This is a genomic window from Curvibacter lanceolatus ATCC 14669 (assembly GCF_000381265.1).
Classification (GTDB): domain Bacteria; phylum Pseudomonadota; class Gammaproteobacteria; order Burkholderiales; family Burkholderiaceae_C; genus Curvibacter; species Curvibacter lanceolatus.
This window is the reverse complement of sequence record NZ_KB906282.1, coordinates 1-54,092: the sequence shown is the minus strand read 5'-3', so window position 1 is coordinate 54,092 and position 54,092 is coordinate 1. Positions and strand designations below refer to the sequence as shown.

Below are 54,092 nucleotides of genomic sequence, written 5' to 3'. Positions count from 1 at the left end.
GGGCCTGGGCACCCCTGGTGGACCGCATGCCCCTGCCCGGCCTCACGCACTGGTTGGGCCGCAGGCGCAGCTGGCTGCTGCTGTCGCAGTTGGCGGTGATGGGCGGCCTGGCCGGCATGGCGCTGACCGATCCGCAGCAGGACCTGCATGCCCTGGTGGTCTTTGCCCTGGTGGTGGCCTTCGGCTCGGCCACGCAAGACATCGCGCTGGACGCGTTTCGCATCGAATCGGCCCCCAGCAACGAGCAGGCGGTGCTGGCGGCCTCTTACCAGACGGGTTACCGCCTGGCCATGATCTGGGCTGGCGCCGGTGTGCTGTGGGTGGCGGCACGGGCCGAAACACCGGGCGCCGAGGCCTACCAGCACCTGGCCTGGCAGCGCGCCTACCTGGTGATGGCCGCCTCGATGGCGGTGGGCCTGATCACCGTGCTGCTGTCGGCCGAGCCGGTGCGCGCGGCCCTGCCGCCGGCGCGCAATGCCCTGGAGTGGTTGCGTGGCGCCCTGGTCGACCCGTTTGCCGACTTTCTGCGCCGCTACCGCTGGCAGGCGGCACTGATCCTGGGCCTGATCGCGATCTACCGCATCAGCGATGTGGTGATGGGCATCATGGCCAACCCCTTTTATGTGGACATGGGCTTCACCAAGGACGAGGTGGCGGCCGTCACCAAGGTGTATGGCGTGGTGATGACCCTGGCCGGGGCCTTCATCGGGGGGGCGCTGTCATTGCGCCTGGGGGTGATGCGGGTGTTGATGCTGGGGGCCGTGCTGAGTGCGGCCAGCAACCTGCTGTTTGCCTGGCTGGGCACGCGCGGGCATGACGTGACGGGCCTGGTCTTTGTGGTGTCGGCCGACAACCTGGCCGGCGGCATTGCCTCGGCCGCCTTCATCGCCTACCTGTCTTCGCTCACCAACATCAGTTACTCGGCCACCCAGTACGCGCTGTTCAGCTCCATCATGCTGCTGCTGCCCAAATGGCTGGCCGGTTTTTCGGGCCGCTATGTCGACAGCTTTGGCTATGGCTCGTTCTTCACCAGCACCGCTTTGCTGGGGCTGCCCGTGCTGCTGTTGGTGGCGCTGGCTTCGCGCATCCCCGTCCAGGCTCCTCAGGCGCCTCAGGCGCCGCAGGGCCCTCGGGGCTGAGCCCATGTCAGCGGGGTGTGATGTTCTGTTTACTTTTCTTTACGGTCTCTTCAATCGCCCCGTACAAGAAAAATTGATCATCTGTCAAGAAACTTTACACCGAAGCCTTGCATGAACACCCAGCTCCTGATGATTGAAGATGACGCCCGCCTGGCCCAGATGGTTGGCGAATACCTGGGCCAGTCCGGCTTTGCGGTCAGCCACGCCGCCACCGGTCATGCCGGTCTGGAGCGGCTGCAAAGCCAGGGCAACAACCCCGATCTGGTGGTGCTGGACCTGATGCTGCCCGATCTGGACGGCCTGGAGATCTGCCGCCGCATCCGCTCGCTGCAGGGGCCCCAGGCCCAGACCCCGATCCTGATGTTGACCGCCAAGGGCGACCCGATGGACCGCATCATCGGGCTGGAGCTGGGGGCCGACGACTACCTGCCCAAGCCCTTCGAGCCGCGCGAGCTGTTGGCACGCATCCGCGCCATCCTGCGCCGCAAGGGCGACCAGCCCGGCGCGCCCTCGCAGGTGATGCGCTTCGGCTCGCTGGAGATCGACCGCGACGCGCGCAGCGTCACCGTGTCAGGCCAGCCCTGCGAGCTGACCTCTTACCAGTTCGACCTGCTGATCACCCTGGCCGAACGCGCCGGCCGGGTGCTGACCCGCGACCAGATCATGGAGGCCGTGCGCGGCCGTGAGCTGGAAGCCTTTGACCGCTCCATCGACGTGCACATGGGGCGCATCCGCCTGGCCATCGAGGCCGATCCCAAGTCGCCCAAGCGCATTCTCACCGTGCGTGGCGTTGGCTACGTGTTTGCCAAGCAACAGGACTGATCTTGTCCACACCTCCACCCCTGGCGGTATCGCCCAGCGCCTTCACCGGCTCCCCTTTGCAGCGCCTGACCCGGCGCCTGTATGTCCGCATTTGGCTGGCCGTGCTGCTGGCCATGGCCTTGCTCACCCTGGGTGTGGCCTGGGCCTGGCGCGTGACGACCGAGCCGCCGCTGCTCGAAGCGGTGGTGCGCAATGCCGCCGGCGAGGTGGTGGGGGCGGGCGCGCTGCGCCACAATGGTTCTCACCCGGATGGGCGCGAGCCGCCGCGGGGTGAGCCTGGCCCGAGGGCTGCGGATGGGCCGCACCCGCCACCCCCGGGTGGTCCGGCTGAAGGCGAAGGTCCGCCCCGAGGCGAGAGGTCACCGTTGGAGGCTGTGCGCCACGGCCCGGAGTTTGTGGTCACCATGCACAACGGCGAAGTGCTCAACGTGCACCTGCCGCGCCCGCCGCGCAATTTCTGGAGCCGCCCACCCTTTGGCTTTTTCTGGACCTTGGGCTTGGCGGCGGTGGCGGTGGCCCTGGCGACCTACCCCATCATCCGCAAGCTGACCCGGCGCCTGGAGCAATTGCAGCGTGGCGTGGAGCGCTGGGGCGATGGTGATCTGTCGGTGCGTGTGCCGGTGAAAGGGCACGACGAAGTGGCCTACCTGGCCGGCCGCTTCAACCTCGCTGCCGAGCGCATCGAAACCCTGATGCAGTCGCACAAAAAGCTGTTGGCCAATGCCTCGCACGAGCTGCGCTCGCCGTTGGCGCGCATTCGCATGGGGGTGGAGTTGCTGGGTGAGCAAGCCTCACCGGCCTTCCGCGACGAGATCAAGCGCAACATTGGCGAACTGGACCAACTGATCGACGAGATCCTGCTGGCCAGCCGGCTTGACTCCAGCGAGGCTGACATGGGCACGCTCGAAAAGGTCGACCTCATCGGCCTGGCGGCTGAAGAGGCCGCCCGCGTGGATGCGGATCTGGAGGCGGCCGAAGGCAGTGGCGAGTTGGTCGTCAACGGCGTGTCCAAGCTGATGCGGCGTGCCGTGCGCAACCTGCTCGAGAACGCGCGCCGCTATGGGCGTGGCGACATCTCGGTGCAGCTGTCACGCCAGGGCCCGATGATCCTGCTGGCCGTGTGCGACCGGGGCCCAGGCGTGCCACCGGAGCAGCGCGAGCGCATCTTCGAGCCCTTCTACCGCCTGCCCGGCGCCAGCGAACGTGAAGGTGGTGTGGGCCTGGGGCTGGCCCTGGTCAAGTCGATTGCCGAGCGCCATGGTGGCACCGTGCACTGCGAAGACCGCGAGGGCGGTGGTGCCCGCTTTGTGCTGACCCTGCCCAGCGCCGGCTGAGGGGCGCGCGCCTCACGTGGGCGCCCGCGCTCAGGTGCCCCCGACGTAGGGGTTGCTCTGGCGTTCGCGCCCGAAGGTGCTCTCGGGTCCGTGCCCGGGGATGAACACGGTGTCGTCGCCCATGGGCCACAGCCGCTGGGTGATGCTGTCGATCAGCTGCTGGTGGTTGCCCTGGGGGAAGTCGGTGCGCCCGATGCTGCCGGCAAACAGCACATCGCCCACAAAGGCCCGTTGGATCTCGGGCGAGTAGAACACCACATGGCCCGGCGTGTGCCCCGGGCAATGCCGCACCTGCAGCGTGTGGCGCCCGATCTGCACCGTGTCGCCGTCGGCCAGCCAGCGCGTGGGCGTGAAAGCCTCGGCCACCGGAAAGCCGAACATGCGGCTCTGCTCAGGCAGACCATCAATCCAGAACTGATCGCCTGGGTGCGGCCCGATGATGGGCAGTTGCAGCCGCCGTGCCAGCTCGCCGGTGCCCCCGGCATGGTCGATGTGTGCATGGGTGAGCCAGATCTGTTCCAGCTTCAGGCCCAGGCGCTCGACTTCGGCCAGCAACCGGTCCAGATCGCCACCGGGGTCGATCACGGCCGCCTGCCGGGTTTCATCGCACCAGACCAGGGAGCAGTTCTGCTGGAAGGCGGTGACGGGGAGGGTGAGGTAGTGGAGCATGGGTGGATCAGGGGGCTGTGAACAAGACAATGAACTGCCGGCCAATGTACCGAACTTCTGGCGGGCAGACATGAACCGCAGCGCTGGGCGGTGTTCACAGATTGGTGGCCGCCAGCACCTCGCTCAGGTCGGTCAGGCCGTGCAGCATCTTCTCGATGCCGTCCTGCCGCAAGGTTTTCATGCCGGCGGCCAGGGCGCTCTGGCGCAGTTCGCTGCCGCTGGCGCGGTGGCGGATCTGGCTGCGGATGGTGTCGCTGCTCAGCATCAGCTCGTGCAGGCCCAGGCGCCCCAGGTAGCCGTGGTGCTCGCAGTGCGGGCAGCCGGCTTCGTGGGCGCGGTACAGCATCAGGCCTTGGCCTTGCGGGCCCTGGTCATGCCTGTGCTGCCAGTGGATGATCTGTCGCTGCACCTCCTCCGTGCTCGGTTGGGCCGTGCCATCGCTGGCGCTGAGCAGGTACTGGCGGGCCAGGGCCTGCAGCGCCTCGGGGGTGGCAGCCTGGGCCTCGCGGCAGTGCGGGCAGAGCCGGCGCACCAGGCGCTGGGCCAGGATGGCCAGCAGCGAGTCGGAGAAGTTGAAGGGGTCGAGTCCGATTTCCAGCAGGCGGCCCACGCTCTCGGGGGCCGAGTTGGTGTGCAGGGTGGACAGCACCAGGTGGCCGGTGAGCGAGGCTTCCACCGCGATGCGGGCCGTCTCCTCGTCGCGCATCTCGCCGATCATGATGACGTCGGGGTCGGCGCGCAAAAAGGTGCGCATGGCCGCGGCAAAGGTCCAGCCGATGCGCGGGTTGATCTGCACCTGGCGCAGGCCCTCCTGGGTGATCTCGACCGGGTCTTCGGCCGTCCAGATCTTGCGGTCCTCGGTGTTGATGTCGCGGATCAGCGAATGCAGGGTGGTGGTCTTGCCGCTGCCCGTGGGGCCGCAGACCAGGATCAGGCCGTAGCTTTTCTGGGCCATGGCGCGCAGCGCCTGCAGGTTGGCGGGGTTCAGGCCGATGCTGTCCAGCGGCAGTGGGCGGTGGCTGCCCAGCAGGCGCAGCACCACGTCCTCCAGGCCTTGCGAGGTGGGCACGGTGACCGTGCGCATCTCCAGGCGCGAGTTGCCGAAGCGCGAGAAGTCGATCTTGCCGTCCTGCGGCTTGCGGTGTTCCGAGATGTCCAGCCCGGCCATGATCTTGAGCCGGGTGACCAGGGCAAAGCGCCAGTGGCAGGGCACTTCCAGGTAGTTGATCAGGCGCCCATCCACGCGCAGCCGGATGCGCACCGGCGCCGGTGCCGGCTGCATCTCGATGTGGATGTCGGAGGCCCGGTGGGCCTGGGCCTCGCTGATCAAGGTGTTGATCAGGCGCACCAGCGTGTTGTCGGATTCGTTGACCTGATCGGCGTCGGTGTGGGTTTCAACATCGCTGCTGGGGGCCAGTTCGCTGGCCAGAGCGTGGGCATTGAGCACCTTGGGCGCGTCAACCGTGGCCGAGGTGCCCGTCGGCCCGGTGCCGCCGGTTTGGCGGGGGTAGAAGCGGGCAATGGTGGGCTGCAGCGTGCCGGGTGCGGCCAGGGCCGGCAACAAGCGGTGCTGGGTCAGAAAGCGCAGCTCATCGAGCAGACGTTGGTCCCAGGGATCGGCCATCAGCAGCACCAGCACCTCGTCTTCGAGCAGCAGGGGCAGCACCGATTCGCGCTCGGCCACATGGCGCGGCACCAGGGCCAGGGCGCTGGGATCGGGCGAGAGCTGGCGCGGGTCGATCACCGGGTCGCCCAGCCAGGCGGCGATGGCGGCCTGCAATTGCGCTTCGCTCAGGATGCCGTTGCGCACCAGGATCTGGCCGAGCAGGGTCTTGTCGTGGTGTTCGCCCGGGGGCGCATTGCGCCTTTGCTTTTGCTGGTGGGCCAGCGCGCTCTCGATGGTGGCGCGCCCCACCAGACCGCTTTGCTGCAGGGCCTCGCCCAGGTGTCGGGCCCGGCTCAGGGTGGGGTGGTGGGCATGCAGGCCGTCCCAGAGTTCGCGGCTGGTGGCCGGACGCAGGGGCGGGTTCACGGAAGAGGCTGGCGGTGCAGTCATGAAGGCGCGATCAAAAAGGACTTGGTGGGTTTCAGGCGCCGACCCTTCTTGTTGGGGCTCTGTCACCTGATCGCGTCCTTCCCGGACCCTGTGCAGCACAGGGTCAGCGCGTAATGTAACTATATGTTAAATCCTGTGTGGGCCGGGGTGCGTCCACTGCAACTGCCGGCGTGTCTGCAGATCGACGCCAAGGCTGAGCAGCGTCATGACCCGCAGGGCGTAGGTGTTGCGCAGCACCTCGGGCCGGAAGAGGACCGATCGGAGGGGCTGGGTCATGGCGAAGCGCCTGGCGCCCACTGAGAGCGTGGGTATCAAGGTTCGATGGCCCGGCTTGCCCAGCGCGTGCGCGCCGGCTTTTGCTGACGGCGCAGGGCACGCTTCAGCGCGCGCGTGGCCCGGCCCAGGGACAGGTCCAGTGCCGTGCGCCAGTCCTGGGCCAGCGTGGTGATGACGACCTCGCCCGCCCCCACCGTGCTCAGGGCCAGTTGGCAGCGCTTGTCGACCCCGCCCCGGGGGCCGTTGACGTCGGAGAGCCGTACCTTGGCCCGCGGCACCAGCGCGCTAAGCCGACGCATTGCAAACCTCACGCGTGCCACGGCCTGCTCGCGCAGCTCGCTGCCGTCGGGGTGGCGTGATTCGAAAATGACCTGCATGACGATCTCCAGTGAGTGAATGGAGACTCGAAGATAGGGGGCGAAAGACTTCAGTAAAAGCAGATAATTTCGCATCGAATATCCCAAAAATACTGAGTTCATCCCATGAGCGCCTCGTTCAACTACAAGCACCTGTACTACTTCTGGGTGGTGGCCAAGGAGGGAGGTATCTCCAAGGCGGCCGAGCGTCTGGGCATGGCGGTGCAGACCATCAGTGCCCAGGTCCGGGAGCTGGAGCGCTCGCTTGGCTATGCGCTGCTCAAGCCGGCCGGGCGGGGCCTGGTGCTGACCGATGCGGGCATCGCCGCCATGCAGCAGGCGGACCAGATCTTCCAGCTCGGCGAGAGCCTGCCCATGCGGGTGCGCGATGCGGTCAGCGCGCCCATGGTGCGGCTGGCCGTGGGGATTTGCGACGGGCTGTCCAAGCTGGTGGTGCGCAGCCTCCTGAACCCGATCATGGAGGTCACTCACCTGCGCCTGCTGTGCCATGAAGGCGAGCTCGACGACCTGCTGGGTGAGCTGGCGCTGCACCGGCTCGATGTGGTGCTGTCTGACCGGCCGGCTCCCGTCAACCCGAACATCAAGCTCTACAGCCATGCCATGGGCACCTCGTCGATCGCCTGGTATGGCACGGCGGCCATGGCCGAGTCCTGCAGCAGACGCTTCCCGGCCAGCCTGGCCGATGTGCCGGTGCTGCTGCCCACGGGCCACACCGCCTTGCGGGCGCGGCTGGATGCCTGGTTCGAGCAGCAGGGGGTGCGCCCGCGGGTGGTCGGTGAGTTCGAGGACAGTGCCTTGCTGAAGACCTTCGGCGCCAGCGGCATGGGCGTGTTCCCGGCCTCGGAGCTGGCCCATGAGGATCTGCAGGCCCACTACCCGGTGCGCCGCATCGGCCCCTGCGAGGGGGTAACCGAGCATTTCTATGCCATCGGCACCGAGCGCAAGGTGCAGCACCCCATCGTGCAGCGGCTGCTGCAGGCCGCGGCCTGAGGGGCGAGGCTGGGCGGGGCCTCAGGCCCTGGGTTGCGGCGCGGCCTTGCGCAGGCTCAGCACCATGGTCAGGGCCAGGATCGCGGCCACCACGCCCAGCGAGACCAGCACCGGCACCTTGTAGACATCGATCAGGCACATCTTGGCGCCGATGAACATCAGGATCACCGCCAGGCCGTAGTTGAGCAGGTGGAACTTGTGGGCCACGGCCGCCAGCAGGAAATACATGGCGCGCAGCCCCAGGATGGCAAACACATTGCTGGTCAGGACAATGAATGGGTCACTGGTGATGGCAAAGATGGCGGGGATGGAGTCGACCGCGAAGATCACATCGGTCAGGGCGATCAGGCAGATCACCATGAACAGGGGCGTGGCGATCCTCTGGCCGTTCTCAACGGTCCAGAAGTTTTCGCCGTCGTAGTGCCGGCTGACGGGCAGCAGGCGGCGCAGCAGCTTGAGTGCCGGGTTGTCGTCGAGCGAGGGCTCCTTGCCAGCCGCCCACCACATCTTGATGCCCGTGAGCAGCAGGAAGGCACCGAAGACATACAGAACCCAGTGGAACTCCGAGAGCAGCCAGCCACCCACCAGGATCATGACGGTCCGCAGCACGATGGCGCCGACGATGCCGATCATCAACACCCGTTTCTGGAACTGCGGCGGCACCGCGAAGTAGGTGAAGATCATCAGGAACACGAAGATGTTGTCCACGGCCAGTGATTTCTCGATCAGGTAGCCGGTCAGGAACTCCAGCGAACGCGTGTGGGCCAGTTCGGTGGAGCCTGTCGTGTCCTTCACCGCCCACCACAGCAGGCCGTTGAACAGAAAGCTCAAGGCCACCCACACCACCGACCAGTTGAGGGCCTCCTTGACCCCCATCTCATGCGCGCCTTGCTTGCGCAGCACGACGAAGTCGATGAACAGCGAGACCAGGACGATGGCTCCGAAGGTGAGCCACAACCAGAGAGGCGCGACGGTTTGCATGGGGGGCCTTGGGTGAGGGTTGACGGGGGATGCGAACTTGGTGTCTGGGAATGTAGTTAATAAATCGGGATATTTCCGTCTTTTTACTTCGTCAAAAACTGAATGAAACTGCGCCACGGCCTGCTGTCACGTGCTCCGGGGATCGGGGCCACATCGCGCGGTTTCAAGCTTTTTCACGCTTTGCGCCATGACAGGCAGAACCGATCGGATCCCACCCGTGGTGGCGGCTGCGTGGGGTGCGCCCGCTGCGCGGCGGGCCCGGAGGCCGCCCCGAAACGACAGAACCCGGGCATCGCCCGGGTTCTGTCTTCGTGCCGGATTGCCAGGCTGGATGCCCAGACCTGTGAGGGCCGGGCCTGGCGGCACCGATCCGTTCAGTCGGCCTGCTGGATTCCGACCAGCACCCAGCCCGCGGCACCAGTGAGAGGCTTGCTGAGGTTCCAGATCTCGTCGAACACCTCGTCGTCGATGCCCGCGCCGTAGCGGATGAAGCCGGTGAAACGCACGCTCACGAGGTAGCGCTGGGCCTCCTGTGCCACGTCAAGCACCTGGGCCTGGAGTTGCAGCACCTCGCCGCGCTGCGGGGCCGGGCCGCGCTCGACCAGCTCCTGCTGCAGTTGGACCAGCAGCTCCGGCGTGGTGAACTCGCGCAGGGCTTCAACCTGGCCGCTGTCATAGGCCGCCTGAAGTCGCACGAAGTTGGCCTTCGCATGGTGTTCGAAGCCCGCCCGGTCGAAGTCGGCCGGCCACGCGGTGCTTGGGGTGGCAGGCTGCAGGGCCGAGCCGATCAGCGAGCCCGAGCCGGTGCTCAGGGGATTCGAGGATGGCGCGACCTTGTAGGCGTTTTCCGGCTGCGTGGCCTGGGGGGTGGTGGCGTAGGGCGCGCCCGCGCCGATGGCAGCTGGCGTGAGCCCGGGCGCCGAGTTGGCGCTGCCGGCAGCCTGGCCGCGCCGGCGCAGGAAGAAGCCGATCACGGCCATGACGGCGACGGCCAGCAGGCCCATCATCAGCATCGACGCCAGTTGCTCGCCAAAGCCGAAATGGGAAGCCAGGGCGGCGATGCCCAGGCCGGCGGCCAGGCCGGCCAGCGGCCCCGCCCAAGAAGGTTTGCGGGCGGCGGCCGTGCCTGCGGCGGCAGCCGGCGCTGCAGGTGCGGCGCTGGGGCTGGTCTGGGTGGCCGGGCTGGACGGTGCCTTGTTCTGCACAGCCTCGCGTTGGGTGCCGACGGACTTGCCGCCGCCCATGCGTTTGGCGGCCTCGGCGTCCATGGAGGCGGTCGCCAGGCCCAGCGACAGCACCACGGCCAGTGCGGTTAAGAGTTTCTTCATGGTCAGCTCCTGGATGAAAAATGATCCTGGGCGCAGCGTACGCAGAAAGACGCTCAAAAAAAAGCTGGGTTTAGTGGATCTTCATTCCTAAAAAACCTGAATCAGATCCGGCGACGGCCTGCCCGTGCAGGCGCATCGTGCGCCGGCCATGGGCTGTGCGGTGTCAGAGCGCCAGTTCGTACTCCACCGTGATCGGCGCGTGGTCGCTGAACTTCTCGCCTTTGTAGATGGCCTCGGTGCGGGCGGTTTCGGCGATGGCGGGGGTGGCCAGGTGGTAGTCCAGCCGCCAGCCCACGTTCTTCGCGTAGGCCTGGCCGCGGTTGCTCCACCAGGTGTAGCAAGCGTCGGTGGTGTCGGACTGCAGGCGGCGGTAGACGTCGACCAGGCCGTCGGCCAGCAACTGGGTCATCCAGGCGCGCTCTTCGGGCAGGAAGCCGCTGTTCTTCTGGTTGCCCTTCCAGTTCTTCAGGTCGGCCTGCTGGTGGGCGATGTTGATGTCGCCGCACAGCACGAAGTCGCGCTGCTGCTTGAGGGCCATCAGGTGCGGGTGCATCAGGGCCAGGAAGCGGAACTTGGCCTGCTGGCGTTCCTCGCCCGAAGAGCCGCTGGGAAAGTAGCTGCTGATGATGGAGAACTTGCGCTGGGGGGTGTCAAAGCGCAACTCGACATAGCGGCCTTCGGCATCGAACTCGCCGCCATCAAAGCCCAGCACCACATCGCTGGGTTCATGGCGGGTGTAGACGCCCACGCCTGAGTAGCCTTTTTTCTCGGCCAGGTGAAAGTGGCCCTTGAGGCTGGCCAGTTCTTCGAAGCGGCCGGCCAGGTCGGGGGCCTGGGCCTTGATCTCCTGCACGCAAATACAATCCGGCTGCGTGGCCGCAATCCAGGCTTCGACGCCCTTGGTGGTGGCCGACCGGATGCCGTTGAGATTGAGGCTGGTTAATTTGAACAAGGAATTCCCCATGGTGGTTGAGAGCGTGCAAGGGTCTGGACAAGACCCGTTGGCCCAGGATTTTGTGCAGTTTGCGGTGGATGCAGGGGTGCTGCGCTTCGGTGAATTCAAGACCAAGGCAGGCCGCCTGAGCCCTTATTTTTTCAATGCCGGGCTGTTTGACGACGGCGCCAAGTTGGGCCGGCTGGCGGAATTCTATGCAAAACGGATCCTGGACAGCGGCATCGAGTTCGACATGATTTTCGGCCCGGCCTACAAGGGCATTCCGCTGGCCGCGGCCGTGGCCATCGAGCTGGCGCGCCTGGGGCGCAACGTGCCCTTTGCCTACAACCGCAAAGAGGCCAAGGACCATGGCGAAGGCGGCACTCTGGTGGGGGCCCCGTTGAAGGGCCGCGTGATGATTGTTGACGACGTGATGTCCGCCGGCACGGCCGCGCGCGAGTCGATCGCCATCATCCAGGCCGCGGGCGCTCAGCCCCATGCCGTGGCCCTGGCGCTGGATCGGCAGGAGAAAGCCACCGAAAACGGACAGGACGTGCCCTACAGCGCTGTGCAATATGTCCGGGATCGGCTGGGTTTGCAGGTTTGTGCCGTTGCCAGGCTGGCGGACTTGTTACAGTATCTGCAGCAAACCGGGCAGGGTGGTTCGGCAGCGGATCACGAGCGTGTTCTGGCCTACCGCCAACGCTATGGGGTGGATGAAGGATAAAGAGTGACGATAAGGGTTTGGGCCGTGATGGGCTTGCTGGCTGTCCAGGGCGGACTGCAGTTGGCCCATGCCCAAGCCATCTTCACCTGCGTGGACGGCAAGGGCCGGCGCATCACCTCGGATCGGCCGATCCCCGAGTGTCTGGACCGTGAGCAGCGCGAGCTCAACCCCAGCGGTACCGTCAAACGCCAGATCCCACCCAGCCAGACGGCTGAGGAGCGCGCCGCCGAAGAGGTGCGTCAGCGCCTTGCCGCCGAAGACCAAGCGCGCATTGCCGAAGAAAAGCGGCGCGACCGGGCCCTGCTGGCGCGCTACCCCAACCGGGCTTCGCACGACGCTGAGCGTGGCGAGGCCCTCAAGCAAGTCGATGAGGTGGTGCTGCTGGCGCAGCGCCGCATCGAAGACCTGAAGGCCCAGCGCAAGGCCATCGACACCGAGTTCGAGTTCTACCGCCGCGACCCGGCCAAGGCCCCGCTGGCGCTGCGCATGCGGCAGCAGGACAACCTGGCGGCCGAGCAGGCGCAGTTGCGCTTCATCGACGAGCAGGGGCAGGAGAAAAAGCGCATCAACCAGCGCTTTGACCGCGAGTTGCAGCGCCTGGGCCAGCTCTGGAGCGGTGCGCGCTGAGCGCGGCCCGGGCCACGGGGGCCCAGGCAGCCACCGGCCTCAGGCCAGTTTGCTCTTGAGCAGTTCGTTGACCTGGCCTGGGTTGGCCTTGCCCTTGCTGGCCTTCATCACCTGGCCGACCAGGGCGTTGAAGGCTTTCTCCTTGCCGGCCTTGTACTGCGCCACGTTGTCGGCGTTGGCGGCAATCACCTCGTCGATGATCTTTTCGAGCGCGCCCGAATCGTTCATCTGCTTGAGGCCCTTGGCTTCGATCACGGCATCCACTTCGCTGGCTTCGCCGCTCCAGAGGGCTTCAAACACCTGCTTGCCTGCGTTGTTGGAGATGGTGCCATCGGCAATGCGGCTCACCAGCGCCGCCAGTTGGGCCGCGCTCACGGGGGCGGTTTCGATGCTGGCTTCGCCGCTGTTGAGGCGGCGCGACAGCTCGCCCATCACCCAGTTGCTGACCAGCTTGGCCTGGCCGCTGGCTTTGGCTGCGGTTTCAAAGTAGGCCGCCATGGCCTTGCTCTGGGTCAGGGTGGTGGCGTCGTACTCGGGCAGACCGTAGTCGGCCACGAAGCGGGCCGCCATGGTGCGCGGCAGTTCGGTCATGGCCGCCTTCACGCGCTGCACCCATTCGTCGGCAATCACCAGCGGGGGCAGGTCGGGGTCGGGGAAGTAGCGGTAGTCGGCCGCGTCTTCCTTGGTGCGCATGGCGCGGGTTTCGCCGGTGTCGGGGTCGAACAGCACGGTGGCCTGCTGGATGGCGTGGCCGTCCTCGATCTGGTCGATCTGCCAGCGCACCTCGTAGTCGATGGCCTGCTGCATGAACTTGAAGCTGTTCAGGTTCTTGATCTCGCGGCGCGTGCCCAGGGGCTGGCCCGGCTTGCGCACCGACACGTTGGCATCGCAGCGGAAGCTGCCTTCTTGCATGTTGCCGTCGCAGATGCCGATCCAGGTGACGATCTTGTGCAGCTCTTTGGCGTAGGCCACGGCTTCATCGCTGGAGCGCATGTCGGGTTCGGTGACGATCTCGAGCAGCGGCGTGCCGGCGCGGTTCAGGTCGATGCCCGACTGGCCGATGAAGTCTTCGTGCAGCGACTTGCCCGCGTCTTCTTCGAGGTGGGCGCGCACCAGGCGCACGGTCTTCTTCTCGTCCCCGAGGAAGAACTCCACCTGGCCGCCCACCACCACCGGGATCTCGAACTGGCTGATCTGGTAGCCCTTGGGCAGGTCGGGGTAGAAGTAGTTCTTGCGCGCAAAAATGCTCTTGGGCGAGATGTGCGAGCCAATGGCCAGGCCGAACTCGATGGCGCGTTCGACGGCGCCTTTGTTCATCACCGGCAGCGTGCCGGGCAGGGCGAGGTCCACGGCGCAGGCCTGGGTGTTGGGTTCGGCGCCGAAGGCGGTGGGCGCGCGGCTGAAGATCTTGCTCTGGGTGGAGAGCTGGGCGTGGGTTTCGAAGCCGATCACGACTTCATAGCCATGCACTAATTTGTTGCTGCTCATGATTGGGCTCCTGCCGGGCCGCCCCAAAGGAGCCCAGCGCCCCCTTGGGGGGCAGTGAATACACGAAGTGAGGAACGTGGGGGCATCACTTCACCCCCTCCGGACGGCGGAGGTGGAAGTCAGTGGCTTGCTGGAATCGGTGCGCTGCGTTCAGCAGGCGGGATTCGCCGAAGTAGTTGCCGATCAGCTGCAGGCCCACCGGCATGCCGCCCTCGCCGAAACCGGCGGGCAGGCTCATGCCGGGCAGGCCGGCCAGCGAGCCGGGCAGGGTGAAGATGTCGGCCAGGTAGTTGGCCACCGGGTCGGCCGATTTCTCGCCCAGCTTCCAGGCCACGGTGGGGGCCACGGGGCCGGCGATCACATCACAGCTCTTGAAAGCCTGCTGGAAGTCGTCGGCAATCATGCGGCGGATCTTCTGCGCCTGCAGGTAGTAGGCGTCGTAATAGCCATGCGACAGCACATAGGCGCCGATCATGATGCGGCGCTTGACCTCGTCGCCAAAGCCTTCGGCGCGGGTCTTCTTGTACATGTCGGTCAGGTCGCCGTAGTCCTTGGCGCGGTGGCCGAACTTCACGCCGTCAAAGCGGCTCAGGTTGGAGCTGGCCTCGGCCGGGGCGATGATGTAGTAGACCGGGATCGACAGCTCGGTGCGGGGCAGGCTGATGGGCACCAGGGTGGCGCCCAGCTTTTCGTACTCCTTCAGGGCGCCATCGACGGCGGCGCGCACATCAGGGGCCAGGCCTTCGCCGAAGAACTCGGCCGGCACACCGATGCGCAGGCCTTCGATCGAGTCGTTCAGGCTGCGCGAGAAGTCTTCGGCCGGCACGTCGAGCGAGGTCGAGTCGCGGTCCGGGTCGGGGCCGCAGATCGCCGACAGCAGCAGGGCACAGTCTTCGGCGCTGCGGGCCATGGGGCCGGCCTGGTCCAGGCTGGAGGCGAAGGCGATCATGCCGTAGCGCGAGGCGCGCCCGTAGGTGGGCTTGATGCCGGTGATGCCGCAAAAACTGGCGGGCTGGCGGATCGAGCCGCCGGTGTCGGTGCCGGTCACGGCCGGGGCCAGGCGCGCCGCCACGGCCGCAGCGCTGCCGCCCGACGAACCGCCGGGCACGCGGCTGCTGTCCCAGGGGTTGCGCACGGGGGCGGGTTGCTCGAAGCCCAGTGGGGCGATGGCCGAGTTCTCGTTGGCCGAGCCCATGGCGAATTCGTCACAGTTGAGCTTGCCCAGGGTCACCGCACCGGCATCGGCCAGGCGTGTGACCACGGTCGCGTCAAAGGGCGACTGGTAGCCGGCCAGCATCTTGGAGCCGGCGGTGCTGGGGAAGTTTTTTGTAACAAAAATATCTTTGTGTGCGATCGGCACACCGTCCAGGGCGCGGGCCTGGCCGGCCGCAATCCGCTCATCGGCGGCCCGGGCCTGGGTCAGGGTGGCTTCTTCGTTCAGGGCGACAAAAGCCCCGAGTTCAGGGGTGGCCTGGATGCGGCCGAGAAAGTGCTGGGCCGCTTCGACGGCGGAGACTTCACGTTTCTGGAGTTGGCGGGCCAGTTCGGCCACGCTGAGGTCGTGCAATGCAGGGGAGGTCATTCGAACGATTCCTTACTCGATCACCTTGGGCACCAGGAACAGGCCCCGCTCCACGGCGGGCGCGCTTTGCTGGTTGGCCTCGCGCTGGTTGGGCTCGCTGGCGATGTCGTCGCGCAGACGCAGGGCCACCTCCTGGATGGCGGCCACCGGGTGGGCCAGCGGCTCCAGACCGGTGGTGTCGACGGCGCGCATTTTTTCGACGATGTCAAAAAAGCCATTGAGCTGGGTGAGCATGCGCTCGCTTTCGGCGGGTTGAAGTTCCAGCCGGGCCAGGTTGGCGATCCGGGCTATGTCCTGAGAGGTGAGGGCCATAGAGTTTGAGCGGGTGGTATCTGAAAAAAGCCGCTGTCGCAGCAGTGTTCCGAGGGGATCGGAGGAAGTTATTCACAGGGGATCGGGTATTATCCCGTCTTTGTCGCGTTACCCCCCAAAGTGCTGGTAATTGAGCTAAAAACCGCTCATTTTGACCCCTGGTGACCCTGTAACTGACCCCGAAAATTGAGGCGACGGCGGGCCGAAGCGCATGCCGTGCCTGAGAGGATTTTGAATGTTTGGAGCCTTCCGTCGGTATTTCTCCACCGACCTCGCCATTGACCTTGGCACTGCCAACACCCTGATCTTTGCCCGCGACAAGGGCATCGTGCTGGACGAACCCTCCGTGGTCGCCATCCGCCATGAAGGCGGTCCGCACGGCAAAAAGGTCATCCAGGCCGTGGGCCGTGAAGCCAAGGCCATGCTGGGCAAGGTGCCCGGCAACATCGAGGCCATCCGCCCCATGAAAGACGGCGTGATCGCCGACTTCGTGATCACCGAACAGATGATCAAGCAGTTCATCAAGATGGTGCACCCGCGCACTTTGCTGGCCCCCAGCCCGCGCATCATCATCTGCGTGCCCTGCGGTTCCACCCAGGTCGAGCGCCGCGCCATCAAGGACGCCGCCGAGGCCGCAGGCGCCACCGCGGTGTACCTGATTGAAGAACCCATGGCCGCCGGCATCGGTGCCGGCCTGCCGGTGTCCGAAGCCAGTGGCTCGATGGTGGTCGACATCGGTGGCGGCACCACCGAAGTCGGCGTGATCTCGCTGGGCGGCATGGTCTACAAGGGCTCGGTCCGCGTGGGCGGCGACAAGTTCGACGAGGCCATCATCAACTACATCCGCCGCAACTACGGCATGCTGATCGGCGAGCCCACCGCCGAAGCCATCAAGAAGCAGATCGGCTCGGCCTTCCCGGGCTCCGAGGTGCGCGAAATGGAAGTCAAGGGCCGCAACCTCAGCGAAGGCGTGCCGCGCAGCTTCACCATCTCCAGCAACGAAGTGCTGGAGGCGCTGACCGACCCGCTCAACCAGATCGTCTCCGCCGTCAAGAACGCGCTGGAACAGACCCCGCCCGAGCTGGGGGCCGACATCGCCGACCGCGGCATGATGCTGACCGGTGGTGGCGCCCTGCTGCGCGACCTGGACCGCCTGCTGGCCGAGGAAACCGGTCTGCCGGTGCTGGTCGCCGAAGACCCGCTGACCTGCGTGGTGCGCGGTTGCGGCATCGCGCTGGAGCGCATGGACCGTCTGGGCAGCATCTTCACGAGCGAATAACACCACCATGTCCGCATCAAGCCGGTTCGTCAGCAAGGCGGCCGGCTTTTTGCGATTCTGGTGACACCTGGGTCTAGCCGAACATGCCTCTGGGAACCCTGGACCGCAACGCGCCGTCGCTCTTCCGGCAAGGGCCAACACCGCTGACCCGGCTGTTGTTCTTCAGTGCCCTGTCGGTGTTCCTGATGGTGGCCGATGCGCGCTTTCACCTGACCCACCCCCTGCGGGCGGCGGTCGATACGGCGCTGTACCCGCTGCAATGGGTGGCCCTGCAACCGGTGCGTGCGGGTCAGTCGGCGGCCGAATACTTTGAATCCCTGCACTCGGCCCAGATGGTCGAGGAAGAGGCCCGCCGCAAGTTGGCCGAGCAGTCGCAGCGCTCCAATCAGGTCGAGCAGTTGTTGCAGGAGAACACCCGCCTGCGCGAGCTGCTGGCGCTGCGCGAGCGCTTCAAGTCCGAGGCCCAGGCGGCCGAGGTGTTGTACGACGCGCCCGACCCCTACACCCGGCGCGTCATCATCGACCGCGGGCAGATCAAGGGCGTGGCGCTGGGCTCGCCCGTGATCGACGAGGCCGGCGTGCTCGGCCAGGTGACGCGGGTCGACCCGCTGCTGGCCGAAGTGACCCTGGTGATCGACCGCGATTTCGCCATCCCCGTGCTCAACACCCGCACCGGCGCCCGCAGCGTGGCCTATGGCGACCCGATCGCCAACGGCGGTGGCCTGGAACTGCGCTACATGCCCGCCAATGCGGACGTGCAGGCCGGCGACCTGCTGTCCACCAGCGGGGTCGATGGCGTCTACCCGCCGGGCCTGCCGGTGGCCCGGGTCGACAAGGTCGAGCGCCGGGCCGATTCGGCTTTTGCGCGCATCCATTGCGTGCCCCTGGGCCTGGTGATGGCCTCGCGCCACGTGATGGTGCTGAGCCCCCTGGGCGACCAGGTGCCGCCACGTCCGCAACCTGAACCCGCCGCGCCGCAGCGCAAGGGAGGCCGCAAATGATGGGCAAAGCCAGCGGCCAGCAGCTGTTGCTGCCGGCCAATCCGGTCTTCATCTGGGGTTCGGTGGTGGTGGGCCTGCTGGTCAACCTGCTGCCGCTGGGCCGCATGCCGGGCATGCCCGATGTGCTGCTGCTGTTGCTGATGTTCTGGTCGGTGCACCAACCCCAGCGGGTGGGCATCGGCGCGGGCTTTGTGCTGGGCCTGGTCATGGATGTGCACCAGTCGGCGCTGCTGGGCCAGCATGCCCTGGTCTATGCCGGCTTGAGCTACCTGGCCACGCAGATGCAGCGCCGCCTGCTGTGGTTCAGCGTGCCCTCGCAGGCGCTGCAGTTGCTGCCCCTGTTCCTGGGGGCGCACCTGATCGAGCTGGCTTTGCGGGTGCTGCTGGGCGGCATCTTCCCGGGGTTCTGGTTCCTGCTCGCCGGCACGCTGGAGGCCTTGTTGTGGCCGCTGACGTCCTGGGTGTTGCTGGCGCCGCAACGGCGCCCGCCGGATCGCGATGAAAACCGGCCGCTATGACCGAGCTGCGCAACGTCGAGGTCGACCTGTGGCGCTTCCGCACCCGCGTGGTGGCGGCGGGCGTGGTGGTGCTGATCTGTTTTTCGCTGCTGGTGGCCCGCCTGATCTACCTGCAGGTGGTGCGCCACGAGGACCTGGCCGAACAGGCTGAGAACAACCGCACGGCCGTGGTGCCCATCGTGCCCAACCGGGGCCTGATCGTGGACCGCAACGGCGTGGTGCTGGCCACCAACTACTCGGCCTACACGCTGGAGATCACGCCCTCCAAGGCCGGCCCGCTGGACGAGGTGATCGATGGCCTGGCCACGGTGGTCGACATCCAGGCGCGCGACCGGCGCCGCTTCAAGAAGCTGGTCGAAGAGTCCAAGAGCTTCGAGTCGCTGCCCATCCGCACCCGGCTGTCTGATGAAGAGGTGGCCCGCTTTGCCGCCCAGCGCTTCCGTTTTCCAGGCGTCGAGATCAAGGCCCGCTTGTTCCGCAACTACCCCTATGGGCCGCTGGCCAGCCATGTGATCGGCTACATCGGCCGCGTCAACCAGAAGGAAAAGGAAGACATCCAGGATTCGGACGACGAGGCCAACTACCGCGGCACCGAGTACATCGGCAAGCTGGGCGTGGAGCAGAGCTTCGAGCGGCAGTTGCACGGCATCACCGGCGTCGAGCAGATGGAAACCTCGGCCGGCGGCCGCGCTGTGCGGCGCCTGGCCAGCCACCCCGCCACCCCGGGCAACACCGTGATGCTGTCGATCGACATCAAGCTGCAGAAGCTGGTGGAAGACCTGTTCGGCGACCGCCGTGGCGCCCTGGTGGCGCTGGACCCCAAGACCGGCGAGGTGTTGGCCTTTGTCAGCAAGCCCACCTTCGACCCCAACCTGTTTGTGGACGGCATCGATCAGGAGAACTGGGCCGCCCTCAACGAGTCACCCGACAAGCCCCTGCTGAACCGGGCCCTGCGTGGCACCTACCCGCCGGGCTCCACCTACAAGCCCTTCATGGCCCTGGCCGCGCTGGAGACCGGCAAGCGCACGCCCCAGCAGACCATCTACGACCCGGGCTATTTCATGTTCGGCAACCACCGCTTCCGCGACGACAAGGAAGGCGGCCACGGCACGGTGGACATGTACAAGTCGATCGTGCAGTCGTGCGATACCTACTACTACATGCTGGCCAACGACATGGGCGTGGACCTGATCCATGACGAGATGCAGAAGTTCGGCTTCGGCTCGCTCACCGGCATCGACATCTTCGGTGAGGTGCGCGGCATTCTGCCCTCCACCGAATGGAAGCGCAATGCCTACAAGCGCCCCGAGCAGAAGCGCTGGTACGCGGGCGAGACCATCTCGCTGGGCATCGGCCAGGGCTACAACAACTTCACCATGCTGCAGCTGGCCACGGCCACCGGTGTGCTGGCCAACAACGGCGTCAAGATGAAGCCGCACCTGGTCCGGCAGGTGACCGATGTGGTGACCCGCCAGTCGCAGGACACACTGCAGGAAATCAAGGCCGAGCTGACCGCCAAGCCCGCCAACATTGCCGTCATCCGCAATGCCCTGGTGGGCGTGAACAGCGAGGGCACCGGGGCCACGGCCTTCCGGGGCGCCGGCTATGTGGCTGCCGGCAAGACCGGTACCGCCCAGGTGGTGACGGTCAAGCAAAACGAGAAGTACGACGCCGCCAAGCTGTCCGAGCGTTACCGCGACCACGCGCTGTACATGGCGTTCGCCCCGGCCCAGGACCCGCAGATTGCCCTGGCCATGGTGGTCGAGAATGCGGGTTGGGGTGGTGCCGCGGCGGCGCCGATCGCGCGCCGGGTGTTCGATTACTGGCTGATGCAGCAATACCCGAGTGAGCAGGACCTGGCCGCGGTGCAGGCCGGCCAGGCCCAGACCCCGATGGGCACCCCGCGCAAGGTGTCTGAGGTGCCCGGCCTGCCCGATCTGTCGCAGGGCCAGTTGCCGGCCCGCGGCGCCAACCATTGACGAACCGGTCTGGCGGGGGCGGGCGCTGACCCGCCGGCCTCAGCGCAGGAAGGCGTCGTAGCCTGTTTTCAGGATCAGGACCGACACCACGGCAATGAACACGCCGCGCACAAAGCCGGCACCGTGCTTCAAGGCCAGCCGCGTGCCCAGCACGCTGCCCAGCACGTTGGCGGCGGCCAGCGGCAGCGCATAGTGCCACCACACATGGCCCTTGAGGCTGAACAGGATCAGCGCGGCCAGGTTGGTGGCGGTGTTCAGCAGCTTGGCGTTGGCCGACGCATTCAGAAAGTCGTAGCCCAGCCAGCGCACCAGCAGGAAGACAAAGAAACTGCCCGTGCCGGGGCCGAAAAAGCCGTCGTAGAAGCCGATCACCAGCCCGATCAGGCTGATCGCCGCGGTTTCATGCAGGCCCGAAAAGCGCGGCGCGTGGTGGCGCCCCAGTTCCTTGCGGGCCAGCGTGTAGATCAGCACACCGATCAGGATCAGGGGCAGCAGGCGGCGCAGGAACTCGGGCGAGATCTGGGTCACGGCCCAGGCACCGGCAAAGGCCCCGGCAAAACCCGCTGCCGCAGCCGGCAGCAGGGTGGGCCAGCGCAGGTTCACGCGGCGCTGGTACTGCCAGGTGGCGATGCCCGTGCCCCAGATCGACGCGCTCTTGTTGATGCCGAAGAGGGTGGCCGGCGGTGTGGTGGGGTAGATGGCAAACAGGGCCGGTACCAGAACCAGGCCGCCGCCGCCGACGATCGAATCGATGAATCCAGCCAGCAGCGAGGCCAGCGATACAAGAAAGAAGTCCATTCGGCGGATTGTCGCATTGCCCGCACGGCCCGCCAGGAGGCTGTGATAAGCCGATCAGCCAATAAAAAAGGCGCCCATACGGGCGCCTTTGTCAGGTTGCGGCAGCTTCTTTGAGCACCGTCCAGATGATGTTCTGGTTGTTTTGAAGGTTTGTCTCCTCGATCCCCCGCCATGACAGGTCACTGTGTGCCCGTCGCGAGTGCATGAAATGTATAACTTTGGACCATTTCGGTGCATTGGGGGTTTCCCTGCCCCCGTCTGTGCACCAGACCCCATGCCGACCCTGGCATGAGTCATGCAGCTTGGGCGCCAGAAGAACCCCTGGAGGCAGGATGCGCGCACGAGTGTTGGGATACAGCAAGGTGGTTGGCAAGATGGTTGGAGCGGTGGGCTGGGCCTGTGCGGTCTGTACGGCCCAGGCCGAGTCGGCGGTGGCGATCACCCGCCCGGGCCTGGTGCCCGAAGCCAGCCTGAACCCGGCCGACACGGCCTGGATGCTGAGTGCCACCGCCCTGGTGCTGCTCATGACCCTGCCCGGCCTGGCCTTGTTCTATGCCGGCATGGTGCGCCGCAAGAACGTCATCAACACCATGGCCAGCGTGCTGGCGGTGGCGGCGCTGGTCAGCCTGTTGTGGCTGGGCCTGGGCTATTCGCTGGCCTTCACGCCGGGCACGCCCTGGCTGGGCAGCCTGGCACGGGCCGGCTTTGCGGGCATGGACTACGTGAAAGACAGCGCCCAGGTCGCGGTCAGCCATTTGGCGCCGCATGTGCCCGAGTCGGTGTTCGCCATGTTCCAGCTGACCTTTGCCGTCATCACGCCGGCCCTGATCGTGGGCGCGCTGGTCGAGCGCATGCGCTTTTCCGCCCTGTTGTGGTTTGCCGGCCTGTGGTCGCTGCTGGTGTATGCCCCGGTGGCGCACTGGGCCTGGGAGCCTGGCGGCTGGATGGCGCAGCTCGGGACGCTGGATTTTGCCGGCGGCACCGTGGTGCACATCAATGCCGGTGCGGCAGGCCTGGTGTGTGCCTATGTGCTGGGGCCGCGCCAGGGCTATGGGCGCGAACCCTTTGAACCCTACAGCCTGGCTTTGACCATGGTCGGCACAGGCCTCTTGTGGGTGGGCTGGTTCGGCTTCAATGCCGGCTCGGCCCTGGCCGCCGACGGTCGTGCCGGCCTGGCCATGCTGGTCACCCACCTGGCCGCTTGTGCCGGTGCCCTGGCCTGGATGCTGGGGGAATGGGTGCGCCGTCGCCGCCCCTCGCTGCTGGGGCTGTGCTCCGGGGTGGTGGCGGGCCTGGTGGCCATCACGCCGGCTTCGGGCTATGTGACGCCGGCCTCGGCCGTGCTGATCGGCGCGGTGGCCGGGCTGGCCTGCTATTGGGGCGCCACCGGCCTCAAGCGCCTGCTGCGTGCCGATGACTCGCTGGACGTCTTTGGCGTTCACGGCATCGGGGGCCTGGTCGGCTGCCTGATGACGGGCCTGTTGGCCAACCCGACGGTGGGTGGTGCCAAGGGGCAACTGGTGGTGCAGGCCCTGGGCGCCGTGGCCGTGCTGGGCTACAGCTTGGTGATGACCTGGGTGGTGCTGGGGCTGACCCGTGTGCTGGTGGGCCTGCGCGTGGACGAGGCCAGCGAACAAGGCGGCCTGGACGTGGCCCAGCACCGCGAGCACCTGGGGGCATGAGGCCCCGACGCTTGATGTGCCCGATGGAATTTGTCTGGAGAACCGCTCATGCTTGCCAGTGAAAAGTTGGCCATCGCGGCCCACCTGCATGTCTTGCTGCGTCGCAAGGCCGGCCGGGTGACGGATACCGAGTGGATGGCCATCAATGCCGACTATGCGGCTGAAATGGTGCGGGTGGCGCGCAGTGCGGCCCAGGAAGGGGCGCACGCCGACCTGGCGGAGTGGGCCGACAAGCTGGAGCAGGCCTGGAACCCCCGGCCTGCGGCGGCCGTGTCGGCGCGTGAGCAGGCGCTGGCGCGGGTGGGCCTGCGCGCCGCCACCCCGGCCAGCCCGCCCGACCCGGAGGCCCCGCGCTACATCGGCGGCCTGCGCTGAACCCGCGCCTGGCCTCAGACCTGCCCCTGACCGCGGTCAGGGCTTGAACTCCACCCACACCTCGAACTGTGCCTCGGCCACCTTCATGTCGGGGGGCGGCGGTGGGTAGCTGGCCGACTGCACCGATTGCAGCGCGGCACGGTCCACCAGGCCCATGCCGCTGCCCACCAGCACCCGGGCGTTGGTCGGGGTGGTGCCGCGCAGCGTGAAGGCCACCCGGGTGCGTCCATGGAAGTCCGCGGCCACGGCCGCCGGTGGGTAGATGAAGGCGGCCTGCACGGCGGCCCGCACCTTGGCGATGTACTCGGGCGAAGGCCCCACCGGGCCGGCGGGCGGTGGAGCGGGGGGCGGCGCCGGTGGTGCGGCCGCTGCCACGGGCGCTGCGGCCTGCACCGGGGGGGCGGCTGCCACCTCGCTGGGGGCGCTGCTCATCGGCAGCGGGGGCGCCGGCACCGACGCTGCGGCCGGGGCGGCGGCAGGGCGAGGCGCGCGCTGCACGGGCTGGGGCGCCGGCACCGGTGGGGGCGGCTTGCTCACCGGCGGTGTTGGCGGTGCCTGGGGCGTGGGGGCGGGGGCCGCCTCGATCTGCAGCGGCAGCACGCGCAGCGGTGGCTCGGCCGGGTGCAGGCTCAGCCAGACCAGCAGGCCGGCCACGGCCGCAGCTTCCAGGGTCAGCGCTGCGCCGAAGGACTGCCAAAGTGGGGTGTGTGCGGGCAGCGGCATGGCGCATGGCCGGGCGGCGGACAGGCTGCTCATGGCTGCACGGTGCGGGCCGCCAGGCCGATCTGGGTGGCGCCGCCCAGGCGCACGGCGTCGATGGCGCCCATCAGCTGCTGCAGGTTGACGTGCTCGCCGCCGGCGATGGTGACGGCCAGGTGGGCGGCGTCGCGTTGCTTGACCAGGGCGGTCAGCTGGGGCGCCGGCAGGCTTTGCCCGTCAACGTGCAGCGAGCCGTCCTCATGCACCTCGACCAACAGTTTGGGCGAGGGCATGGCCGTGGCCGTGCTGCTGGTGGGCAGCTTGCTGAGGTGGCCCGAGGTGGGGATCATCTTCAGGGTCATCATGGCAAAGAAGACCAGCAGGAACAGCATGATGTCGATCATCGGAATGATCTCGATGCGGGCTTTCTTGGTTTCGAAGTAACGCATGGCAGCTCACACGGCCTTCAGGTGCGAGGGGTGCTGCGCAGGCTGCGGGCGGCGGCGGTTCAACAGCATGATCTTGAGGGTTTCGAGCTGGTGCACGATCACCCGCACCCGGGTGCTCAGCCAGTTGAAGAAGATCAGGCCCAGCATGGCGATGAACAGGCCGCAGGCGGTGGCAATCAGGGCTTCGGCAATGCCGCCAGTGACCTGGCTGGCCCCGTTCTGCACGTCGTCCAGTACCGAGAAGGCGCGGAACATGCCCACGATGGTGCCGAACAGGCCCAGCAGCGGGGCCAGGGTGATGACCGTGTCCAGCACCCACAGCGAGCGGTCCAGCAGCGGCACCTCGTGCATCAGCGATTCTTCGACGTGGCCGGCGGCGGTTTCGGTGGACGAATCGATCGGCTCGTTGTCCAAGCTGCGGATCACCCGCACATGCGGCTGGTCGGCATGCTTTTTCAGCAGCACCTGGGTGGCGGGCGCCTGCAGGGCGGGGTCCTCGCGCAGGGCGTTCATCAGGTCGACGCCGGCTTGCTGCATGTTCAGCAGGTGGCGGCTGCGTTCGATGATCACGGTCAGGGCGATCAGCAGCAGCAGGCCCATCAGGTACAGGGTGCCGCCGGAGGCGTTGGCCAATTCAAAGAGTTTGGAGGGGGTCATGTCAGGCTCTGGCTGGGTTGTCAGTGGGGGGGCTCGGAAGGCAGACGGGGCCAGCATGGCTGGCCCCGGTCGGCGGGTGGAGGTCCGTGGGGCCGGGGGCTCCGTGCCTCAGAAGTCGGCGCGGGCCGACAGCATGTAGCTGCGCGGTGCCTGCCACTGGTACTGGGTGGAGGCGCTGCTCAGCGGGCCGCTCACGGCAACCAGGTTCTGCTTGTTGGTCAGGTTGAAGACGCTGAACTGCAGCTTCAGGGCCTTGGCGCCCATCAACGCACCCACGTTCTTGAAGGTGTAGGCCACGTTCAGGTCAGTGTTGTCGATGTGGTTGAGCTTGCTGCCCAGCTTGGCGTTGTACTGCTCACCGATGCGCTTGAAGATCAGCGAGGCGTTCCAGGGGCCGATGTTGTAGAGCGCACCCAGGGCGGTGGTCACGTTGGGGGCGTTGGGCACATCCCCGGTGGGCTGGCCGTTGGCCGCATTGCCGGCCTTGTACTTGGCGCTGTTGACGCCGACGTTGCCGTAGGCGGCCAGGCCCTGGCCGATCATGTAGGTGGCCTCGCCTTCGATGCCCTTGTAGATGGCGCCACCGGCGTTGATGTAGTTCGGGTTGGCGCTGGTGCCGGTGTTGAGCTGCAGGTTGTTGACCGTGATGTAGTAGATGTCACCCGACAGCGTGAGCGCATCCGATTTGTGCACGGCACCCACCTGGTAATTGGTGGTGGTCTGCGGATCGGGGGCGGCGCTGTTGGGCGAGCCCACCCCCAGGAAAGGCACCTGCATGCCCTTGGCGTATTGGGCGTACAGCGAGTTGCTGCCGTCGAGCTGCTGGTTCACGGTCAGGAAGGGCAGCACGGCGTGGTAGGTGTACTGGTAGTCCTGCGGGGTCAGCGATTTCTGGTTCAGGGCCGACTTCAGGCCCATGTGGTACCACATGGTCTTCAGGCCGGGGGTCACGGTCAGGCCCTTGGCGGCGGCCCATTCAAATTCGGCAAAGGGTTGCACCTGGTGCCAGTTCGAGTTCTGCTCGGCAAAGTTGGACGAGGTCACCACGCCGGTCGGGTAAGAGGCGTTGGCGCCAGGCAGTTGCTGGCCGGTGGTCAGGTCGGCCTCGAGGTTGTGGCGCTGGGTGCGCGAGCCCTCGTACCAGAAGCCGGTGCGCAGCAGCCCGGCGTCAAACTGTTTCGTGGCCTTGAACACATCACCCCAGACCCGGTACATGTTGAGCTTGAAGTAGCCCGGCACATCGCCATTGGCCAGGGTGACCGGCTTCTTGAGCAGGTTGGTGAAGCTCAGGCTGGAGTCGGCGCTGCCGTTGTACAGCGACGGGTCCTGGCCGGCCGTGGTGCTGTTGGTGTAGGCATAGGTGTAGGCGTTGTTGTCGATCTCCCAGCCCGAGGCGAGCCGGCTTTGCAGGCGCACATACTCCATGTCGGTCTGCTTGGCGGCGTAGTTGTAGCCGTAGTAGCCCTGGCTGCGCGGGTTGCCGTTCAGGCTGTAGTTCATGCCCATGGCGTTCACCTGGGCGCGCGTCGGGCCGGTGGCGTTGTCTGGCGTGTTGGTCTTCACATCGGCCAGGCTCATGAACAGTGTCAGCAGGGTGCTGTCGCCCACCGGGCGCTGGTACTTGGCAGTGATGTTCTTGTTGACCTGGTCGTTGTGCGTCAGGTAGCCCTTGGCGCCCATGTGCTGGGCATTGAGCTGCAGGGTGGCATCGCTGCCCTCCATGCGGCCGCTTTCGTAGGCAATGCCTTCCAGCACCGTGCCCCATGAACCCACCGAGCCATACACCTGCACCTGCTGCTTTTCCGACGGCGTCTTGGAGAACAGGTTGACGCTGCCGCCGTAGGTCGAATAGCCGATGTTGCTGGCATTGCCCGGGCCGCGTTCTATCACCATGCCGCCGATCACCGAGGCCGGAAAGTAGGCGGTCGAGTGGTGGGTCGGGCCGTTCGAGTCGCCGAAGGGGATGCCGTCGAAGGTGACGTTGTACTCACCGTCCTGGAAGCCGCGCAGGCTCATCTTCTGGTCGGCCAGGCCGGGGCCGTTGGTGGACGGCATCGAGGCCACGCTGGGGGCGATGGCCGTGATGGTGTTGAAGTTGCCGGTGGGCGGGGTCGAGTCTTCGATGAAGGCGCGCGAGATGATGGACTGGGGCTGGGTGGCCTTCAGGCTGGCCTGGGTCGGAGCCACCGAGGCGGCGGTGCCGCGTTCGGCTTTCACAGTCGGGGTGGCGGCGGCGCCGCCGCTGCCGCCGACGGTGCCGAGGTCAACGGTGTCGGCCAGGGCGGCCTGCGAGGCCCCCAGGGAGATCAGGGCCAGCGACAGCAGGCGCGTCAGGGTGCGTGTTGGGAAAGGACAGACGTGGGACATGTTATGAGTTCTTCTGCGAAGGGTGGGATGCGAGGTCAAGCCAAGGGGAACCCCGGGAATCTAGTGAGGCCCCGTGACATGCCGTTGACGTTGTTGTGACAAATGGATACATATCCCCGCCGGACTGGCAGGCGTTAAGCTCTGCGCCTCCTGAGGTTTCCGGTGTGCGAGCGAGAGGGCTGCCCATGACATTGCGATTGAATTGGCTTCTGGCGGGCTGCTGCGCCTGGCTGCTGTCGGCCTGCGCCGCCCCCGAGAGCGTTCTGCCTGCCGCGGCATCTGCTGTGACACCCTCGGTGCCCGCGTCTGCACTAGCGCCGAAGGCGAGCGCCGAGCCGCCGGCCCCGGTGTTTCACTTCACCACCGTGGGCGACAGCCGGCATGACCCGCGCGCCCCGGGCTTGACGGGGCAGGACCGGCGCTGGTTGCAGGCCACCCAGGTGCTGGCGCGCATGACCCGCGAGATGGCTGCGGTGCGGCCGCAGGCCCTGGTCTTCAACGGCGACATGATCATGGGCTACACCCGGGATGCCACCCAGGTCGAGCGCGAGTACGCCTACTGGCGCGGCATGGTGGCCGGGTTGATGGAGCAGGGCACTTACGTGCTGCCGGTGCCGGGCAACCACGAGGTTCAGGTGCCGACCCGGCTGCCCAATGGGCGCACCGAGAAGTTGGCGCAAGCCTGGCTGGAAGATGCCTGGCGGGCCAACATGGGGGACCTGATCCTGGACGAGACCCGCTGGAGCCGGCTCACCGGGCAGCCCGCCCAGGCCTGGAACCGATCCCACGCCCCTGCGCCGGGCAGCGATGGCGTCAGCACACCGCAGCAGCAGCTCAGCTATTCATTCGACGTGGGCGCCGTGCACCTGGCCGTCATCAACACCGACCCGGTCGGCTTCGACAGCTCGGCGCCGGTGCGCTGGTTGCGCGCCGACTTGGCGGCCGCCAAGGCGCGCGGGGCGCAGCACTTTTTCGTGTTCGGCCACAAGATGGCCTATGTGTATGAGTTCCAGGCCGGGGTGGCCGAGCGTGAGGACGGTCTGAACGTGCGACCCGCCTTGCGCGAGGCCTTCTGGGACGTGATCGAAGCCTATGGCGCCACCTACTTCTGCGGCCACCAGCACATCTACCATGCCTCGCAGCCCCGGCTGGCGCAGGGGGGGCGGGCCTGGCAGGTGATCGTGGGCTCGGGCGGCTCGCCCTTTGCGGCCTGGCCCGGGCAGAGCAGCAACCCCTTCGACCGCTTCTATGCCTGGGCGGATGTGAAGGTGTATGCCGACAACCGCGTGCAGATCCAGGTGCTGGGTTTCGACGAGCACTTCGGCCCGACCCAGGTGCTGAAGACCTGGGAGCTGCGCTGAAGAGGCTCAGCTGCGCCCGGTGATCCAGCCGGCGGCGCGCTCGGCCATCATCAGGGTGGGGCTGTTGGTGTTGCCGCTGGTGATGGTGGGCATCACGCCGGCATCGACCACACGCAGGCCGGCGATGGTGCGCCGTGCCTGGCCCGGCTGAGCCACGCCATCGAACACGCGCAGGCGGGAGTCGACCACCGCCTGCGGGTCGTCGGCCCGCCCCATGCGCGTGGTGCCCACGGGGTGGAAGATGGTGGTGGCGATGTCGCCGGCCAGTCGGGCCAGCTCCTCATCGGTCTGGTATTGGGTGCCGGGCTTGAATTCTTCGGGCTGGTAGCGTGCCAGCGCGGGCTGGGCCACGATGCGCCGCGTCAGGCGCAGGCTGTCGGCGGCCACCTGGCGGTCTTCCTCGGTGCTGAGGTAGTTGGGGGCGATGGCGGGGGCTTCGTCGAAGCGCGGGCTTTTCACCAGCACCGTGCCGCGGCTGCTGGGGTTGAGGTTGCACACGCTGGCCGTGAAGGCATTGAAGCTGTGCAGCGGATCGCCGAAGGCGTCCAGGCTCAGGGGCTGCACGTGGTACTGGAGGTTGGGGTGGGGCAGATCGGGCCGGCTGCGCGTGAAGGCGCCCAGCTGGCTGGGCGCCATGCTCATGGGGCCGCTGCGTTTCAAGGCGTACTCCAGGCCGATCATGGCCTTGCCCCACAGGCTGTTGGCCAGGGTGTTGAGCGTCTTCACACCCTGCACCTTGAACACGGCACGGATCTGCAGGTGGTCCTGCAGGTTGTGGCCCACCCCGGGCAGGTCGACCTGGGGCGCAATGCCACGGGCCAGCAGCTCAGGCGCCGATCCGATGCCCGAGAGTTGCAGGATCTGCGGCGTGCCGATGCTGCCCGCGCACAGCACCACCTCGGCACTGGCCCGGGCCGTGACCATCTCGCTGCCGTTCCAGACCTGCACGCCGGTGCAACGCCGGCTGCCGTCGGCCTGGGTTTCAAGCAGCAGGCGCGCCACCTGGGCCTGGGTCCAGAGTTCGAAGTTGGGGCGCGCATAGCAGGTGGGGCGCAAAAAGGCCTTGGCCGAGTTCCAGCGCCAGCCGCTTTTCTGGTTCACCTCGAAATAGCCCACGCCCTCGTTGCTGCCCTGGTTGAAGTCGTCGCTGGCCGGCACCCCCGCCTGCTGGGCCGCCTGGGCAAAGGCGTCCAGGATGTCCCAGCGCAGGCGCTGCTTCTCGACCCGCCATTCCCCGGTGCTGCCGGTTCGACGATGGCCGTGCAGTTTCTCGAAGCTGGCGGGCGACTGGCCTGGGGCGTCCAGCCGCCAGTGGTCTTCGTGCCGCATGAACTCGGGCAGCACCTGCTGCCAGCGCCAGGCGTCGTCACCCGTCAGTTCGGCCCAATGCTCGTAGTCGCGGGCCTGGCCGCGCATGTAGATCATGCCGTTGATGCTGCTGCAGCCGCCCAGGGTCTTGCCGCGCGGGTAACGCAGGGTGCGCCCGTTCAGGCCGGCGGCCGGCTCGGTCTGGTAGAGCCAGTCGGTGCGCGGGTTGCCGATGCAGTACAGGTAGCCCACCGGGATGTGGATCCAGTGGTAGTCGTCCTTGCGCCCCGCCTCGATCAGCAGCACCCGGCGCTGGGGGTCGGCACTGAGCCGGTTGGCCATCAGGGCGCCCGCCGTGCCGGCGCCGATCACGATGTAGTCGAACAAGGCCTCGGCGGTGGTGGTCGGGGCGGTGGCTTGGCTCATGGTGTCTCCGTGGGCGTTTATTTGCCAATCTCATGATTCGTTGGCGGTGTGGGCTGCAGTTTCGGGCAGATTGGCCGATGAATCCAATGAGTTGTTCAAAACTGTCTTATAAGAACGGCAAATATCAAAAAGGGATTGCACCCATGTCACCGTCCCTCATGACCGACCCCCAAAGCCTGCGCGCCTTCGTCATGGTGGCCCGCGAGGGCAGTGTGTCGCGGGCGGCGGCACGCCTGCACCTGTCGCAGCCCGCGGTCAGCCTGCAGCTCAAAGCCCTGGCCCAGGCCACCGGCTTGAGCCTGTTCAGCCGCAGCCCGCGCGGCCTGGTGCTGACGGCCGATGGCGCGGCCTTGCTGCCCCAGGCCGAGCGTGCCTTGGGGGCCCTGGTCGATTTTGCCCAGGCGGCCCAGCGCCTGCACACCACGGTGCGCGGCAGCCTGCGCATCGGCACCATCCTCGACCCCGAGTTCACCCGCCTGGGCGCTTTTCTCAGGCACCTGGTCGAGGCCGCTCCGCAGGTGCGCACCGAGCTGCGCCAGGCCATGAGCGGCGATGTCTGGGACGCGGTGCAGCGCAATGCGCTGGATGGGGGCTTTTACCTGGCCGAGCCCGACCAGCCGCCGCCCGAGCCCCTGGCCCAGCTCACCCTGACGCGGTTCACCTACCGGGTGCTGGCGCCTGCAGGTTGGGGGCCGCAGGTGCAGGGGCGCGGCTGGAGGGGGCTGGCGGCCCTGCCCTGGCTGGCCACGCCCCCGGCTTCGGCCCACCACCGGCTGCTGGCGCGGGTCTTGGGGGCTGGCTCGCCCGCAGGCCTGGAGCCCCGCTGGGTGGCCCTGGTGGACCAGGAGTCCAGCATGCTGGACCTGGTGCGCTCCGGCGTGGGCCTGAGCCTGGTGCGTGATTCGATTGCCATGCGCGAGAGCCAGGCCCGGGGGCTGGTGATTGCCGATGCGGTCAGCCTGGACTGCGACCTGGCCTTTGTCTACCCGGCGGCCCGCCGCGACGACCCGGTCCTGGCCTGCGCCTGTGCGGCCCTGGCGGCGGTCTGGGCTTGAGGGTGTGGCCAGGGCGTGTTGTCCGAACGTCAGTTTTGTGTTGCTTTGCAACCTATTTGCTCTCGTGCCACCGCCGCCTTGAGAGCCCGGGCTGGCTGGCGTTACGATGTGCCAGTTTTGCCCCAATCTTGCCTTGTGACCGACGCTGCCCTGTCTCCTCCCAGCCTTGCATGGCGCGATACCGCCCAGGGTCGCTGTGCTGCGCCCGTGGGCCACTGGACGGCGGCGGCGCTGGCCGATCGAGGGGTGGCTCGCCAGCTGCTGCAGGCCTTGGCGCCGGCGGGCGGTGGTGAAGCCGGAGCGCTGTCCTGGGATCTGAGCGGGCTGCAGCGGCTGGACCATGTGGGCGCGCAATTGCTGTGGCGCCAATGGGGCATGCAGTGGCCGGCGCAGTTGCAGGTCGATGCCCTGCAGCGCCAGATGCTGGAGCGTGTGGCGCGTTTGACCCTGCCGCCTGGGCAGCCCCGCACCGAGCCCTCCAGTGACGGCACCCGGTCGGCCATCGACCACCTGGGGGTGCGGGTGCTCAAAGGCTTGGGCCATGCGCGCGACTATGTGCGCATGCAAGGGCAGCTGTTGCTCGATTTCGTCCAGCTGCTGCGGGCCCCGCGTGACGCTCCCTGGCGTGATCTGTCTGGCCATCTCTACCAGATGGGGGCCACGGCCATGCCGATCACCGCACTGGTGGGTTTTCTGATCGGCGTGGTGCTGGCCTACCTGATGGCGCTGCAACTGCGTCAGTTCGGGGCCGAGGCCTTCATCGTCAACATTCTTGGCATTTCGCTGATCCGGGAGCTGGGGCCTTTGCTGGCCGCGATCCTGGTGGCGGGCCGCTCGGGTTCGGCCATCACGGCGCAGATCGGGGTGATGCGGGTGACCGAGGAACTGGACGCCATGCGGGTGATGGGCATCGCCCATGGCTTCCGCCTGGTCATGCCGCGGGCGCTGGGGTTGGCGATCGCCATGCCGCTGATCTCGGTGTGGACCACGCTGGCCTCGCTGGCCGGCGGCATGCTGGCCAGCGATCTGGCGCTGAAGGTCACGCCGGCGTTTTTCATGCAGGCGCTGCCAGCGGCCGTCGAGGCCAGCAACCTGGCGCTGGCCACGGGCAAGTCGGTGGTGTTCGGCATCCTGATCGCGCTGGTGGGTTGCCATTACGGCCTGGGCGTCAAGCCCAACACCGAAAGCCTGGGGCAGGGCACCACGGCTTCGGTGGTGACCTCCATCACCGTGGTGATTCTGGTGGACGCGCTGTTCGCCATCCTGTTCAAGGATGTGGGCATCTGATGGACGCGACAGCCATGCCTTCTGCCACGCCCGTTCTGTCAGCCGGCGCCGCACCCGTGGTCGATATCCAGGGCCTGTGGACCGTGTTCGGCCGTGGCAAATCCGAGGTGGTGATCCACCGTGACCTGGCCTTGCAGGTGCGCCGCGGCGAGGTGCTGACCCTGGTCGGAGGCTCGGGCACCGGCAAGACCGTGCTGCTGCGCCAGATGCTGGGCCTGGAGCACCCTGCCCGGGGCAGCGTGCAGGTGCTCGGGCAGCCCGCGGCCGAGCTGGGCCGCCACGGCGCCTCCAGCCGGGTGGGCATGCTGTTTCAGCAGGGCGCCTTGTTTTCGGCTTTCAGCGTGCTGGACAACATCGCTTTTGCGCTGCGTGAGCTGGGCACCTTGCCTGCCGACGTGGTGACCGACGCCGCCTATGTGAAGCTGCAGATGGTGGGCCTGGGCCCCCAGCATGCGCACAAGCGGCCCTCCGACCTGTCGGGCGGCATGATCAAGCGGGTGGCCCTGGCGCGTGCGCTCATCATGGACCCGCCCCTGCTGCTGCTGGACGAGCCCACGGCGGGCCTGGACCCGCATGCCTCGGACGACTTCTGCGACCTGCTCAAGGACCTGCACGCCGAGCTGGGCCTGACGGTGATCATGGTCACGCACGACCTGGACACGCTGTTTGCGCTGTCCACCCGGGTGGCCGTGCTGGCCAGCCAGAAAGTGCTGTTCACCGACACACCGCTGGTGGTGGCCGGCCTGGACCACCCCTTCATCCACGACTTCTTCCAGGGCGAGCGCGGGCGCCGGGCCATGGCCCCGGCCCCTACCCAGGCCTCTTCCCAGGCCTCTCCCACGCTCTGAGCCCACGTTCGAGGAACACCGCACATGGAAAACAAATCCCACGCCATGGCCGCCGGCACCTTCGTGCTGGTGGTCACCCTGCTGCTGCTGTCACTGGGCTTCTGGCTCACGCGTGACAAGGGGCGATACCAGTCCTGGGAGCTCTCCACCCGCGACAGCGTCACCGGCCTGCAACCCCAGGCCCCCGTGCGCTACAAGGGGGTGGCCGTGGGCAAGGTCACCCAGATCGGCTTCGACAACGAAGCCAAAGGCAATGTGCTGATCCGCATCTCTGTGGAGGAAAAGACCCCCCTGACCGCCACCACCTTTGCCACCCTGGCCTACCAAGGGGTCACGGGTCTCGCCTATGTGCTGCTGGACGATGCCGGCCAGGCCCAGGAGCCCCTGCCCAGTGGCGAAGACGGGCTGCCGCGCCTGCCCCTGGTCACCTCGCAACTGGGCAAGCTCACCGAGCAGGCCCCTGAGCTGCTGTCGCAGATCCAGGACGCCACGCAGCGCATCGCGCAGACCTTGTCTGACGACAACCAGAAGCGCCTGTCGCAGATGCTGGGCAACATCGGGCAGGCTGCGGCCAACGTGGCCGAGATCACCGCCACCCTCAATGGCACGGTGAAGACCCATGTTGAGCCTGCGCTGGCGGCCGTGCCGGCGCTGACGCGGGACGCCTCCCAGACCCTGAAGGCCGTGCAGAACAGTGCCGCCGAAGTGGGGCGCATGTCGGGCGAAATCGCGCAGACGGCCCATCGCCTGAACGAGAAGGACGGCCCGCTGGACCGCATCGCCCAAGGCACCGAGGCCCTGTCCCATGTCACCGACACCCTGGGCTCGACCACATTGCCACGGGTCAACCGCTTCACCGAAGACAGCGCCCGCGCGGCGCGCCAGCTGGGGCGCACCGTGACCGGCATCAACGACAACCCCCAATCGCTGCTGTTTGGCCATGGCCAGGTCGAGCCCGGCCCGGGTGAGCCCGGTTTTCGCGCCCCGGCCGCCCTGAGCCGCCCGTGAACCTGATCCAGGAGAACCTTGTCATGACCCCCTATTTGAAGGATCGCCGGGTACTGTCGGCCACCTGGGCTGCGGCCCTCCTCTTGCTGGGCGGCTGTTCGGCCCTGCCTGAACGCCCGGTGCGCCCTGCCCAGTACGATTTCGGCCCCGGCCTGGCGCAGGCCGATGCCGCCACGCCGCCGGCCAAGCCCTTGCCCGTGCTGGCGCTGGCCGACCTGGAGCCCGTGGGCGTGTTCGAGGGGTCGAGCGCCGTGCTGTACCGCCTGGCCTACGCGGGGGACCAGCAACTGCGCCCCTATGCGCAGGCCCGCTGGACCTTGCCACCGGCGCAGCTGATCCGGCAGCGCCTGCGCGATCATCTGTCGGCGCGTTACACGGTCATGAGTGCGGGTGAGAGTGCGGCGCTCAAGCGTGCCGACAACCAGCCTGTGCGGGTGCTGCGCCTGGAACTGGAAGAGTTCACCCAGGTGTTTGACAGCCCCAGCCAAAGCCAGGCGCTGGTGCGCCTGCGCGCCACCCTGGTCGACAACAGCCCTGCGGGGGAAACGCTGTTGGCCCAGCAGGTCTTCACGGCGCGCGAGCCCGCAGCCAGCGCCGACGCAGTGGGCGGTGTGCTGGCGCTGACACGGGCCACCGATCAGGTGGCACACACCTTGGGGCAGTGGCTGGAGCGGGCCCGCTGAGCGTCGGACGGGTGGCCCCCGGTCCGGGACACCCATCCTGGGCCGCAACCGGCCTGGCGTTTGAAAATGATTTGCCTGAGCTCGCTGGGGCGTCAACCTGCCGATGGGTCCCTTCGTTGAGTCCATTGGTGCAGGTAGCTTGATCGAAGGTTGCCTGGACTGGATCTGCGGCGGGGGAACTTCGTCTGCCGCCTATCATCCACTCACATCAATGAGGGCGATCACGCCCCGAGGGAGCCCCATGTCAGACACCCGGAAGAATGCACCGCCCAAGGGTGGCGCCACACCCCAGACACCGCCCGCACGGGCTGCACTGCCCTCGGCCGAAGCCGATGCGCAAGCCACGTCGGGTACGCCGGCCTGGGCCAAGGCCTCGGTGGCCTGGCCCTTCAAGGCCGCGCCCTCGCTGGCCCAACGCACGCGCCGCAAGCCCTGACAGGCTGGGCGCTGGCGGCGCCCGGTGCCTGGCAGGGCCTTGGCGGCCGCTGGCTGACCTGGATCAAATCCTGGGAGAGCGCTCGCGCTTATGCTGCCGCGATTGCGCACACCCGGAGAACCCTCATGAACCAGCTCGAATGGAGCGACGCCCTGTCGCTGGACCTGCCTTTGATGGACGACACACACCGTGAATTCGTCGATCTGCTGGCGGTCGTGGCCTCAGCCCCGGACGACACCCTGTTGCAACACTGGCAGGCACTGGTGGACCACACCGATGACCACTTCGGCCGTGAAGACCGCTGGATGCAGGACACCCGGTTCTCATCGTCCAACTGCCACACCATGCAGCACAAGGTGGTGTTGCAGGTGATGCGCGAAGGGGCGGTGCGCGGCGCTACAGGCGATCTGGCCGTGGTGCGTCAAATGGCCTCCGAGCTGGCCATCTGGTTCCCGCAGCATGCGCAATCGATGGATGCGGCCTTGGCCCTGCACCTGCGCCGCGTGGGCTATGACCCCGAAACCGGTGCGGTGGCGTCACCCGATGCCCTGCCCCAGGGTGAGATCCATGGCTGCGGCGGGTCGACCTGCTCCGACACCGCGGAGGAAGCGCTGGCCGCCTGAGCGCCGCTGTACCTCAGGGCCTGGGCCCTGATTCAACACAAAAACCCGCCGAGGCGGGTTTTTTGTTGTCTGTTCGATGTTGTCTGTGTGTGCCTGAGCTGGCCTTGTGGGAGGGGCTCAGGCAACAAAAAAGCCAGCAGGCTTGCACCTGCTGGCCTCAACTGGGCGAATGCGGCGAGTTTTTAGAAACGCCAGCCCAGACCCACACCCACCAGCAGGGGGTCCACCTTGAAGGTCCCCAACTTGCTGCCAGCGGCGCTCACATCCGTACGGATGTAAACCTTTTTCACGTCGAAGTTGACGTACAAATTCTTGCCCACCGGAATGTCGACACCGACTTGCAGGGCGGGGCCGAAGCTGTTGCTGTCCACGCTCACGCCTGCGGGCAGGTTGATGTCGCTCAGGCGGGTGTAGTTGATACCGGCGCCGACGTAGGGCTTGAAGCCATTCATGTCGAAGTGGTATTGCAGCGTCAGGGTCGGCGGCAGGTGCTTGAACGAGCCGATGGCGGTGCCCTTCGAGTACAGCGTCTGGCTTTGCGGCACGGTCAGGATCAACTCGGCAGCGATGTTCTTGTTGATGAAGTAGGTGAAGTCGACTTCAGGCAGCCACTTGTTGTTGGTCGACAGGCCCAGGCCGGTCGTGTCGCCATTGGAGGCTTGCAGATTCACGGCGCGGGCGCGCACCAGCCAGGGGCCTTCGGCTTGCTGGGCGAAGGCCGCGCCAGACATCAGGGCACACAGAGCGGCGACAGCCATCACTTGCTTTTTCATGGTGTTCTTTCTCACATCACCGGGGACGGCCCCCGTATCGCTATTAAATTCAAATCACCCCGGTCAAACCTTGCGGAATGTCAAATTCAAAACCGACTCGATGCCGGGGGTGCCATTTGTTTGCGCTGTATCAAGTTTGTAGCGCTTGCGCTTTTGACCAGGTCCTGGCGGCTGTGCTTGTTCTCAGCCCGGCAGCAGCGCCCGCACGGGGGCCGTGGCGCCCAGGCTGAAGGTGGCCACGGTTTGGGTCAGCCGTTCGGCCTGCTCGCGCAGGCTCTGTGCGGCCGCAGCTGACTGTTCCACCAGGGCAGCGTTTTGCTGCGTCATCTGGTCGAGTTGTCCGACCGAGCTGTTCACCTGGGAAATGCCCTGGGATTGTTCGGCCGCCGCCGCCGCAATGTCGGCTACCACCGTGGTGACACGCTGGACTGCACTGACGATGTCTTCCATGGTGCGGCCCGCTTCATGCACCTGGCGGGTGCCGTCTTCCACCCGCTCGACGCTGCTGGTGATCAGGCCCTTGATTTCGCGGGCGGCTTCAGCGCTGCGTTGCGCCAGGGTGCGCACCTCGCTGGCCACCACGGCAAAGCCGCGGCCTTGCTCGCCGGCTCGGGCGGCCTCCACCGCGGCGTTCAGCGCCAGGATGTTGGTCTGGAAGGCGATGCTGTCGATCAGGCCGGTGATGTCGGCGATGCGGCGCGAGCTCGCATTGATGGCTTCCATGGTGCTCACCACCTGGGCCACCACAGCCCCACCATGCGAGGCCACCTCGGTGGCGTGGGAGGCGAGGTCGCTGGCGGTGTGGGCGGCGTCCGCGGTCTGCTTCACGTTGCCGGTGAGCTGCTCGATCGACGAAGCAGTGAGCTGCAGGCTGGCAGCGGTCTGCTCGGTGCGCACCGACAGGTCGTGGTTGCCGGTAGCGATTTCGGCGCTGGCGGTAGCGATGCTGTCGGCAGACTGCCGAATACCCAGGATCACCCGGGTCAGCGAGGCCTGCATGGTGCCCAGGGCCTGCAGCAGGTGGCTGGTTTCATCCCGGCTGTCGCTGCTGGCGAGTGGGTGTTGGGGCAGCGGACTGAGGTCGCCGGAGGCCACCTGTTGCGCGACCTTGAGGGAGCGCGACACAGGTTGGGTGATGCTGCGCGTGATGAGCACCGAACAGGCCACCCCCACACCCAGGCACAGGCTGCCCAGCAGCCACATCAGGTGGCGCGCGCGGTCATTGGCTTCGCGGATCGGAGCGGCCGCCTGGTCGAGGGCCTTGCGTTGCATTTCAAGCAGGGTCTTGACGCGTTCCACGTACCGGCTGGCGGTGGGCAGGAAGGCGCTTTCCAGCAGTTTGTCGGCCTCGGCGGCCTGACCCTCGCGCTTGAGGCGGATCACATCGTCGCGCGCTGCCACGTAGCCCTTGCGCAAGTCCGAGATCTCTGCGAACAAGCGCTTTTCCTCGGCGCTCACCATCAGGCCTTCCACCTGCTTCTGGATGGCGGTGGTGTCGGCGGCCGATTGTTTCTGCTCGTCGGCAAAAAAGGTGGCCAGCGAAGGATCGGTGCTTTTCGCAATAGCGGTTGTGCGGCGCACCGCGCTGTGAATCAGGCGGTACCAGTCGGAGATCAGCCGCTCTTTGGCCAGGGGTTGGTCGATGATGGCCTGGGTGGATTCGGTGGCGGTCTGCAATTGCCAGTTGCCCAGGCCGGTGTTGAGCAGCGTGAGCAGCAATAAAAGGCCGAAACCCAGCGCGAGCCGGGTGCCAATGGGAAGTTTCTGCATGGGTAGGGTCCTGTGACTGCGACGCGGCCGGGGGCCCGGCGGCTTGAACCGGCTTGCCGGTTGGGATGGCCGGTCAGGCGGCGTCTCGGTGATTCTAGAAACGCAAGCCATGCACCGCTTGGGTGCTTGGGGTTTCCTTGACCGATATCAATCGCAGGCCTGATGAGCCGTTGGCTCAGCGGCTCATCAGGATGGGGAACAGTTTGCCCAGGCCGTCGGCCATCACTTCCACCGACAGGGCGGCCAGGATCAGGCCCATGAGTCGGGTCATCACGTTGATGCCGGTCTTGCCGAGGAAGCGGGCAATGGGCTCGGCCAGCGAAAAGCACACGGCCGTGGCCAGGGCGATCACGGCTCCGTAGCCCACCAGGGCGGCATGCTGCCAGAAGGTGTGGGCCTTGTCGGCATAGATCACCACGGTGGACATGGTGGCGGGCCCGGTCAGCAGCGGGATGGTCAGGGGGACGACCGCGATCGAGGCCCGCGCGGCCGCGTCATTGACCTCGTCGGCGTTCGACTTGGCTTCGGCCGGCTGGGCGTTGAGCATGTTGATCGAACCGATCAGCAGCAGCGTGCCGCCCCCGACCTGGAAGCTCTGCAGCGAGATGCTGAAGAAATCCAGGATCTGCAGCCCCAGGATGGCGCTGATGGCGATCACGGCAAAGGTGCTGATGGCCGAAATGCCAATGGTGCGTCGGCGTTGGGCGGGCGTGAAATCCTGGGTGTAGTGGATGAAGAAGGGAACAATCGCCAGTGGGTTGACGATGGCGAGCAGGGTGACAAGGGGCTTGAAGTCCATGCGCTTGAGTCTCGCACATCGACCTTTCAGAAACCATTCACCGATACACGGTGCTTTCCATGAGTCAGCTGGCGGATTCCTTGGGTGCAGCGGTCGATGCGGTGGCTGGCTCGCGGCGGCGGAACATGCCGTAGCCTTCCATGTGCAGCACCTTGTCACCATGCTGGTTGAACATCTCCCACTGGGTGCGCACCAGGCCCACGTCGGGGCGTTTGCTCATGGGGCGGCTTTCCAGCACCGTGTGCTGCAGCCTCAGGGTGTCGCCCGGAAACACCGGTTTGAGCCACTTGATGCCCTCCAGGCCCGGTGAGCCCAGGCTGGACGATTCACGCAGGAAGTTGGTCACCATCAGGCGCATGGCCATGGAGCAGGTGTGCCAGCCGCTGGCACACAGCGCCCCGAACACCGAGGCCTTGGCGGCTTCGTCGTCCAGGTGAAAGGGCTGGGGGTCGAACTGGCTGGCGAAGGCGATGATGTCTTCGCGGCTGGGGCTGATGGTGCCCAGGTCTCGCTGAAAACCGACGTGCAGGTCTTCCCAGTAAAAGCGGAGGGTGGGTGGCGATTGGGTCATGGGTGGTGGGTGTAAGCGCGTTTTGAGTGGCTCAACGGCCACCGGAAACGTCCAGCAGCGACATGGTCGTGTAGCTTGCCGCGTCAGACAGCAACCACACAATCGCCTGCGCGACTTCTTCGGCACTGCCGCCGCGCTGCATAGGCACCTGGTGGGCCAGGTCGCGCACCCGGTCGGGCAGCCCGCCCGAGGCGTGGATGTCGGTCTCGATCAGGCCGGGGCGCACGGCATTGACGCGAATGCCCTCGGCCGCCACCTCCTTGGCCAGGCCGATGGTGAAGGCGTCCACCGCGCCCTTGGCGGCGGCGTAGTCCACATACTGCCCCGGTGAGCCCAGGCGGGCGGCCGCGCTGGAGACGTTGACGATGGTGCCGCCCTCACCGCCGTGTCGGTGGCTCATGCGGCGCACGGCCTCGCGGGCGCACAGCATGGTGCCGATCACGTTGATGTCGAACATGCGCCTCCAGCGGGCCACGCTCATGTCCTCGACCCGGGCGGTGACATCGACCACGCCGGCGTTGTTCACCAGGGCGCTCAGTCGCCCCAGTTTGGCGTCGATCTTGGCGAACATGCCCAGCACCTGGGCCTCGTCGGCCACGTCGGCCTGCACCGCCACCGCCTGGCCGCCGCCCGCGCGGATCTGGCGCACCACTTCGTCCGCGGCCAGGGAGTTGGCCGTGTAGTTCACGGCCACTGCGTAGCCCTGCTGCGCCGCCAGCAAGGCCGTCGCTGCACCGATGCCACGGCTGCCGCCGGTGACCAACACTACTTTGCTCATATCCATGTCTCCAGCCAGATGGGGTCAATTGGGGTAAAAAGCCGCCTGTGCCCGGCGACGCGTGTTCGCGCTATTTTGCGTCGGGCGTCGGCAGGGCTCGGTTTTTGTCGGGCTTGCCGCGGGCCATCCACTTTCCAACAGGAGTTTTCCATGGGTCAATTCATCGATCTGAAGGCCGCTGACGGCCATGTGTTCCCCGCCTATGTGGCGCAGCCTGCCGGCACGCCCAAGGGGGCCGTCGTGGTGCTGCAGGAGATCTTTGGCGTCAACTCGCACATCCGCTCGGTGGCCGACGGCTATGCCGCCCAGGGCTACCTGGCCGTGGCGCCGGCCACGTTCGACCGGGTCAAGCCCGGGGTGGAGCTGGGCTACGCCGAGGCCGACATGGGTGAGGGTTTGGGCTACAAGACCGCTGTCGAGGCCCTGCCTGCACCGGGCGTGATGCAAGACATCCAGGCCGCCATCGACCATGCGGCCAGTGCAGGCAAGGTGGGCATCGTGGGCTATTGCTGGGGTGGCTTGCTGGTCTGGCGCGCGGCGGCAGCTTTGACCGGCCTGAGTGCGGCCGTGGCCTATTACGGCGGCGGCGTGACCACCCCTGCCGAAGTGGCGCGCCAGCCGCAGGTGCCGGTGCTGGCGCACTTTGGCGACCAGGACCACTGGATCCCGCTCGACTCGGTGGAGGTCTTCCGGGCCGCCCACCCCGAGGTGCAGGTGCATGTCTATGCGGCCAACCACGGTTTCAATTGCGATCAGCGCGGTTCCTATGACGAGGCTGCGGCCAACACGGCGCGTGAGCGCTCGCTGGCCTTCTTTGCGCAGCACCTGGCTTGAGGGGCGATGGCGCTGGTGCGGTGACAATCATCGCTTCAGCGCCACCTGACCACCCTGCGTACAGCCATGAGTTCCTTGCCCCCCGCCGATGAGGCCCTGCCTCTGTTTCCTCTGCAAACCGTGTTGTTCCCGGGGGGCTGGCTGCCGCTGCAGATCTTCGAGGTGCGCTACCTGGACATGATCGGCCAGTGCCACCGCGAAGGTCGTCCCTTTGGGGTGGTGTCCTTGCTGCAGGGGCAGGAGGTGCAACGTGCAGGTGATTCGGCCCCTGAGGCCTTTCAGCCGGTGGGCACCCTGGCGCACATCGTGGGGTTGGAGCGGCCTCAGCCCGGGCTGATGGTCATCCGCTGCGAGGGCGGGCAACGGTTTCGCCTGGCGACGCCGCAGCGTCTCAAGCATGGGCTGTGGGTGGCGCCGGTGGCCGAGTGGTTGCCGGCCGATCCGTTGGTGGCGGTGCCTGATGACCTGTTGCATGTGCAGCGTGCGCTGCAGACCCTGGTGGCCCAGGGCGAGGCCGAGGTGCAACGCCAGCCGCAGGCCGGGTTGGAGCTGCCGGTGCGCCAGCCCTACCAGTGGCACGACGCGGGTTGGCTGGCCAACCGCTGGTGTGAGCTGCTGGGCTTGCCGGCGGCCCAGATGCAGCAGTTGATGAGCCTGGAAAGCCCCTTGCTGCGCCTGGAGCTGGTGGCCGATCTGCTGGAGCGTGACCACGGCCTGACGCCCCCCGCTCCGCAATGAGCCGTGCGGTATGGCCCGGCCCGGCTCAACGCCGGGTTCTGGCCAGGTATTGCTTGCGCCAGAACACCACGATCAGTCCCAATGCAATCAGGCCCATGGAGCCCATGGCCCACCAGAAGCCGGTCTCCCGGTGTACCAGGGGGATGAATTCGAAGTTCATGCCGAAGATGCCTGCGATCAGGTTCAGGGGCAGGAACACGGCGGTCAGCGCCGTCAGGGTGCGCATGATGTCGTTGGTGCGGTTGCTCTGGGCCGAGAAATGCATCTGCACCGCGGTCTCGGCACTTTGCTCCAGCCGGCGCACATGGTGCACCACGCGCTCGATGTGCTCCAGCACGTCGCGGCTGCGCACTTTCAGCAGATCCCGCTCTCGCTGTTCGGCCGGGGTGTGGGCGTCGGGCCGGGTCTCCAGGGCATCGATCCAGTCCTGGATGGCGGCGCGCTGGTCCTCGCAGATTTCGTCGAGCTGGTGCAAGGACAGGCGTGCCTCCAGCAGGGCACTCCAGTTGTTGAAGCGGGTGCCGGGCTTGAGCAGAGAACTTTGCCAGTGGTCGAGCTGGCGGGTCAGCTCGCGGCGCAGCTCCAGGTAGCCGTCCACCATCAGATTGACCAATCGCAGCATCAGGTCGGCCGGGTTGGCCGGGACGCGTGAGCCGGTGGGGCGCGGGTCGGCATGGCCCTGGTTGAGCAGACGCGCGGCATAGGCCTCGCGCACGCCGCAGTCGCTGGGGTGCACGGTGAGCAGCAATTGGTCGAACAGGGCAAAGCCCACCGGACTGGTGTCGATACGGCGCAACACGGGAGGCCCCCCGCGCGCCGGCGAGCGCACCAGAGGCTCGCCTGGATGCGCACCATCCCCTTCACCCTGGCGCGTGGCCAGCCTGCGAAACACCAGCAGATCGTATTGCGAGGTGTAGTCGTAGTGGGAGGGCAACTGGTTGTTCAGCAGGTCCGAGACGTGCAGGTCCACCAGTTGCAGCCCTGTCCAGGTCAGCAAGGCCGCTTGCAGGCGCCCTTGCAGGTGCTCGAACTCCTGGCGCGTGCAAGCGAGCCACAGGTAGCCCTGGTCCGGCAGGTGCTCGGGCAGGGTGTCGGTCTCGCTGATGTTCGAGCCTTGGATCGAGAAGATGCGCATGGCGGGTGGCAGTGTTGTGTCAGCCGGCGTGGTGTCAGCCGTTCTGCTGCAGGGCTTTGGCCGCGTCGATGGCGAAGTACGTGAGCACACCATCGGCACCGGCCCGCTTGAAGGCGAGCAGGCTTTCCAGCATCACGGCATCGTGATCGAGCCAGCCGTTCTGGGCTGCTGCCTTCAGCATGGCGTATTCGCCGCTGACCTGGTAGGCGAAGGTGGGCACGTGGAACTGGTCCTTCACGCGGCGCACGATGTCCAGGTAGGGCATGCCGGGCTTCACCATCACCATGTCGGCGCCTTCGGCCAGGTCCAGGGCCACTTCGCGCAGGGCCTCGTCGCTGTTGCCGGCATCCATCTGGTAGACCTTCTTGTTGCTTTTGCCCAGGTTGGCCGACGAACCCACCGCGTCACGGAAGGGGCCGTAGAAGGCGCTGGCGTACTTGGCGCTGTAGGCCATGATGCGGGTGTGGATCAGGCCTTGGGCCTCAAGCTGCTCGCGGATGGCGCCGATGCGCCCGTCCATCATGTCGCTGGGCGCCACGATGTCGACCCCGGCCTGGGCCTGAACCAGGGCCTGGCCCACCAACACCTCGGTGGTCTCGTCATTGAGGATGTAGCCGCTGTCGTCCAGCAGGCCGTCCTGGCCGTGGCTGGTGAAGGGGTCCAGCGCCACGTCGGTCATGATGCCCAGTTCGGGTACTTCTTTCTTCAGGGCCTGCACCACGCGCGGAATCAGGCCGTCGGGGTTCAGTGCTTCCTTGCCATCTGGCGTCTTGAGGGCGTTGTCGATCACCGGAAACAGGGCCATCACGGGGATGCCCAGGCGGGCGCACTCTTCGGCCTGGCGCAGCAACAGGTCGAGGCTGAGGCGCTCGACGCCGGGCATCGAGGCCACGGCTTCGCGGCGGTTCTGGCCTTCATGCACGAACACGGGGTAGATCAGATCGTGTGCGCTCAGCCGGTGCTCGCGAACCAGGTTGCGCGTGAAGTTGTCGCGCCGAAGGCGGCGCGGACGGTTGGCGGGGAAGGGGGCGGGGTGGAGGAAGGGGGAGGTCATTCGAAAATTGTGCCTCATACCTCGTCGTTCAGGAAATGACGAAACAGAGTGGTGGTTTCATAAATATCAATTAATTTTGGGATATCCGGTAATTCGTGGCGATACGCGGCTTTTTTCTGACGAAATGTCGTGTAAATCTGAATTTCCTGCTTGAGTTTGGGCTGTGACTTTGCTAAATTACCCCTGGGCAGCTTGCTGCTCCCCGCTTTTCCTCCCTGAGCGGGTGCCTTGATGTGTGACAGCAAAAAGGCTTCCTGACCCGGCCCATGGCCGGGTTTTTTTTTGCCCACCTGCTGCAAAGCAAGGCTTGGCACTGGTTTGCCCGGGGCTTCTGGACAGGCAAAGATCTGGCTCTACACTGGGGTCATGCTCTGGATCAAAGCCTTTCACATCGTCTTCGTGGCCAGCTGGTTTGCTGGTCTGTTTTACCTGCCTCGCATTTTTGTCAATTTGGCCATGGTGCCGGTGGGCTCTGTGGCAGAGCGGGAGCGCTTGTTGCTGATGGCTCGCAAATTGTTGCGATTCACCACCCTGTTGGCCGTTCCTGCGCTGGCCCTGGGGGCAGTGCTCTGGCTGGGCTATGGCATCGGGCGCGGGCCGGGCAACGGTTGGATGCATGCCAAGCTGACCGTGGTGCTGTTGGTTCTGGCTTACCACCATGTCTGCGCCAAGCTGCTCAGGCAGTTTGTGAACAATCAGAACCGGCGCGGGCACGTCTGGTTCCGTTGGTTCAATGAGGCTCCGGTGCTGCTGATGCTGGTGGCGGTTGTGCTGGTGGTGGTCAAGCCGTTTTGATGGCAGAGGCCGGTGCCGTGTCGGAACACAAAAGCGCAGCCTGGCCCCTGGCCCAGGTGTATGCGGCGCTGATTGTTTATGCCAGCCTGTACCCGTTTGGCGAGTGGCGGACCCAGGGCATATCGCCTTTTGCTTTTCTGTTGGCGCCGCTGCCCAGGTATTGGACCGGATTTGACGTTCTGTCGAACGCTTTGGGCTATGGGCCCCTGGGCTTTCTGATCACCCTGGGGGGGCTGCGCAGCAGGCTGGCGCGCCCTCTGCTGTTGGCGGTGGGGGCAGCGTTTTGTCTCTCGCTGGCCATGGAAAGTTTGCAGAGTTACCTGCCCTCGCGGGTGCCCTCCAATGTGGATCTGTTTCTCAATGCCCTGGGCGGCGCCGTGGGGGCCATGGCGGCGTGGGCGTTGGAGCGCCTGGGGGCCTTGGATCGTTGGAGTCTGTTCCGCGCGCGCTGGTTTGTTCCGGAGTCGCGCGGGGCGCTGGTGTTGTTGGCGCTGTGGCCGGTGGGCCTGTTGTTCCCGGCGGCGGTGCCCTTGGGCTTGGGGCAGGTCATGGAGCGGGTCGAGGAGGGGCTGGCCGATTGGTTGGCTGACACACCCTTGCTCGATTGGCTGCCTGTGCGCGATGTGGAGCTGCAGCCCCTGATCCCGAGTGCTGAACTGCTGTGTGTGGCCTTGGGCGCCCTGGTGCCTTGTTTGCTGGCCTACAGCATTGTCCGTTCTCTGCCTCGGCGGGTGGCGATGCTGGTGCTGGTGCTGGGTGTGGGCCTGGGCTTCACGGCCTTGTCGGCCGCCTTGAGTTACGGCCCTGTTCATGCCTGGAGCTGGTTGAGTCTGCCCGTGCAGTTGGGCCTGGTGCTGGCCTTGTTGCTGGCTCTGCCATCGCTGTGGCTGACACGCCGCGGTTGCGCCGCCTTGTGCCTGCTGGCGCTGGGCATCCATCTGTCCATTCTGAATCAGTCGCCGACCAGCGCCTACTTTGCCCAGACCCTGCAGACCTGGGAGCAGGGGCGCTTCATTCGTTTCAATGGTCTGGCGCAATGGGTGGGTTGGCTGTGGCCCTACGCCACGCTGGTGTATCTGATCCGTTGGATGGCCCGGCGCGAGCCGGGTTGAGGGGGCGGGCGGCGCCGTGAGGCGGCTTCTTTCTGGCTTCTCTCTAGAATGGCGCCATGTCTGAATCCTCTACCGTCAAGCCCGCCGCCGGCGCTGTTGCCGATGGTGCGCCGCAGCTTGCTGCGCAGCCCTCCTATTACGAGCGGCACATCTTTTTCTGCCTCAACGAGCGCGTCAATGGTGAGGACAGCTGTGCTCACCACGGCGCCAAGGAGGCTTTTGACCGATGCAAGGCGCAGGTCAAGGCTGCAGGCTTGGCGGGGCCAGGGCAGGTCCGGGTGAACAAGGCCGGTTGCCTGGACCGCTGCGCTGGCGGGCCGGTGGCGGTCGTGTACCCCGAAGCTGTCTGGTACACCTTTGTGGACCCCAGCGATGTGGACGAGATCGTCGAATCCCACCTCAAGAATGGCAAGGTGGTCGAGCGCCTGCTGACACCGCCTCACCTGGGGCGTTGATTTTTTGTTGGATGTTGAACCGGGTCGCGTCCTGGCGGAGCGACCCGGTCCTGTTTGAGAAGGTACCGCCATGAATGCCCAAACCCTGAAGCTTGAGCTCGCAGGCCCGTCTGGGGCGCTGCAAGGCCTGCGTGATGCGGCCACCCTATCGGAAGGTGGCGCCCCGAGGGGTGTTGCCATCATTGCCCACCCCCACCCGCTGTTTGGCGGCACCATGGACAACAAGGTGGTGCAGACCTTGGCGCGGGCCTTTGTCCAGTCGGGTTGGGATGCCGTCCGCTTCAACTTCCGGGGTGTCGGAGCCAGTGCCGGCGCCTGGGATGAGGGGCATGGGGAGATTGACGACTTTCTGGCCGTCCTGGAGCAGCAGGCGCCCCATGGCCCCCTTGCGATCGCCGGGTTCTCTTTCGGCGCCTATGTCGCCAGCCATGCCTTCAAGGCCGCTTGGCCCAGTCGGGTGGTTGAGCGGGTGGTGTTGGTGGGTACGGCCGCTTCGCGCTTCCAGGTGGCTGAGTTGCCGCCAGAGGCGCATGAGCGCGCCTTGGTGCTGCACGGCGAGCAAGATGACACGGTGCCGCTGGCTGCAGTCATGGATTGGGCGCGGCCCCAGGCCCTGCCGGTGACGGTGGTACCCGGAGGGGGGCACTTCTTTCACGGGCAGTTGCCCCTGTTGAAGGCCTTGGTGGTTCGCCATTTGCGCCCCTGATGACGGGCTGCGTCATGAACTTTGGGGCGCTTTGGGCCCTCTCATGACCTGGCCGTGGCTTCTCGGCCCTTTTCTTTTTGCGCTGCGCGCTCTACCCACATGAGATGTTTTTTCAAGGCTCTGCTGGTGTCCATGGCCCTGGTGACGGCGCTGTCGGTGTCGGCGCAGGTGCCTCAGGCCCCCGATGTGGCAGCGCGATCCTACCTGCTGCTGGATGTGACGGCCAATCAGATCCTGGCGGAGAAAGGCATCGAGTCGCCGGTGGAGCCGGCTTCATTGACCAAGCTGATGTCGGCTTACCTTGTCTTTGATGCGCTGAAGGCGGGGAAGATCGATCTCAAGCAGCGTCTGCCGGTCAGTGAGCGGGCCTGGAAGATGCCGGGATCCCGCATGTTCATCGACCCCAAGATGAAGGTGCCGGTGGATGATTTGATCAAGGGCATGGTGGTGCAGTCGGGCAACGACGCCACGATGGCACTGGCCGAGGGGGTGGGCGGCACCGCCGAGCGTTTTGTTGAGCTCATGAATGCCCAGGCCAAGGCCTTGGGCATGAAGAACACCGTTTACAAGAACCCTGAGGGCATGGTGGAGCCCGGGCACACCAGCACCGCCAGGGATCTGAGCATCCTGGCCAGTCGCCTGATCCGTGATTTTCCTGAGTACGTCGGCTACTACGGCATCAAGCAATACCGCTACGAGGGTACGTCGGCCACGAACACCGGCAACCGCAACTTGCTGCTGTTTCGGGACCCGACGGTCGATGGTCTGAGCGCGGGGCACACCAGCGCGGCAGGCTACGGGCTGGTGGCCACGTCCAAGAGGGACTTTCCAAATGTCGGTGGGCGTCGTTTGTTGTCGATCGTGTTGGGCGCCGCCAGTGAGAACGCGCGAGCGAACGAAAGCCAGAAATTGCTGAACTGGGGCTATACGGCCTATGAAGCCGTCAAGTTGTTCGATGCTGGGCAAGCTGTGGTGACGCCCAACGTCTGGAAGGGCAAGGAGAACACGGCCCGCCTGGGGCGCTCCGAGGCGATTGTCGTGGCTGTGCCCGCTGGCATGGCCGGCAGGTTGCAAACCCAGGTGACCCGGCCGGATCCCATCGTGGCACCTTTGCAGAAAGGGCAGGCCGTCGGCACTCTGAAGGTCAGTCTGGCCGATCAGCCGCTGCTGGAGGTGCCTTTGCTGGCCCTGGATGGCGTAGAGCAGGCCGGTGTCATGGGCCGTGCCTGGGATGCTTTGCGCCTCTGGATCAAGTGACTTGGCCAAGCTTTGTCAAGCCGTACTTGCCCCCAAAAGCCTGACCTGATACAGTAGAAGGCTTTTCGGAATTTCCGAAGGGTTGCACATTTGCGCGTCAATCTGATTTGACCTGCACGCACCATGTTCCTGCTGTGGCTGCCGAGAGATCCATTTGAATGGCTCGCTGGTTTGTACAAGTGGTTCTGATGGTTCGTTGCGGCGGGTCAGATGGTCGCGTTTCACGCGTGTGCAGTGCCGTGCGGTGTCGATTGCTCGGCTTTTTTGTAATTTTCAAACGTTTAGGGACGTTTCATGCCAACCATCAACCAGCTCGTGCGTCAGGGGCGCGAGGTCGAAAAGACCAAGTCCAAGAGCCCCGCGATGCAAAACTCCCCCCAGCGTCGTGGCGTGTGCACCCGTGTGTACACCACGACCCCCAAGAAGCCTAACTCCGCTCTGCGTAAGGTTGCCAAGGTGCGCCTGACCAACGGTTTCGAGGTGATCTCCTACATCGGCGGTGAAGGCCACAACCTGCAGGAACACAGCGTGGTGCTGGTTCGTGGCGGTCGTGTCAAGGACTTGCCCGGTGTGCGTTACCACATCGTGCGTGGTTCGCTCGACTTGCAAGGCGTGAAAGACCGCAAGCAGTCGCGTTCCAAGTACGGCGCGAAGCGCCCGAAGAAGGCCTAAGCAGTTTTGCTGTCAGCCACGGGTGAATGGTTCCCGAAAGCGTCACAGCTTTGAAAAACATCGGTGTTTGAATGGCCTGGCTGGCCTTCAGACGTAGTGACCCGAACAGTGCCATGTTGGCGCGGGGTCGAGTAAGTGAGTTGCCATATGGCGCTCGCGGTACCTGAAATGGTGCCAACTGAAGCATAGAGGTGAAGAAATGCCACGTCGTCGCGAAGTCCCTAAACGTGAAATCCTGCCGGACCCGAAGTTCGGTAACGTCGAGCTGTCCAAATTCATGAACGTGATCATGGAAGGCGGCAAGAAGGCGGTCGCAGAACGCATCATTTACGGTGCTCTGGACCTGATCGCCAAGAAGCACCCTGACAAGGACGCCCTGGAAGCTTTCACGGTTGCCATCAACAACGTGAAGCCCATGGTCGAAGTGAAGTCCCGCCGTGTTGGCGGTGCCAACTACCAAGTGCCTGTGGAAGTGCGCCCTGTCCGTCGTCTGGCTCTGTCCATGCGCTGGATCAAGGAAGCTGCCCGCAAGCGTGGCGAAAAGTCGATGGCCCAACGTCTGGCCAACGAACTGCTCGAAGCCACCGAAGGCCGTGGTGGTGCCATGAAGAAGCGTGATGAAGTTCACCGCATGGCCGAAGCCAACAAGGCTTTCAGCCACTTCCGCTTCTAAACAGATCCATCCCCTCGCGTCTGAGAGCCCGCCCTTGTGCGGGCTCTCAGCGATTAACGGAGAAATTTCATGTCCCGCAAGACCCCCATTGAGCGCTACCGCAACATCGGTATTTCTGCTCACATTGACGCCGGTAAGACCACCACGACCGAGCGTATCCTGTTCTATACCGGTGTGAACCACAAGATCGGTGAAGTGCATGATGGCGCCGCCACCATGGACTGGATGGAACAAGAGCAAGAGCGCGGCATCACGATCACCTCGGCTGCCACGACTTGCTTCTGGAAGGGCATGGACATGTCTTTCCCCGAGCACCGCATCAACATCATCGACACCCCCGGCCACGTTGACTTCACCATTGAAGTTGAGCGCTCGATGCGCGTGCTGGACGGTGCCTGCATGGTGTACTGCGCTGTGGGTGGCGTGCAGCCCCAGTCTGAAACCGTGTGGCGTCAGGCTAACAAGTACAAGGTGCCGCGTCTGGCCTTTGTGAACAAGATGGACCGTACCGGTGCCAACTTCTTCAAGGTCGTGGACCAGATGAAGCTGCGCCTGAAGGCCAATCCTGTGCCTATCGTGATCCCCATCGGCGCTGAAGAAAACTTCAAGGGCGTTGTGGACCTGCGCAAGATGAAGGCCATCATCTGGGATGAAGCCTCGCAAGGCATGAAGTTCAACTTCGAAGAAATCCCGGCCGACCTGCTTGAAACCGCCAAGGAATGGCGCGAAAAGATGGTCGAAGCTGCTGCCGAATCTTCGGAAGAGCTGATGAACAAGTACCTTGAAGAAGGTGACTTGACCGAAGAAGAGATCACCCACGGTCTGCGTACCCGTGCCATCGCCTGCGAAATCCAGCCGATGCTGTGCGGTACCGCTTTCAAGAACAAGGGTGTGCAGCGCATGCTGGACGCCGTGATCGAACTGATGCCTTCGCCTGTGGACATTCCGCCGGTGACGGGTACCGACGACGACGAGCAGCCGGTCAGCCGCAAGGCCGACGACAGCGAGAAGTTCTCGGCTCTGGCATTCAAGCTGATGACCGACCCGTTCGTGGGTCAGCTGACCTTCGTCCGCGTTTACTCCGGCGTTCTGAGCAAGGGCGACACGGTGTACAACCCGGTGAAGGGTCGCAAGGAGCGTATCGGCCGTATCGTTCAGATGCACGCCAACGAGCGCCAGGAAGTGGACGAAATCCGCGCCGGCGACATCGCTGCCTGCGTGGGCTTGAAGGACGTCACCACGGGTGAAACCCTGTGTGATCCCGAAGCCATCGTCATGCTCGAACGCATGGTGTTCCCTGAGCCCGTGATCCGTCAGGCTGTGGAACCCAAGACCAAGGCCGACCAGGAAAAGATGGGCATCGCCCTGCAACGTCTGGCTTCGGAAGATCCGTCTTTCCGCGTCAACACCGACGAAGAATCGGGTCAGACCATCATCGCCGGTATGGGCGAGCTGCACCTGGAAATCATCGTTGACCGCATGAAGCGCGAATTCGGTGTGGAAGCCAACGTGGGCAAGCCGCAAGTGGCCTACCGCGAAACCATTCGCAAGTCGGTTGCTGACGTCGAAGGCAAGTTCGTGCGTCAATCGGGCGGTAAGGGCCAGTACGGTCACGTGGTGTTCACCGTCGAGCCGAACGAAGTGGGCAAGGGCTTTGAGTTCGTCGACGCCATCAAGGGCGGTGTGGTTCCTCGCGAATACATCCCTGCCGTTGAAAAGGGTGTGATCGAAGCCCTGAACAGCGGCGTGCTCGCTGGCTACCCGGTGGTGGACGTCAAGGTCACGCTGACTTTCGGTTCGTACCACGATGTGGACTCGAACGAAAACGCGTTCAAGATGGCCGCTATCTTCGGTTTCAAGGAAGGTTGCCGCAAGGCCAGCCCGGTCATTCTGGAGCCGATGATGGCTGTGGAAGTTGAAACCCCTGAAGACTACGCCGGTAACGTGATGGGTGACCTGTCCAGCCGTCGCGGCATGGTGCAGGGCATGGACGACATGGTCGGTGGCGGCAAGGCCATCAAGGCCGAAGTGCCGCTGTCGGAAATGTTCGGCTACTCGACCACCCTGCGTTCGATGTCGCAAGGTCGCGCCACCTACACGATGGAGTTCAAGCACTACAGCGAAGCTCCGCGCAACGTGGCTGAAGCCATCGTGGCTGCTCGCGCCAAGTAATTGGCTCTTGCCCCGCGCCTGAATAGGCTGCGGGGCATCCTCATTTGTCTGCGATCCGGTGCCCCTTTGTTCCCGTGCGGAGGGATTGAGCAACTGGATGCAGACGTAAAACCACACACGGGGTCGCTCTTTTTGGAGATTGAAAATGGCAAAAGGCAAGTTTGAACGTACCAAGCCGCACGTGAACGTCGGCACCATCGGTCACGTTGACCACGGCAAGACCACCCTGACGGCTGCGATCGCTACCGTTCTGGCAGCCAAGTTCGGCGGCGAAGCCAAGGCTTACGACCAGATCGACGCAGCGCCCGAAGAAAAGGCCCGCGGCATCACGATCAACACCGCCCACGTTGAATACGAAACCGCCAACCGCCACTACGCTCACGTGGACTGCCCCGGCCACGCTGACTATGTGAAGAACATGATCACCGGCGCTGCCCAGATGGACGGCGCTATCTTGGTGTGCTCGGCTGCTGACGGCCCGATGCCCCAAACCCGTGAACACATCCTGCTGTCCCGCCAAGTGGGCGTGCCTTACATCATCGTCTTCCTGAACAAGGCTGACCTGGTGGACGACGCTGAACTGCTGGAACTGGTCGAAATGGAAGTGCGCGAGCTGCTGTCCAAGTACGAATTCCCTGGCGACGACACCCCGATCATCAAGGGTTCGGCACGTCTGGCGCTGGACGGCGACAAGGGCGAACTGGGCGAGCAAGCCATCATGAAGCTGGCCGAAGCTCTGGACACCTACATCCCCACGCCTGAGCGCGCTGTGGACGGTGCTTTCCTGATGCCTGTGGAAGACGTGTTCTCGATCTCGGGTCGTGGCACTGTGGTGACCGGTCGTGTTGAGCGCGGCATCATCAAGGTCGGCGAAGAAATCGAAATCGTGGGTATCAAGCCCACCGTCAAGACCACCTGCACTGGCGTGGAAATGTTCCGCAAGCTGCTGGACCAAGGTCAGGCTGGCGACAACGTCGGCATCTTGCTGCGCGGTACCAAGCGTGAAGACGTCGAGCGCGGCCAAGTGCTGTGCAAGCCGGGCAGCGTCAAGCCGCACACCCACTTCACCGCAGAAATCTACGTTCTGTCGAAGGATGAAGGCGGCCGTCACACCCCGTTCTTCAACAACTACCGTCCTCAGTTCTACTTCCGCACGACCGACGTGACCGGCGCCATCGAGCTGCCGAAGGACAAGGAAATGGTCATGCCTGGCGACAACGTGTCGATCACTGTGAAGCTGATCAACCCCATCGCCATGGAAGAAGGTCTGCGTTTCGCCATCCGTGAAGGTGGCAAGACTGTGGGCGCCGGTGTGGT

55 protein-coding genes (1 of these 55 running past the window's edge) are annotated in these 54,092 nt (G+C 65.8%); 31 read left to right on the top strand and 24 right to left on the bottom strand.

The features are described 5' to 3' along the window. The 3 genes from F624_RS0128910 to F624_RS0128900 form a co-directional block, all read left to right on the top strand. Positions 1-1,139: the 3' portion of an AmpG family muropeptide MFS transporter gene (locus tag F624_RS0128910; protein WP_043426959.1), read on the top strand. The gene continues 229 nt to the left of window position 1, outside the view; 1,139 of the gene's 1,368 nt are visible here — the last part of the coding sequence; its start codon lies off the left edge, out of view; its stop codon occupies positions 1,137-1,139. Between the two features lie 111 nt (positions 1,140-1,250). Further along, positions 1,251-1,961, top strand: a complete 711-nt coding sequence (locus F624_RS0128905; RefSeq protein WP_019577873.1) for a response regulator — start codon at positions 1,251-1,253, stop codon at positions 1,959-1,961. A gap of 113 nt (positions 1,962-2,074) precedes the next feature. Beyond that, on the top strand, positions 2,075-3,295 hold the full coding sequence (locus tag F624_RS0128900) for a HAMP domain-containing sensor histidine kinase (RefSeq protein WP_051107574.1): 1,221 nt from the start codon (positions 2,075-2,077) through the stop codon (positions 3,293-3,295). A gap of 30 nt (positions 3,296-3,325) precedes the next feature. Here the strand turns inward: F624_RS0128900 and F624_RS0128895 are convergent, their stop codons facing one another. From F624_RS0128895 to F624_RS0128880, 4 genes are all read right to left on the bottom strand, one after another. After that, the gene (locus F624_RS0128895; protein WP_019577871.1) at positions 3,326-3,964 is read right to left on the bottom strand and encodes an MBL fold metallo-hydrolase; all 639 of its coding nucleotides are present in this window, start codon (positions 3,962-3,964) and stop codon (positions 3,326-3,328) included. A 94-nt stretch (positions 3,965-4,058) separates the two neighbouring features. Then, entirely contained in the window at positions 4,059-6,020 is a 1,962-nt protein-coding gene (locus F624_RS0128890; protein WP_031256644.1) for a GspE/PulE family protein, read from the bottom strand. Positions 6,021-6,146: 126 nt separating this feature from the next. Continuing rightward, positions 6,147-6,296, bottom strand: a complete 150-nt coding sequence (locus F624_RS35170) for a hypothetical protein (protein ID WP_157443681.1) — start codon at positions 6,294-6,296, stop codon at positions 6,147-6,149. Between the two features lie 35 nt (positions 6,297-6,331). Then, positions 6,332-6,673 carry a hypothetical protein gene (locus tag F624_RS0128880; RefSeq protein WP_019577868.1) on the bottom strand — a complete coding sequence of 114 codons (342 nt, stop codon included), beginning with the start codon at positions 6,671-6,673 and terminating at the stop codon, positions 6,332-6,334. A 105-nt stretch (positions 6,674-6,778) separates the two neighbouring features. On the opposite strand from F624_RS0128880, the gene F624_RS0128875 reads away from it, so the two are divergent. Next, positions 6,779-7,663 carry a LysR family transcriptional regulator gene (locus F624_RS0128875; RefSeq protein ID WP_019577867.1) on the top strand — a complete coding sequence of 295 codons (885 nt, stop codon included), beginning with the start codon at positions 6,779-6,781 and terminating at the stop codon, positions 7,661-7,663. 21 nt (positions 7,664-7,684) lie between these two features. Here the strand turns inward: F624_RS0128875 and F624_RS0128870 are convergent, their stop codons facing one another. From F624_RS0128870 to F624_RS0128860, 3 genes are all read right to left on the bottom strand, one after another. Next, entirely contained in the window at positions 7,685-8,644 is a 960-nt protein-coding gene (locus F624_RS0128870; RefSeq protein WP_019577866.1) for a TerC family protein, read from the bottom strand. Between the two features lie 374 nt (positions 8,645-9,018). Next, positions 9,019-9,972, bottom strand: a complete 954-nt coding sequence (locus tag F624_RS0128865) for a Tim44 domain-containing protein (protein WP_031256640.1) — start codon at positions 9,970-9,972, stop codon at positions 9,019-9,021. 163 nt (positions 9,973-10,135) lie between these two features. Beyond that, positions 10,136-10,924, bottom strand: coding sequence for an exodeoxyribonuclease III (locus F624_RS0128860; protein WP_031256638.1), 789 nt, complete (start codon positions 10,922-10,924; stop codon positions 10,136-10,138). A gap of 10 nt (positions 10,925-10,934) precedes the next feature. Between F624_RS0128860 and pyrE the strand changes: the two genes are divergently transcribed. Both pyrE and F624_RS0128850 read left to right on the top strand, forming a co-directional pair. Beyond that, a complete protein-coding gene (gene pyrE, locus F624_RS0128855) occupies positions 10,935-11,633 on the top strand; it encodes an orotate phosphoribosyltransferase (RefSeq protein WP_019577863.1) in 699 nt (232 codons plus the stop codon). Between the two features lie 3 nt (positions 11,634-11,636). Next, complete coding sequence (locus F624_RS0128850) at positions 11,637-12,260, top strand: DUF4124 domain-containing protein (protein WP_245573760.1); 624 nt, start codon at positions 11,637-11,639, stop codon at positions 12,258-12,260. A 39-nt stretch (positions 12,261-12,299) separates the two neighbouring features. Here the strand turns inward: F624_RS0128850 and gatB are convergent, their stop codons facing one another. The 3 genes from gatB to gatC all read right to left on the bottom strand — a co-directional run bounded on the left by gatB (position 12,300) and on the right by gatC (position 15,642). After that, positions 12,300-13,748: an Asp-tRNA(Asn)/Glu-tRNA(Gln) amidotransferase subunit GatB gene (gene gatB / locus F624_RS0128845; protein ID WP_019577861.1), complete on the bottom strand. Its 1,449-nt coding sequence runs from the start codon at positions 13,746-13,748 to the stop codon at positions 12,300-12,302. An 85-nt stretch (positions 13,749-13,833) separates the two neighbouring features. Continuing rightward, positions 13,834-15,330: an Asp-tRNA(Asn)/Glu-tRNA(Gln) amidotransferase subunit GatA gene (gene gatA / locus F624_RS0128840; RefSeq protein ID WP_031256635.1), complete on the bottom strand. Its 1,497-nt coding sequence runs from the start codon at positions 15,328-15,330 to the stop codon at positions 13,834-13,836. 12 nt (positions 15,331-15,342) lie between these two features. After that, on the bottom strand, positions 15,343-15,642 hold the full coding sequence (gene gatC, locus F624_RS0128835) for an Asp-tRNA(Asn)/Glu-tRNA(Gln) amidotransferase subunit GatC (protein WP_019577859.1): 300 nt from the start codon (positions 15,640-15,642) through the stop codon (positions 15,343-15,345). A 235-nt stretch (positions 15,643-15,877) separates the two neighbouring features. On the opposite strand from gatC, the gene F624_RS0128830 reads away from it, so the two are divergent. The 4 genes from F624_RS0128830 (at position 15,878) to mrdA (ending at position 20,419) form a co-directional block, all read left to right on the top strand. Further along, on the top strand, positions 15,878-16,921 hold the full coding sequence (locus F624_RS0128830; protein ID WP_019577858.1) for a rod shape-determining protein: 1,044 nt from the start codon (positions 15,878-15,880) through the stop codon (positions 16,919-16,921). Positions 16,922-17,004: 83 nt separating this feature from the next. Continuing rightward, entirely contained in the window at positions 17,005-17,922 is a 918-nt protein-coding gene (gene mreC / locus F624_RS0128825) for a rod shape-determining protein MreC (protein WP_019577857.1), read from the top strand. Beyond that, positions 17,919-18,440 carry a rod shape-determining protein MreD gene (mreD, locus tag F624_RS0128820; protein ID WP_019577856.1) on the top strand — a complete coding sequence of 174 codons (522 nt, stop codon included), beginning with the start codon at positions 17,919-17,921 and terminating at the stop codon, positions 18,438-18,440. The genes mreC and mreD overlap by 4 nt, the downstream gene beginning before the upstream one ends. Further along, positions 18,437-20,419, top strand: coding sequence for a penicillin-binding protein 2 (gene mrdA / locus F624_RS0128815; protein WP_019577855.1), 1,983 nt, complete (start codon positions 18,437-18,439; stop codon positions 20,417-20,419). The genes mreD and mrdA overlap by 4 nt, the downstream gene beginning before the upstream one ends. A 39-nt stretch (positions 20,420-20,458) precedes the next feature. Here mrdA and F624_RS0128810 read toward each other — a convergent pair whose 3' ends face one another. After that, complete coding sequence (locus F624_RS0128810; RefSeq protein WP_019577854.1) at positions 20,459-21,217, bottom strand: sulfite exporter TauE/SafE family protein; 759 nt, start codon at positions 21,215-21,217, stop codon at positions 20,459-20,461. A 332-nt stretch (positions 21,218-21,549) separates the two neighbouring features. Between F624_RS0128810 and F624_RS0128805 the strand changes: the two genes are divergently transcribed. Both F624_RS0128805 and F624_RS0128800 read left to right on the top strand, forming a co-directional pair. Further along, the gene (locus tag F624_RS0128805) at positions 21,550-22,899 is read left to right on the top strand and encodes an ammonium transporter (RefSeq protein ID WP_019577853.1); all 1,350 of its coding nucleotides are present in this window, start codon (positions 21,550-21,552) and stop codon (positions 22,897-22,899) included. Positions 22,900-22,947: 48 nt separating this feature from the next. Next, positions 22,948-23,274 carry a hypothetical protein gene (locus F624_RS0128800; protein WP_019577852.1) on the top strand — a complete coding sequence of 109 codons (327 nt, stop codon included), beginning with the start codon at positions 22,948-22,950 and terminating at the stop codon, positions 23,272-23,274. A gap of 36 nt (positions 23,275-23,310) precedes the next feature. Here F624_RS0128800 and F624_RS33730 read toward each other — a convergent pair whose 3' ends face one another. The 4 genes from F624_RS33730 to F624_RS0128780 all read right to left on the bottom strand — a co-directional run bounded on the left by F624_RS33730 (position 23,311) and on the right by F624_RS0128780 (position 27,446). Next, on the bottom strand, positions 23,311-24,030 hold the full coding sequence (locus tag F624_RS33730) for an energy transducer TonB (protein WP_157443680.1): 720 nt from the start codon (positions 24,028-24,030) through the stop codon (positions 23,311-23,313). Beyond that, positions 24,027-24,422 (bottom strand): ExbD/TolR family protein, encoded by a 396-nt coding sequence (locus F624_RS0128790; protein ID WP_019577850.1) that lies wholly within the window; start codon positions 24,420-24,422, stop codon positions 24,027-24,029. The genes F624_RS33730 and F624_RS0128790 overlap by 4 nt, the downstream gene beginning before the upstream one ends. A 6-nt stretch (positions 24,423-24,428) precedes the next feature. After that, a complete protein-coding gene (locus F624_RS0128785) occupies positions 24,429-25,079 on the bottom strand; it encodes a MotA/TolQ/ExbB proton channel family protein (RefSeq protein WP_019577849.1) in 651 nt (216 codons plus the stop codon). Between the two features lie 108 nt (positions 25,080-25,187). Continuing rightward, complete coding sequence (locus tag F624_RS0128780) at positions 25,188-27,446, bottom strand: TonB-dependent receptor (protein WP_019577848.1); 2,259 nt, start codon at positions 27,444-27,446, stop codon at positions 25,188-25,190. Positions 27,447-27,643: 197 nt separating this feature from the next. Between F624_RS0128780 and F624_RS0128775 the strand changes: the two genes are divergently transcribed. Further along, positions 27,644-28,807 (top strand): metallophosphoesterase family protein, encoded by a 1,164-nt coding sequence (locus F624_RS0128775; protein WP_019577847.1) that lies wholly within the window; start codon positions 27,644-27,646, stop codon positions 28,805-28,807. 6 nt (positions 28,808-28,813) lie between these two features. Here F624_RS0128775 and F624_RS0128770 read toward each other — a convergent pair whose 3' ends face one another. Then, positions 28,814-30,541 carry a GMC family oxidoreductase gene (locus F624_RS0128770; protein WP_019577846.1) on the bottom strand — a complete coding sequence of 576 codons (1,728 nt, stop codon included), beginning with the start codon at positions 30,539-30,541 and terminating at the stop codon, positions 28,814-28,816. A 143-nt stretch (positions 30,542-30,684) separates the two neighbouring features. Here F624_RS0128770 and F624_RS0128765 point away from each other — a divergent pair, with 143 nt between their 5' ends. The 7 genes from F624_RS0128765 to F624_RS0128735 all read left to right on the top strand — a co-directional run bounded on the left by F624_RS0128765 (position 30,685) and on the right by F624_RS0128735 (position 36,481). Next, positions 30,685-31,596: a LysR family transcriptional regulator gene (locus F624_RS0128765; RefSeq protein WP_211224188.1), complete on the top strand. Its 912-nt coding sequence runs from the start codon at positions 30,685-30,687 to the stop codon at positions 31,594-31,596. 135 nt (positions 31,597-31,731) lie between these two features. Beyond that, positions 31,732-32,883: an MlaE family ABC transporter permease gene (locus F624_RS0128760; RefSeq protein ID WP_019577844.1), complete on the top strand. Its 1,152-nt coding sequence runs from the start codon at positions 31,732-31,734 to the stop codon at positions 32,881-32,883. A gap of 14 nt (positions 32,884-32,897) precedes the next feature. Further along, positions 32,898-33,731 (top strand): ABC transporter ATP-binding protein, encoded by an 834-nt coding sequence (locus F624_RS0128755; RefSeq protein WP_043426952.1) that lies wholly within the window; start codon positions 32,898-32,900, stop codon positions 33,729-33,731. Positions 33,732-33,755: 24 nt separating this feature from the next. After that, positions 33,756-34,739, top strand: coding sequence for an MlaD family protein (locus F624_RS0128750; RefSeq protein ID WP_019577842.1), 984 nt, complete (start codon positions 33,756-33,758; stop codon positions 34,737-34,739). A 23-nt stretch (positions 34,740-34,762) separates the two neighbouring features. After that, positions 34,763-35,422, top strand: coding sequence for an ABC-type transport auxiliary lipoprotein family protein (locus F624_RS0128745; RefSeq protein ID WP_043426950.1), 660 nt, complete (start codon positions 34,763-34,765; stop codon positions 35,420-35,422). 241 nt (positions 35,423-35,663) lie between these two features. Beyond that, positions 35,664-35,858, top strand: coding sequence for a hypothetical protein (locus F624_RS0128740; protein ID WP_019577840.1), 195 nt, complete (start codon positions 35,664-35,666; stop codon positions 35,856-35,858). A 125-nt stretch (positions 35,859-35,983) separates the two neighbouring features. Continuing rightward, the gene (locus tag F624_RS0128735; RefSeq protein ID WP_019577839.1) at positions 35,984-36,481 is read left to right on the top strand and encodes a hemerythrin domain-containing protein; all 498 of its coding nucleotides are present in this window, start codon (positions 35,984-35,986) and stop codon (positions 36,479-36,481) included. Between the two features lie 182 nt (positions 36,482-36,663). Here F624_RS0128735 and F624_RS0128730 read toward each other — a convergent pair whose 3' ends face one another. The 5 genes from F624_RS0128730 to F624_RS0128710 form a co-directional block, all read right to left on the bottom strand. Beyond that, the gene (locus tag F624_RS0128730) at positions 36,664-37,254 is read right to left on the bottom strand and encodes an OmpW/AlkL family protein (RefSeq protein WP_031256628.1); all 591 of its coding nucleotides are present in this window, start codon (positions 37,252-37,254) and stop codon (positions 36,664-36,666) included. A 183-nt stretch (positions 37,255-37,437) separates the two neighbouring features. Continuing rightward, positions 37,438-39,024, bottom strand: a complete 1,587-nt coding sequence (locus tag F624_RS0128725; protein WP_031256627.1) for a methyl-accepting chemotaxis protein — start codon at positions 39,022-39,024, stop codon at positions 37,438-37,440. A gap of 175 nt (positions 39,025-39,199) precedes the next feature. Beyond that, positions 39,200-39,823, bottom strand: coding sequence for a MarC family protein (locus tag F624_RS0128720; RefSeq protein WP_019577836.1), 624 nt, complete (start codon positions 39,821-39,823; stop codon positions 39,200-39,202). A 64-nt stretch (positions 39,824-39,887) separates the two neighbouring features. Beyond that, positions 39,888-40,394, bottom strand: coding sequence for a MaoC family dehydratase (locus F624_RS0128715; protein ID WP_019577835.1), 507 nt, complete (start codon positions 40,392-40,394; stop codon positions 39,888-39,890). Positions 40,395-40,425: 31 nt separating this feature from the next. Beyond that, positions 40,426-41,172, bottom strand: coding sequence for an SDR family oxidoreductase (locus tag F624_RS0128710; RefSeq protein WP_019577834.1), 747 nt, complete (start codon positions 41,170-41,172; stop codon positions 40,426-40,428). A 150-nt stretch (positions 41,173-41,322) separates the two neighbouring features. Between F624_RS0128710 and F624_RS0128705 the strand changes: the two genes are divergently transcribed. Both F624_RS0128705 and F624_RS0128700 read left to right on the top strand, forming a co-directional pair. Further along, positions 41,323-42,006: a dienelactone hydrolase family protein gene (locus F624_RS0128705; RefSeq protein ID WP_019577833.1), complete on the top strand. Its 684-nt coding sequence runs from the start codon at positions 41,323-41,325 to the stop codon at positions 42,004-42,006. Between the two features lie 66 nt (positions 42,007-42,072). Next, on the top strand, positions 42,073-42,744 hold the full coding sequence (locus tag F624_RS0128700) for an LON peptidase substrate-binding domain-containing protein (RefSeq protein ID WP_019577832.1): 672 nt from the start codon (positions 42,073-42,075) through the stop codon (positions 42,742-42,744). A gap of 25 nt (positions 42,745-42,769) precedes the next feature. Here F624_RS0128700 and F624_RS0128695 read toward each other — a convergent pair whose 3' ends face one another. Genes F624_RS0128695 through F624_RS35165 form a run of 3 tightly spaced genes read right to left on the bottom strand, consistent with a single transcriptional unit; the run spans position 42,770 to position 45,223 of the window. Then, positions 42,770-43,879 (bottom strand): magnesium transporter CorA family protein, encoded by a 1,110-nt coding sequence (locus F624_RS0128695; RefSeq protein ID WP_019577831.1) that lies wholly within the window; start codon positions 43,877-43,879, stop codon positions 42,770-42,772. Between the two features lie 34 nt (positions 43,880-43,913). Continuing rightward, positions 43,914-44,933 (bottom strand): porphobilinogen synthase, encoded by a 1,020-nt coding sequence (gene hemB, locus F624_RS0128690; protein ID WP_019577830.1) that lies wholly within the window; start codon positions 44,931-44,933, stop codon positions 43,914-43,916. Between the two features lie 14 nt (positions 44,934-44,947). Continuing rightward, positions 44,948-45,223, bottom strand: a complete 276-nt coding sequence (locus F624_RS35165; protein WP_157443678.1) for a hypothetical protein — start codon at positions 45,221-45,223, stop codon at positions 44,948-44,950. 76 nt (positions 45,224-45,299) lie between these two features. Here F624_RS35165 and F624_RS0128685 point away from each other — a divergent pair, with 76 nt between their 5' ends. The 9 genes from F624_RS0128685 to tuf form a co-directional block, all read left to right on the top strand. Next, a complete protein-coding gene (locus F624_RS0128685) occupies positions 45,300-45,728 on the top strand; it encodes a CopD family protein (protein ID WP_019577829.1) in 429 nt (142 codons plus the stop codon). Continuing rightward, a complete protein-coding gene (locus F624_RS0128680) occupies positions 45,728-46,840 on the top strand; it encodes a VanZ family protein (RefSeq protein WP_019577828.1) in 1,113 nt (370 codons plus the stop codon). The genes F624_RS0128685 and F624_RS0128680 overlap by 1 nt, the downstream gene beginning before the upstream one ends. Before the next feature lie 56 nt (positions 46,841-46,896). Then, positions 46,897-47,295 carry a (2Fe-2S) ferredoxin domain-containing protein gene (locus tag F624_RS0128675; RefSeq protein ID WP_019577827.1) on the top strand — a complete coding sequence of 133 codons (399 nt, stop codon included), beginning with the start codon at positions 46,897-46,899 and terminating at the stop codon, positions 47,293-47,295. A 70-nt stretch (positions 47,296-47,365) separates the two neighbouring features. After that, positions 47,366-48,001, top strand: a complete 636-nt coding sequence (locus tag F624_RS0128670; protein ID WP_019577826.1) for an alpha/beta hydrolase — start codon at positions 47,366-47,368, stop codon at positions 47,999-48,001. 132 nt (positions 48,002-48,133) lie between these two features. Further along, positions 48,134-49,258, top strand: coding sequence for a D-alanyl-D-alanine carboxypeptidase family protein (locus tag F624_RS0128665; RefSeq protein WP_425387346.1), 1,125 nt, complete (start codon positions 48,134-48,136; stop codon positions 49,256-49,258). A 294-nt stretch (positions 49,259-49,552) separates the two neighbouring features. Then, a complete protein-coding gene (gene rpsL / locus F624_RS0128660; protein ID WP_017759704.1) occupies positions 49,553-49,930 on the top strand; it encodes a 30S ribosomal protein S12 in 378 nt (125 codons plus the stop codon). 199 nt (positions 49,931-50,129) lie between these two features. Beyond that, a complete protein-coding gene (gene rpsG, locus F624_RS0128655; RefSeq protein WP_019577824.1) occupies positions 50,130-50,603 on the top strand; it encodes a 30S ribosomal protein S7 in 474 nt (157 codons plus the stop codon). Between the two features lie 69 nt (positions 50,604-50,672). Next, the gene (fusA, locus tag F624_RS0128650) at positions 50,673-52,775 is read left to right on the top strand and encodes an elongation factor G (RefSeq protein ID WP_019577823.1); all 2,103 of its coding nucleotides are present in this window, start codon (positions 50,673-50,675) and stop codon (positions 52,773-52,775) included. Between the two features lie 145 nt (positions 52,776-52,920). Then, on the top strand, positions 52,921-54,092 hold a 1,172-nt coding region (tuf, locus tag F624_RS0128645), incomplete at its 3' end, for an elongation factor Tu (protein ID WP_019577822.1).

Excerpts from the sequence above, each read along its gene's own strand:
- F624_RS0128755 (WP_043426952.1), top strand. The coding sequence starts at position 32,898 with ATGCCTTCTGCCACGCCCGTTCTGTCAGCCGGCGCCGCACCCGTGGTC.
- F624_RS0128675 (WP_019577827.1), top strand. The coding sequence starts at position 46,897 with ATGTCTGAATCCTCTACCGTCAAGCCCGCCGCCGGCGCTGTTGCCGAT.
- F624_RS0128875 (WP_019577867.1), top strand. The coding sequence starts at position 6,779 with ATGAGCGCCTCGTTCAACTACAAGCACCTGTACTACTTCTGGGTGGTG.
- F624_RS0128810 (WP_019577854.1), bottom strand. The coding sequence starts at position 21,217 with ATGGACTTCTTTCTTGTATCGCTGGCCTCGCTGCTGGCTGGATTCATC.
- F624_RS0128705 (WP_019577833.1), top strand. The coding sequence starts at position 41,323 with ATGGGTCAATTCATCGATCTGAAGGCCGCTGACGGCCATGTGTTCCCC.
- rpsL (WP_017759704.1), top strand. The coding sequence starts at position 49,553 with ATGCCAACCATCAACCAGCTCGTGCGTCAGGGGCGCGAGGTCGAAAAG.
- F624_RS0128890 (WP_031256644.1), bottom strand. The coding sequence starts at position 6,020 with ATGACTGCACCGCCAGCCTCTTCCGTGAACCCGCCCCTGCGTCCGGCC.
- F624_RS0128800 (WP_019577852.1), top strand. The coding sequence starts at position 22,948 with ATGCTTGCCAGTGAAAAGTTGGCCATCGCGGCCCACCTGCATGTCTTG.
- gatC (WP_019577859.1), bottom strand. The coding sequence starts at position 15,642 with ATGGCCCTCACCTCTCAGGACATAGCCCGGATCGCCAACCTGGCCCGG.
- F624_RS0128715 (WP_019577835.1), bottom strand. The coding sequence starts at position 40,394 with ATGACCCAATCGCCACCCACCCTCCGCTTTTACTGGGAAGACCTGCAC.
- gatB (WP_019577861.1), bottom strand. The coding sequence starts at position 13,748 with ATGAGCAGCAACAAATTAGTGCATGGCTATGAAGTCGTGATCGGCTTC.
- F624_RS0128790 (WP_019577850.1), bottom strand. The coding sequence starts at position 24,422 with ATGCGTTACTTCGAAACCAAGAAAGCCCGCATCGAGATCATTCCGATG.
- F624_RS0128830 (WP_019577858.1), top strand. The coding sequence starts at position 15,878 with ATGTTTGGAGCCTTCCGTCGGTATTTCTCCACCGACCTCGCCATTGAC.
- F624_RS0128695 (WP_019577831.1), bottom strand. The coding sequence starts at position 43,879 with ATGCGCATCTTCTCGATCCAAGGCTCGAACATCAGCGAGACCGACACC.
- F624_RS0128710 (WP_019577834.1), bottom strand. The coding sequence starts at position 41,172 with ATGAGCAAAGTAGTGTTGGTCACCGGCGGCAGCCGTGGCATCGGTGCA.
- F624_RS0128720 (WP_019577836.1), bottom strand. The coding sequence starts at position 39,823 with ATGGACTTCAAGCCCCTTGTCACCCTGCTCGCCATCGTCAACCCACTG.
- F624_RS0128750 (WP_019577842.1), top strand. The coding sequence starts at position 33,756 with ATGGAAAACAAATCCCACGCCATGGCCGCCGGCACCTTCGTGCTGGTG.
- hemB (WP_019577830.1), bottom strand. The coding sequence starts at position 44,933 with ATGACCTCCCCCTTCCTCCACCCCGCCCCCTTCCCCGCCAACCGTCCG.
- F624_RS0128740 (WP_019577840.1), top strand. The coding sequence starts at position 35,664 with ATGTCAGACACCCGGAAGAATGCACCGCCCAAGGGTGGCGCCACACCC.
- F624_RS0128865 (WP_031256640.1), bottom strand. The coding sequence starts at position 9,972 with ATGAAGAAACTCTTAACCGCACTGGCCGTGGTGCTGTCGCTGGGCCTG.
- F624_RS0128770 (WP_019577846.1), bottom strand. The coding sequence starts at position 30,541 with ATGAGCCAAGCCACCGCCCCGACCACCACCGCCGAGGCCTTGTTCGAC.
- F624_RS0128880 (WP_019577868.1), bottom strand. The coding sequence starts at position 6,673 with ATGCAGGTCATTTTCGAATCACGCCACCCCGACGGCAGCGAGCTGCGC.
- F624_RS0128900 (WP_051107574.1), top strand. The coding sequence starts at position 2,075 with ATGGCCTTGCTCACCCTGGGTGTGGCCTGGGCCTGGCGCGTGACGACC.
- F624_RS0128700 (WP_019577832.1), top strand. The coding sequence starts at position 42,073 with ATGAGTTCCTTGCCCCCCGCCGATGAGGCCCTGCCTCTGTTTCCTCTG.
- F624_RS0128805 (WP_019577853.1), top strand. The coding sequence starts at position 21,550 with ATGCGCGCACGAGTGTTGGGATACAGCAAGGTGGTTGGCAAGATGGTT.
- fusA (WP_019577823.1), top strand. The coding sequence starts at position 50,673 with ATGTCCCGCAAGACCCCCATTGAGCGCTACCGCAACATCGGTATTTCT.
- rpsG (WP_019577824.1), top strand. The coding sequence starts at position 50,130 with ATGCCACGTCGTCGCGAAGTCCCTAAACGTGAAATCCTGCCGGACCCG.
- F624_RS0128685 (WP_019577829.1), top strand. The coding sequence starts at position 45,300 with ATGCTCTGGATCAAAGCCTTTCACATCGTCTTCGTGGCCAGCTGGTTT.
- F624_RS33730 (WP_157443680.1), bottom strand. The coding sequence starts at position 24,030 with ATGAGCAGCCTGTCCGCCGCCCGGCCATGCGCCATGCCGCTGCCCGCA.
- F624_RS0128735 (WP_019577839.1), top strand. The coding sequence starts at position 35,984 with ATGAACCAGCTCGAATGGAGCGACGCCCTGTCGCTGGACCTGCCTTTG.
- pyrE (WP_019577863.1), top strand. The coding sequence starts at position 10,935 with ATGGTGGTTGAGAGCGTGCAAGGGTCTGGACAAGACCCGTTGGCCCAG.
- F624_RS0128785 (WP_019577849.1), bottom strand. The coding sequence starts at position 25,079 with ATGACCCCCTCCAAACTCTTTGAATTGGCCAACGCCTCCGGCGGCACC.
- F624_RS0128905 (WP_019577873.1), top strand. The coding sequence starts at position 1,251 with ATGAACACCCAGCTCCTGATGATTGAAGATGACGCCCGCCTGGCCCAG.
- F624_RS0128745 (WP_043426950.1), top strand. The coding sequence starts at position 34,763 with ATGACCCCCTATTTGAAGGATCGCCGGGTACTGTCGGCCACCTGGGCT.
- gatA (WP_031256635.1), bottom strand. The coding sequence starts at position 15,330 with ATGACCTCCCCTGCATTGCACGACCTCAGCGTGGCCGAACTGGCCCGC.
- F624_RS35170 (WP_157443681.1), bottom strand. The coding sequence starts at position 6,296 with ATGACCCAGCCCCTCCGATCGGTCCTCTTCCGGCCCGAGGTGCTGCGC.
- F624_RS0128780 (WP_019577848.1), bottom strand. The coding sequence starts at position 27,446 with ATGTCCCACGTCTGTCCTTTCCCAACACGCACCCTGACGCGCCTGCTG.
- mreC (WP_019577857.1), top strand. The coding sequence starts at position 17,005 with ATGCCTCTGGGAACCCTGGACCGCAACGCGCCGTCGCTCTTCCGGCAA.
- mrdA (WP_019577855.1), top strand. The coding sequence starts at position 18,437 with ATGACCGAGCTGCGCAACGTCGAGGTCGACCTGTGGCGCTTCCGCACC.
- F624_RS0128765 (WP_211224188.1), top strand. The coding sequence starts at position 30,685 with ATGTCACCGTCCCTCATGACCGACCCCCAAAGCCTGCGCGCCTTCGTC.
- F624_RS0128895 (WP_019577871.1), bottom strand. The coding sequence starts at position 3,964 with ATGCTCCACTACCTCACCCTCCCCGTCACCGCCTTCCAGCAGAACTGC.
- F624_RS0128730 (WP_031256628.1), bottom strand. The coding sequence starts at position 37,254 with ATGAAAAAGCAAGTGATGGCTGTCGCCGCTCTGTGTGCCCTGATGTCT.
- mreD (WP_019577856.1), top strand. The coding sequence starts at position 17,919 with ATGATGGGCAAAGCCAGCGGCCAGCAGCTGTTGCTGCCGGCCAATCCG.
- F624_RS0128680 (WP_019577828.1), top strand. The coding sequence starts at position 45,728 with ATGGCAGAGGCCGGTGCCGTGTCGGAACACAAAAGCGCAGCCTGGCCC.
- F624_RS0128870 (WP_019577866.1), bottom strand. The coding sequence starts at position 8,644 with ATGCAAACCGTCGCGCCTCTCTGGTTGTGGCTCACCTTCGGAGCCATC.
- F624_RS0128670 (WP_019577826.1), top strand. The coding sequence starts at position 47,366 with ATGAATGCCCAAACCCTGAAGCTTGAGCTCGCAGGCCCGTCTGGGGCG.
- F624_RS0128725 (WP_031256627.1), bottom strand. The coding sequence starts at position 39,024 with ATGCAGAAACTTCCCATTGGCACCCGGCTCGCGCTGGGTTTCGGCCTT.
- F624_RS0128665 (WP_425387346.1), top strand. The coding sequence starts at position 48,134 with ATGGCCCTGGTGACGGCGCTGTCGGTGTCGGCGCAGGTGCCTCAGGCC.